The organism is Pseudorhodoferax aquiterrae, assembly GCF_014652235.1.
Classification (GTDB): Bacteria; Pseudomonadota; Gammaproteobacteria; order Burkholderiales; family Burkholderiaceae_C; genus Pseudorhodoferax; species Pseudorhodoferax aquiterrae.
Genome location: NZ_BMYK01000019.1, coordinates 1 through 55,436, shown reverse-complemented (window position 1 = coordinate 55,436; position 55,436 = coordinate 1). Strand labels below are relative to the sequence as shown.

At 69.7% G+C, this 55,436-nt stretch carries 52 protein-coding genes, 2 tRNA genes and 1 riboswitch (1 of these 55 running past the window's edge); of the genes, 33 read left to right on the top strand and 21 right to left on the bottom strand.

Translation table 11 applies throughout. The features are described 5' to 3' along the window. The 9 genes from IE209_RS23315 to hemP all read left to right on the top strand — a co-directional run. Nucleotides 1-1,216: the 3' portion of an efflux RND transporter periplasmic adaptor subunit gene (locus tag IE209_RS23315; RefSeq protein WP_189689303.1), read on the top strand. Its footprint begins 272 nt before the window's first position; the window shows 1,216 of its 1,488 coding nt (coding positions 273-1,488); its start codon lies off the left edge, out of view; it ends in the stop codon at nt 1,214-1,216. Continuing rightward, a complete protein-coding gene (locus IE209_RS23310; protein ID WP_189689302.1) occupies nt 1,216-3,198 on the top strand; it encodes a MacB family efflux pump subunit in 1,983 nt (660 codons plus the stop codon). Before IE209_RS23315 ends, IE209_RS23310 begins: the two co-directional genes overlap by 1 nt. A gap of 11 nt (nt 3,199-3,209) precedes the next feature. After that, complete coding sequence (locus IE209_RS23305; protein WP_189689301.1) at nt 3,210-4,604, top strand: efflux transporter outer membrane subunit; 1,395 nt, start codon at nt 3,210-3,212, stop codon at nt 4,602-4,604. A gap of 100 nt (nt 4,605-4,704) precedes the next feature. Further along, nucleotides 4,705-5,841, top strand: coding sequence for an alpha-hydroxy acid oxidase (locus IE209_RS23300; RefSeq protein WP_189689300.1), 1,137 nt, complete (start codon nt 4,705-4,707; stop codon nt 5,839-5,841). Nucleotides 5,842-5,957: 116 nt separating this feature from the next. Next, on the top strand, nt 5,958-6,248 hold the full coding sequence (locus IE209_RS23295) for a (2Fe-2S)-binding protein (protein ID WP_114466948.1): 291 nt from the start codon (nt 5,958-5,960) through the stop codon (nt 6,246-6,248). A 123-nt stretch (nt 6,249-6,371) separates the two neighbouring features. Next, entirely contained in the window at nt 6,372-7,073 is a 702-nt protein-coding gene (locus IE209_RS23290) for an energy transducer TonB (RefSeq protein WP_189689299.1), read from the top strand. Nucleotides 7,074-7,099: 26 nt separating this feature from the next. Then, a complete protein-coding gene (locus tag IE209_RS23285; protein ID WP_145551475.1) occupies nt 7,100-7,816 on the top strand; it encodes a MotA/TolQ/ExbB proton channel family protein in 717 nt (238 codons plus the stop codon). 1 nt (nt 7,817) lies between these two features. Further along, nucleotides 7,818-8,228: an ExbD/TolR family protein gene (locus IE209_RS23280; RefSeq protein WP_189689298.1), complete on the top strand. Its 411-nt coding sequence runs from the start codon at nt 7,818-7,820 to the stop codon at nt 8,226-8,228. Nucleotides 8,229-8,340: 112 nt separating this feature from the next. After that, nucleotides 8,341-8,553: a hemin uptake protein HemP gene (hemP, locus tag IE209_RS23275; RefSeq protein ID WP_189689297.1), complete on the top strand. Its 213-nt coding sequence runs from the start codon at nt 8,341-8,343 to the stop codon at nt 8,551-8,553. A 155-nt stretch (nt 8,554-8,708) separates the two neighbouring features. Here hemP and IE209_RS23270 read toward each other — a convergent pair whose 3' ends face one another. Beyond that, nucleotides 8,709-9,116, bottom strand: a complete 408-nt coding sequence (locus IE209_RS23270; RefSeq protein ID WP_189689296.1) for a GlcG/HbpS family heme-binding protein — start codon at nt 9,114-9,116, stop codon at nt 8,709-8,711. A gap of 180 nt (nt 9,117-9,296) precedes the next feature. Here IE209_RS23270 and IE209_RS23265 point away from each other — a divergent pair, with 180 nt between their 5' ends. Both IE209_RS23265 and IE209_RS23260 read left to right on the top strand, forming a co-directional pair. Further along, nucleotides 9,297-9,995, top strand: coding sequence for a Bax inhibitor-1/YccA family protein (locus IE209_RS23265; protein WP_189689295.1), 699 nt, complete (start codon nt 9,297-9,299; stop codon nt 9,993-9,995). 117 nt (nt 9,996-10,112) lie between these two features. Then, the gene (locus IE209_RS23260; protein WP_229883011.1) at nt 10,113-10,466 is read left to right on the top strand and encodes a hypothetical protein; all 354 of its coding nucleotides are present in this window, start codon (nt 10,113-10,115) and stop codon (nt 10,464-10,466) included. A 10-nt stretch (nt 10,467-10,476) separates the two neighbouring features. Here IE209_RS23260 and rlmD read toward each other — a convergent pair whose 3' ends face one another. Genes rlmD through surE form a run of 5 tightly spaced genes read right to left on the bottom strand, consistent with a single transcriptional unit; the run spans nt 10,477 to nt 15,402 of the window. Continuing rightward, nucleotides 10,477-11,910 (bottom strand): 23S rRNA (uracil(1939)-C(5))-methyltransferase RlmD, encoded by a 1,434-nt coding sequence (rlmD, locus tag IE209_RS23255; protein ID WP_189689294.1) that lies wholly within the window; start codon nt 11,908-11,910, stop codon nt 10,477-10,479. Between the two features lie 41 nt (nt 11,911-11,951). Then, nucleotides 11,952-12,929: an RNA polymerase sigma factor RpoS gene (rpoS, locus tag IE209_RS23250; protein WP_189689293.1), complete on the bottom strand. Its 978-nt coding sequence runs from the start codon at nt 12,927-12,929 to the stop codon at nt 11,952-11,954. 1 nt (nt 12,930) lies between these two features. Further along, nucleotides 12,931-13,848, bottom strand: coding sequence for a peptidoglycan DD-metalloendopeptidase family protein (locus IE209_RS23245; RefSeq protein WP_373305411.1), 918 nt, complete (start codon nt 13,846-13,848; stop codon nt 12,931-12,933). 13 nt (nt 13,849-13,861) lie between these two features. After that, nucleotides 13,862-14,626, bottom strand: coding sequence for a protein-L-isoaspartate(D-aspartate) O-methyltransferase (locus tag IE209_RS23240; RefSeq protein WP_189689292.1), 765 nt, complete (start codon nt 14,624-14,626; stop codon nt 13,862-13,864). Then, nucleotides 14,626-15,402, bottom strand: a complete 777-nt coding sequence (surE, locus tag IE209_RS23235) for a 5'/3'-nucleotidase SurE (RefSeq protein WP_189689291.1) — start codon at nt 15,400-15,402, stop codon at nt 14,626-14,628. Before surE ends, IE209_RS23240 begins: the two co-directional genes overlap by 1 nt. Before the next feature lie 145 nt (nt 15,403-15,547). On the opposite strand from surE, the gene IE209_RS23230 reads away from it, so the two are divergent. Next, on the top strand, nt 15,548-16,543 hold the full coding sequence (locus IE209_RS23230; protein ID WP_189689290.1) for an NADPH:quinone oxidoreductase family protein: 996 nt from the start codon (nt 15,548-15,550) through the stop codon (nt 16,541-16,543). A 7-nt stretch (nt 16,544-16,550) separates the two neighbouring features. Here the strand turns inward: IE209_RS23230 and IE209_RS23225 are convergent, their stop codons facing one another. The 13 genes from IE209_RS23225 to IE209_RS23165 form a co-directional block, all read right to left on the bottom strand. Then, nucleotides 16,551-19,082 (bottom strand): bifunctional diguanylate cyclase/phosphodiesterase, encoded by a 2,532-nt coding sequence (locus IE209_RS23225; protein WP_189689289.1) that lies wholly within the window; start codon nt 19,080-19,082, stop codon nt 16,551-16,553. 230 nt (nt 19,083-19,312) lie between these two features. Further along, a tRNA-His gene (locus IE209_RS23220) sits at nt 19,313-19,388 on the bottom strand. 35 nt (nt 19,389-19,423) lie between these two features. After that, the gene (locus tag IE209_RS23215) at nt 19,424-21,340 is read right to left on the bottom strand and encodes a SurA N-terminal domain-containing protein (protein ID WP_189689288.1); all 1,917 of its coding nucleotides are present in this window, start codon (nt 21,338-21,340) and stop codon (nt 19,424-19,426) included. Between the two features lie 59 nt (nt 21,341-21,399). After that, a tRNA-Val gene (locus IE209_RS23210) sits at nt 21,400-21,475 on the bottom strand. Nucleotides 21,476-21,488: 13 nt separating this feature from the next. Continuing rightward, on the bottom strand, nt 21,489-21,761 hold the full coding sequence (locus tag IE209_RS23205) for an HU family DNA-binding protein (protein WP_056672701.1): 273 nt from the start codon (nt 21,759-21,761) through the stop codon (nt 21,489-21,491). A gap of 248 nt (nt 21,762-22,009) precedes the next feature. Continuing rightward, nucleotides 22,010-23,095: a tartrate dehydrogenase gene (locus IE209_RS23200; RefSeq protein WP_189689287.1), complete on the bottom strand. Its 1,086-nt coding sequence runs from the start codon at nt 23,093-23,095 to the stop codon at nt 22,010-22,012. Further along, nucleotides 23,092-23,991 carry a DMT family transporter gene (locus tag IE209_RS23195; protein WP_189689286.1) on the bottom strand — a complete coding sequence of 300 codons (900 nt, stop codon included), beginning with the start codon at nt 23,989-23,991 and terminating at the stop codon, nt 23,092-23,094. The genes IE209_RS23200 and IE209_RS23195 overlap by 4 nt, the downstream gene beginning before the upstream one ends. Next, entirely contained in the window at nt 23,988-24,554 is a 567-nt protein-coding gene (gene pgsA, locus IE209_RS23190; protein ID WP_189689285.1) for a CDP-diacylglycerol--glycerol-3-phosphate 3-phosphatidyltransferase, read from the bottom strand. Before pgsA ends, IE209_RS23195 begins: the two co-directional genes overlap by 4 nt. Nucleotides 24,555-24,606: 52 nt before the next feature. Next, nucleotides 24,607-26,589, bottom strand: a complete 1,983-nt coding sequence (uvrC, locus tag IE209_RS23185; protein ID WP_189689284.1) for an excinuclease ABC subunit UvrC — start codon at nt 26,587-26,589, stop codon at nt 24,607-24,609. A gap of 44 nt (nt 26,590-26,633) precedes the next feature. Then, complete coding sequence (locus IE209_RS23180) at nt 26,634-27,602, bottom strand: Bug family tripartite tricarboxylate transporter substrate binding protein (protein WP_189689283.1); 969 nt, start codon at nt 27,600-27,602, stop codon at nt 26,634-26,636. 27 nt (nt 27,603-27,629) lie between these two features. After that, nucleotides 27,630-28,604, bottom strand: a complete 975-nt coding sequence (locus IE209_RS23175; RefSeq protein WP_189689282.1) for a Bug family tripartite tricarboxylate transporter substrate binding protein — start codon at nt 28,602-28,604, stop codon at nt 27,630-27,632. 29 nt (nt 28,605-28,633) lie between these two features. After that, nucleotides 28,634-29,611 carry a hydroxymethylglutaryl-CoA lyase gene (locus IE209_RS23170; RefSeq protein ID WP_189689281.1) on the bottom strand — a complete coding sequence of 326 codons (978 nt, stop codon included), beginning with the start codon at nt 29,609-29,611 and terminating at the stop codon, nt 28,634-28,636. Continuing rightward, a complete protein-coding gene (locus tag IE209_RS23165) occupies nt 29,608-30,810 on the bottom strand; it encodes a CaiB/BaiF CoA transferase family protein (protein WP_189689280.1) in 1,203 nt (400 codons plus the stop codon). The genes IE209_RS23170 and IE209_RS23165 overlap by 4 nt, the downstream gene beginning before the upstream one ends. Before the next feature lie 117 nt (nt 30,811-30,927). Between IE209_RS23165 and IE209_RS23160 the strand changes: the two genes are divergently transcribed. The 3 genes from IE209_RS23160 (at nt 30,928) to efp (ending at nt 33,528) form a co-directional block, all read left to right on the top strand. Next, nucleotides 30,928-31,827, top strand: a complete 900-nt coding sequence (locus tag IE209_RS23160; protein WP_189689279.1) for a LysR family transcriptional regulator — start codon at nt 30,928-30,930, stop codon at nt 31,825-31,827. Then, nucleotides 31,824-32,855: an elongation factor P maturation arginine rhamnosyltransferase EarP gene (gene earP / locus IE209_RS23155; protein ID WP_189689278.1), complete on the top strand. Its 1,032-nt coding sequence runs from the start codon at nt 31,824-31,826 to the stop codon at nt 32,853-32,855. Before IE209_RS23160 ends, earP begins: the two co-directional genes overlap by 4 nt. 118 nt (nt 32,856-32,973) lie before the next feature. Beyond that, on the top strand, nt 32,974-33,528 hold the full coding sequence (gene efp, locus IE209_RS23150; RefSeq protein WP_145551431.1) for an elongation factor P: 555 nt from the start codon (nt 32,974-32,976) through the stop codon (nt 33,526-33,528). A gap of 82 nt (nt 33,529-33,610) precedes the next feature. Here efp and IE209_RS23145 read toward each other — a convergent pair whose 3' ends face one another. Together IE209_RS23145 and IE209_RS23140 are read right to left on the bottom strand one after the other, a co-directional pair. Continuing rightward, nucleotides 33,611-36,292, bottom strand: coding sequence for a DUF349 domain-containing protein (locus IE209_RS23145; RefSeq protein ID WP_189689277.1), 2,682 nt, complete (start codon nt 36,290-36,292; stop codon nt 33,611-33,613). 73 nt (nt 36,293-36,365) lie between these two features. Beyond that, complete coding sequence (locus IE209_RS23140) at nt 36,366-39,938, bottom strand: DUF748 domain-containing protein (RefSeq protein ID WP_189689276.1); 3,573 nt, start codon at nt 39,936-39,938, stop codon at nt 36,366-36,368. Nucleotides 39,939-40,518: 580 nt separating this feature from the next. Here IE209_RS23140 and IE209_RS23135 point away from each other — a divergent pair. The 18 genes from IE209_RS23135 (at nt 40,519) to tolA (ending at nt 55,337) form a co-directional block, all read left to right on the top strand. Next, nucleotides 40,519-41,364 (top strand): lytic transglycosylase domain-containing protein, encoded by an 846-nt coding sequence (locus tag IE209_RS23135; RefSeq protein WP_189689275.1) that lies wholly within the window; start codon nt 40,519-40,521, stop codon nt 41,362-41,364. Nucleotides 41,365-41,398: 34 nt separating this feature from the next. After that, a riboswitch (ZMP/ZTP riboswitch) is annotated at nt 41,399-41,554 on the top strand. Between the two features lie 34 nt (nt 41,555-41,588). Next, nucleotides 41,589-42,833 (top strand): serine hydroxymethyltransferase, encoded by a 1,245-nt coding sequence (gene glyA / locus IE209_RS23130; RefSeq protein ID WP_189689274.1) that lies wholly within the window; start codon nt 41,589-41,591, stop codon nt 42,831-42,833. Between the two features lie 25 nt (nt 42,834-42,858). Continuing rightward, a complete protein-coding gene (nrdR, locus tag IE209_RS23125; RefSeq protein ID WP_056902900.1) occupies nt 42,859-43,308 on the top strand; it encodes a transcriptional regulator NrdR in 450 nt (149 codons plus the stop codon). 108 nt (nt 43,309-43,416) lie between these two features. Continuing rightward, on the top strand, nt 43,417-43,938 hold the full coding sequence (locus tag IE209_RS23120) for a GspH/FimT family pseudopilin (protein WP_189689273.1): 522 nt from the start codon (nt 43,417-43,419) through the stop codon (nt 43,936-43,938). Further along, entirely contained in the window at nt 43,932-44,426 is a 495-nt protein-coding gene (gene pilV, locus IE209_RS23115; protein WP_189689272.1) for a type IV pilus modification protein PilV, read from the top strand. Before IE209_RS23120 ends, pilV begins: the two co-directional genes overlap by 7 nt. A gap of 16 nt (nt 44,427-44,442) precedes the next feature. Then, nucleotides 44,443-45,171 carry a PilW family protein gene (locus IE209_RS23110; protein WP_189689271.1) on the top strand — a complete coding sequence of 243 codons (729 nt, stop codon included), beginning with the start codon at nt 44,443-44,445 and terminating at the stop codon, nt 45,169-45,171. 7 nt (nt 45,172-45,178) lie between these two features. Further along, nucleotides 45,179-45,868 carry a pilus assembly protein gene (locus IE209_RS23105; RefSeq protein ID WP_189689270.1) on the top strand — a complete coding sequence of 230 codons (690 nt, stop codon included), beginning with the start codon at nt 45,179-45,181 and terminating at the stop codon, nt 45,866-45,868. Further along, a complete protein-coding gene (locus IE209_RS23100) occupies nt 45,865-47,610 on the top strand; it encodes a pilus assembly protein (RefSeq protein ID WP_189689269.1) in 1,746 nt (581 codons plus the stop codon). Before IE209_RS23105 ends, IE209_RS23100 begins: the two co-directional genes overlap by 4 nt. A gap of 37 nt (nt 47,611-47,647) precedes the next feature. Next, nucleotides 47,648-48,745: a bifunctional diaminohydroxyphosphoribosylaminopyrimidine deaminase/5-amino-6-(5-phosphoribosylamino)uracil reductase RibD gene (ribD, locus tag IE209_RS23095; RefSeq protein WP_189689360.1), complete on the top strand. Its 1,098-nt coding sequence runs from the start codon at nt 47,648-47,650 to the stop codon at nt 48,743-48,745. Nucleotides 48,746-48,791: 46 nt separating this feature from the next. Beyond that, nucleotides 48,792-49,424: a riboflavin synthase gene (locus IE209_RS23090; protein WP_189689268.1), complete on the top strand. Its 633-nt coding sequence runs from the start codon at nt 48,792-48,794 to the stop codon at nt 49,422-49,424. Then, nucleotides 49,421-50,557 carry a bifunctional 3,4-dihydroxy-2-butanone-4-phosphate synthase/GTP cyclohydrolase II gene (gene ribBA, locus IE209_RS23085; protein ID WP_189689267.1) on the top strand — a complete coding sequence of 379 codons (1,137 nt, stop codon included), beginning with the start codon at nt 49,421-49,423 and terminating at the stop codon, nt 50,555-50,557. The genes IE209_RS23090 and ribBA overlap by 4 nt, the downstream gene beginning before the upstream one ends. Then, complete coding sequence (gene ribH / locus IE209_RS23080) at nt 50,554-51,033, top strand: 6,7-dimethyl-8-ribityllumazine synthase (RefSeq protein WP_189689266.1); 480 nt, start codon at nt 50,554-50,556, stop codon at nt 51,031-51,033. Before ribBA ends, ribH begins: the two co-directional genes overlap by 4 nt. Continuing rightward, nucleotides 51,030-51,572: a transcription antitermination factor NusB gene (gene nusB / locus IE209_RS23075; RefSeq protein ID WP_189689265.1), complete on the top strand. Its 543-nt coding sequence runs from the start codon at nt 51,030-51,032 to the stop codon at nt 51,570-51,572. The genes ribH and nusB overlap by 4 nt, the downstream gene beginning before the upstream one ends. Next, on the top strand, nt 51,569-52,753 hold the full coding sequence (locus tag IE209_RS23070; RefSeq protein ID WP_189689264.1) for a pyridoxal phosphate-dependent aminotransferase: 1,185 nt from the start codon (nt 51,569-51,571) through the stop codon (nt 52,751-52,753). Before nusB ends, IE209_RS23070 begins: the two co-directional genes overlap by 4 nt. Beyond that, complete coding sequence (gene ybgC / locus IE209_RS23065; RefSeq protein WP_189689263.1) at nt 52,750-53,169, top strand: tol-pal system-associated acyl-CoA thioesterase; 420 nt, start codon at nt 52,750-52,752, stop codon at nt 53,167-53,169. Before IE209_RS23070 ends, ybgC begins: the two co-directional genes overlap by 4 nt. Nucleotides 53,170-53,203: 34 nt before the next feature. Beyond that, nucleotides 53,204-53,896 carry a protein TolQ gene (gene tolQ / locus IE209_RS23060; protein ID WP_189689262.1) on the top strand — a complete coding sequence of 231 codons (693 nt, stop codon included), beginning with the start codon at nt 53,204-53,206 and terminating at the stop codon, nt 53,894-53,896. Nucleotides 53,897-53,905: 9 nt separating this feature from the next. Next, nucleotides 53,906-54,328, top strand: coding sequence for an ExbD/TolR family protein (locus IE209_RS23055; RefSeq protein WP_189689261.1), 423 nt, complete (start codon nt 53,906-53,908; stop codon nt 54,326-54,328). 10 nt (nt 54,329-54,338) lie between these two features. Next, nucleotides 54,339-55,337, top strand: coding sequence for a cell envelope integrity protein TolA (gene tolA, locus IE209_RS23050; protein WP_229883009.1), 999 nt, complete (start codon nt 54,339-54,341; stop codon nt 55,335-55,337). The last annotated feature ends 99 nt before the right edge of the window (nt 55,338-55,436 follow it).

The following is a 55,436-nucleotide window of genomic DNA, read 5'->3' as shown; positions in this document are numbered from 1 at the left end:
GCAGGGCGACCTGCTGGCAGAAATCGATCCCACGGTGCTACTGGCCAACGTGGACGCCAGCCGTGCCGGGCTGCGCAATTTGCAGGCCAATCTGCTCGTGCGCGAGGCAGCCCTGGTGCTGGCGCGTGACCAGCACCAGCGGCAGAAGAACCTCATGGCGGCCGACGCGACCACGGTGGAGGCGCTGCGCACGGCCGAGAACAATCTGCGCTCGGCCGAGGCCCAGCTGGCCGCGCAAAAGGCCTCGATCGAGCAGACCCAGTCCACGCTGCGCGCCAACGAGGCCAACCTCAATTACGCGCGCATCTACGCCCCGATCGCGGGCGTAGTGGTCTCGGTCACCGCGCGCCAGGGCCAGACGCTCAACGCCAACCAGTCCGCGCCCATTCTCCTGCGCGTGGCCGACCTGTCGACCATGACGGTGCAGACCCAGGTGTCCGAAGCCGACGTGGGCCGGCTGCGCGTGACCATGCCGGTGTACTTCACGACGCTCGGAAGCCAGGGCCAGCGCTGGTACGGCCAGCTGCGCAAGGTCGAGCCCACGCCCACGGTGACCAACAACGTGGTGCTCTACAACGCGCTGTTCGACGTGCCCAACGCCGACCAGCGCCTCATGACCTCGATGACGGCCCAGGTGTTCTTCATCGCCGCCCAGGCGCAGGGCACGCTGCTGGTGCCCGCCGGCGCCGTACAAAGCCAGCCGCGCGGGCCGCGCCGCCAGGGCGGGCCGGCCAGCGCCGCATCGGCGCCCGTGCCCGCCGGTTCGGCAGCGAGCGCGCCGGCCCAGGGGGCACAGGCCGAGCGCGAACCTCGCCGCGCACGTGGTGCTGCCGAAGTCGGCCCGCACACGGCCCCGCCGGCCGACGCGCCGCCCGCCGACCGGGTGGCTGCCGTGCGCGCGCCGGACCAGGCCGCCCAAGCCGTCCACCGCGGCCTGTTCACAGGCCCAACCGGCATGCCCCAGCGCGGGCCGCGCCAGGCCACCGTGCGCGTGATCGACGCCGAAGGCCGCATTGAGGAGCGCCGCGTGGAGATCGGGATCGCCAACCGCGTGCAGGTGCAGATCCTGTCCGGTCTGGCCGAGGGCGAGGAGGTCATTGCCGGCCTGCGCCTGCCGGCCGGCGCCGCCTCTGGCGCACGCGGCAGCCAGGGCCCGCAGCGCTCGGGCCTGCAGGGTGGCGGCATGCCGCTGTTGCCGCCCGGGGGCCCGCGCTGATGAAGCCGGCGGAAGACCCCGGGCTGGCCCGCGCGGCCGTTCCGCCGGGCGCGCCGCTGATCGAGCTGCGCGGCGTCACCAAGACCTATGCCAACGGCGATCTCGCGGTGCAGGTGCTGCATGGCATCGACCTCGTCATCCACGAGGGCGAGTTCGTCGCCATCGTAGGCGCCTCGGGCTCGGGCAAATCCACGCTCATGAACATCCTGGGCTGCCTGGACCGCCCCACCACGGGCAGCTACCACTTCCTGGGAGGCGACGTCTCACAGCTCTCGCGCGACGCGCTTGCGCTGCTGCGCCGCGACGACTTCGGCTTCGTGTTCCAGAGCTACCACCTGATCGCCACCGCCAGCGCGGCCGAGAACGTGGAGGTGCCGGCCATGTACTCCGGCATGCCGGCGGCCGAACGCCATGCCCGTGCGCTCGCGCTGCTGGACGGGCTGGGCCTGGGCACGCGCCACCACCACCGGCCCAACCAGCTCTCGGGCGGACAGCAGCAGCGCGTGTCGATCGCGCGGGCACTCATGAACGGTGGCCGCATCATCCTGGCCGACGAGCCCACGGGCGCGCTGGACAGCAAGAGCGGTGCCGACGTGATGGCCTTGCTGGCCCAGCTGTCGGCCCAGGGCCACACGGTGATCCTGATCACCCACGCGCGCGAGGTGGCCGAGCATGCGCACCGCCTCATCGAGATCAAGGACGGCCGCATCCTGTCGGACAGCGGCACGGCCGACCGGCCGCCCGAGAACACGGCCTTCACGCCGCAACCGCACCGTGGCGGTGGCTCCTTCCTGGGCGACGTGGTGGAGGCCGCCAAGATGGCGCTGCGCTCGCTGCGTGCCAATGTGTTCCGCTCGGTGCTGACGCTGCTGGGCATCGTGATCGGTGTGGGCTCGGTGATCGCCATGCTGGCCATCGGCGACGGTGCCCAACAAGCCGTGGTCGAGCGCATCAGCGCCATGGGTTCGAACCTGCTGCTGGTGCGGCCCGGTGCGCCCAACCAGCGCGGCTTCAACAACACGGCCACGCTGGTGCTGTCCGACGTGTACGCCATCGACACCCTGCCCAACGTGCTGGCCGCCGTGCCGGAGCAGACCAGCACGGCCACGCTGCGGCGCTCGGGCGCGGACCACAGCACGACCGTCACCGGCACCTCGGCCAAGTTCCCGCTCGCGCGGCAATGGCCGGTGGCGCAGGGCACCTTCTTCAGCGAGGAGGACGATCGGACCTACGCCAAGGTGGCGGTCCTGGGGCAGACCGTTGCCAATGCCCTGTTTCCCGACGGCACCGAGCCGGTCGGCCAGTACGTTCTGATCAACAACCTGATCCTGCAGGTGGTGGGCGTGATGGCCGAGCGCGGCGCCTCGCCCACTGGGAGCGACCAGGACGACGTGGTCTTCCTGCCCTATGCCACGAGCAGCCTGCGGCTGTCGGGCCAGCGCTTCCTGCGCAACGTGACGGTGGCGGTGGACGACGTGGCGCGCATCGACGCGACCCAGGCCGAGGTGGAACAGCTGCTGCTCGAGCGCCATGGCGTGGTGGACTACCAGATCCGCAACATGGCCTCGATCCTTGCGGCCAGCATGGAGACCCAGAACACCATGACCATGCTGCTGGGCTCGATCGCGGCGATCTCGCTGCTGGTCGGCGGCATCGGCGTGATGAACATCATGCTGGTCTCGGTGACCGAGCGCACCCGCGAGATCGGCATCCGCATGGCCACGGGCGCGCGCGAGCGCAACATCCTGCAGCAGTTCCTGATCGAAGCCGTGGTGGTTTCGGCGCTGGGCGGGGCCATCGGCGTGGGCGGCGGGCTCGTCGCCGCGGCCGTCATCGCAGCCTTCGAGACGCCGATCCGGTATTCGCTCTCGCCCGTGCTGCTGGCCTTCGGCTGCGCGTTCGCTACCGGACTGGTGTTCGGCTGGCTGCCGGCACGCAAGGCTGCGCGGCTAGACCCGGTCGTGGCCCTGTCTTCCGAATGAAGGTCCTGTCCATGCCCCTCCCGCCATGTCGACGCGCGGCCGGCGCCGTCCTGCTCGCGCTTGTCGCCGCCGGCTGCGCCGCGCCGCCGGTCGAAGCGCCGTGGGCCGAGCCCGCCATGCCGCCCCGGTTCGCCGAAGCGCCGGCCGGCCTGGATGCACTGCAGCCCGACTGGTGGAACAGCTTCGCTGCGCCCGAACTTGCGGCGCTGGTCGAGCAGGCCCTGGCCGGCAGCAGCGACCTCGCGATCGCGGCCGAGCGCGTGCGCCAGGCCGAACTGGCCGTGCGCATCGCTGGCACTTCGCTGTTCCCCTCGCTGTCCGGCGGGGCCAGCACGGCCGAGCGCTACATCGATCCGTCCGGCACCGGCGGCGCCAGCGCGCGCTCGTCGGGCGTGTCGCTGTCGGCCAGCTACGAGGTCGACCTGTGGGGCCGGCTGGCCGCCACCGTGGACAGCGCACAGGCCAGCCTCGCCGGCAGCCGTTACGACCTGCAGACGGTGCGCCTGTCCGTCAGCAGCGCAGTCGCCAATGCCTACTTCCAGGTGCTGGCGCTGCGCGTGCGGCGCGCGATTGCGCAGGAGAACCTGGCCATCGCCGAACGCGTGTTCCGCATCGTGCAAGCGCGCTACGACAACGGCGCGGCCTCGGCGCTGGACCTGTCGCGCCAGCGCACCACGGTGCTGAGCCAGCGCGCCACCATCGAGCCGCTGCAGGTGCAGGAACGCCAGACCCTGGCGGCGCTGGCGCTGCTGCTCGGTCGCGCGCCGCAGGGCTTCTCGGTGGCGGGCATGGCGCTGGACGCACTGGCCGTGCCGGCCGTGGCGCCGGGCCTGCCCTCCGACCTGTTGCTGCGCCGCCCGGACCTCGCCAGCGCCGAAGCCGCGCTGCAGCAGGCCGACGCCAACGTGGCCGTGGCCCGCGCCGCCTTGCTGCCCAGCATCCAGCTGTCGGGCTCGACCGGGCTGGCCAGCAGCGCGCTGCTGTCGCTCGCGAACCCGAGCTTCAGCGTGGGGCTCACGGCCTCGGTGGCGCAGACGCTCTTCGACAGTGGCCGGCTGCGCAACCAGGTGCTGCAGAGCGAATCCCAGCGCCGCGTGCTGGTGGAAAGCTACCGCGCGTCCATCCACCGCGCGCTCAAGGAGGTGGAGGACAGCCTCTCGAACATCGCACGCAACCGCAGCCAGGAGCAATCGCAACGGGCGATCCGCGACGAGGCCCAGCGCGCGCTGGCCCTGGCCGAACTGCGCTACCGCGAAGGCGTGGAAGACCTGCTCAGCACGCTGGACGCGCAGCGCACGCTGTTCTTGGCGCAGGACAGCCTGGCCCAGCAGCGGTTGGCGCGGCTGACCGCGGCGGTGGATCTGTACAAGGCGCTCGGGGGAGGCTGGGTCCGACCCGCGTCGTGAAGCCGGCCGGTCCCGCCGCGCCACTGGATGTTTCACCAAGGCGCGTGCGCATCCGACGCGCCCGGCGGGCGCAGACCTGCGGCATTGCGATACTGGCGGGATGCCAGCTGCCCCGCCGCCCGTGCCTAGCGTCGCCGCCCTCCCCGCCGGGCTGGCCACGCTGGCCGACCATGAAGCCCACGCCCGCACCCGGCTGGATGACAACGCCTGGGCCTATTTCAGCGGCGGCGCGGGCGACGAGATCACGCTGCGCGCCAACCGCGCGGCCTGGGATGCGCTGCAGCTGCACCCCCGCGTGCTGCGGCCGCTGCAAGGCGGCAACACGCGTGTGCAACTGCTGGGCCGCGAACTGGCCCACCCCATCCTGGTGGCACCCGTCGCGTTCCAGCGCATGGCGCATGCGGATGGCGAACTGGCCACGGCCCACGCGGCCTGCGCGCTCGGCGCGGGGCTCGTGCTGAGCACCCAGGCCAGCACGCCGCTGGAGACCATTGCCACCGCCATCGCGCACGAGCCCGCGCGCGGCCCGCTGTGGTTCCAGCTCTACCTGCAACACGACCGCGGCTTCACGCGCGAACTGGTTCGCCGCGCCGAGCAGGCCGGCTACGAGGCCTTGGTGCTGACCGTGGACGCCCCCACCAGCGGGGCACGGGACCGCGAGCGCCGCGCCGGCTTCCAGGTGCCACCCCATGCCGCCGCCGTGCACCTGGCGGCATTGCCGCCGGCGCCGCCCGTTGCGCTGGCGCCGGGCCAGAGCGCCCTGTTCGACGCGCTGCTGCGCCACGCCCCGACCTGGGACGACGTGCAGTGGCTGCAGTCCATCAGCCGCCTGCCTGTGCTGCTCAAGGGCATCGCGCATGCCGAGGACGCGCGCCAGGCTGCGGCCTTGCAGGTGGCCGGGCTCATCGTTTCCAACCATGGTGGCCGGACCCTGGACACCATGCCCCCCACCGCGGCCTTGTTGCCGCCCATCGTCGACGCCGTCGGCACCGCCCTGCCCGTGCTCGTGGACGGCGGCATCCGCCGCGGCACCGATGTGCTCAAGGCCATGGCGTTGGGCGCGCGTGCCGTCCTGGTCGGACGACCAGTGGTCTGGGGCCTGGCCAACGCGGGTGCGGTCGGCGTGGCCCATGTGCTGCGCCTGTTGCGCGACGAACTGGAGATCGCGATGGCCTTGTGCGGCTGCGCCCGCCTGGCCGACTGCAGCCCGCGCATGCTCTGGCCCAGCAGCCCCTGAGACGCGCAAATCCCCACGCTGCAACCGTCTTCATGCCAACAAGTTGCACAAATGCGATGAATTCGTATTTATAATCGTGCTGACATTCACCAGCCAGCCAACCCGCCTTCATCGCCATGATCGTCTGTGTGTGCAACCGGATCTCCGACCGCGAAATCGTCCGCCACGTGCGGGCCGGTCTGAGCTTCGACGACATCCAGCTCGAACTGGGCGTGGCCACGCAATGTGGCCGCTGTGAAGGGTGCGCCCGTGAGGTCGTCGACCAGTGCAGCCGCATGCACCCGGTCGCGGCCTTGCACAGCGCCGTCGGGCCCGATGACCGCGGTCTCGACGCCCCGGTTCCCAAGCTCGCCAGCAGTATCACGGAAGGCGTTGCATGGAACTGTTCTCTCTCGGCGGCAGCCTGATCCTGGTGGTCGGTTCGGCCTGGTGGATCTTCCGCAGATAGGCCCGGGCCGCCACACTGCGCTCTGTGCGTTCTTAGGGTGGGCACCGTGTCGGCGCCCGCTTCGGCATTTGTCCTTTTCACTATGGCTTCCAGCACTTACCCCGAACGCAGTGGCCTGAGCCGCAACACGGTCATCGTCGGCAGCGTGATCGCCTTCCACGCCGCGGCCCTGTGGGCGCTGCAGAGCGGGCTGCTGGTCCGCGCCGTCGAGGTGATCGTGCCGGTCGAGATCATGTCGCAGTTCATCGAGCCACCCAAGCCGACGCCGCCTCCCCCACCGCCGCCGGCCCCACCGACGCCGCCCAAGGTGCAAAAGCCCGTGGTCAAGCCCAAGGCGCCGACACTGCCGCCACCGCCGCAGCCCCAGGCGATCCAGGATCCCACACCGGCGCCGGCCGCCCCGACCGGCGTGGTCGCCCCGCCGGCGCCGCTGCCGCCGATCGAGCAGCCCGTCGCGCCGGCGCCCGAACCGCCGCCGCCCGCACCGCCGGCACCGCCCAAGATCCAGCTGCCGTCCAGCGACGCCAGCTACCTGCAGAACCCCAGCCCCGTCTACCCGGCCATCAGCCGGCGCCTGGGCGAACAGGGCAAGGTGCTGGTGCGCGTGCTGATCGGCATCAATGGCCAGCCCGAGCGCGCCGAGATCAAGCGCTCCAGCGGCTTCGAGCGGCTGGACCGCTCGGCCATGGAGTACGTCATGAAATGCCGCTACGTGCCGGGCAAGGTCAACGGCGTGGTCCAGGCCATGTGGTACGAAGCGCCGGTCAACTACGTCCTCGAATAATCTCTTTCTTCTTTCTGGAGTAACGCATGGAATCCCATTTCGGCCTCGCCAACGTCTGGCAACAAGGCGACCTCGTGACCAAGGGCGTGGCCATCATGCTGCTCGCGATGTCGCTGGCCTCCTGGATCGTGATCCTCATCAAGACGCTGGACATCATCCGCTACAAGAAGATGGCCAACGCGTCCGACGGCTTCTGGCACAGCGAGGACTTCGCCACCGGCATGGCCAAGTTGGGCAAGGACCCCAGCAACCCCTTCCTGCGCCTGGCCGAAGAAGGCCGTGAAGCCACCGCCCACCACCGCAACACCAAGGCCCATCTGCACGACACGCTGGATGTGAGCGACTGGGTCACGCGCACGCTGCGCAACAGCATCGACGCCACCACGGCCCGCATGCAGTCGGGCCTGGCGGTTCTGGCTTCGGTCGGCTCCACCGCGCCGTTCGTGGGCCTGTTCGGCACGGTCTGGGGCATCTACCATGCGCTGCTGGCCATCGGCCTGTCGGGCCAGTCCACGATCGACAAGGTGGCCGGCCCCATCGGCGAAGCGCTGATCATGACGGCACTGGGCCTGGCCGTCGCCATTCCGGCCGTGCTGGGCTACAACGCGCTGGTGCGCGGCAACAAGTCGGTGCTGAACAAGCTCAACAGCTTTGCGCACGACCTGCACGCCTACTTCGTGACCGGTGCGCGCGTGGCCACGGGCGGTTCCGCCAACGTCGTGGCCATGAAGAAGGGAGCATGAGATGGCCTTCGGCACCCAGGACGACGCCGACGAGGTGATGAACGAGATCAACATGACGCCGCTGGTCGACGTCATGCTGGTGCTGCTCATCATCTTCATCATCACCATCCCGGTGATGAAGCACGCGGTGAACATCGACCTGCCCCGCGCCAGCAGCGAGCAGGAGGATGCCAAGCCGGAGACCATCCGCCTGTCCGTGGCCGCCGATGGCGGCTACTACTGGAACGAGACGCGCATCACCGACGAGGAACTGCTGCCGCGCCTGCAAGCCGAAGGCGCCAAGGAGCCGCAGCCCGAACTGCACATCCGCGGCGACCGCGAGGTGCGCTACGAGCGCGTGGCCCAGGCCATGTCGTTCGCGCGCCAGGCCAATGTGCGCAAGATCGGTTTCATCACCGAGCCCAAGCCCTGAGGACACCACCCTGCGGGGGCGAGGGGCGAAAAAAACTTCGCCCCTTTTCTTGACTCTCAACTGCGAATCGTTATCATTAACTCCATCGCAAGTTGACGAAGGGACCGACACCATGCACGCAGCCACCCATCCTCTGATGTCCGGCAACGCCGCCTCGCTCCAACGCTTCGCCGCTGCCGGCATGGCGCAGCTCAGCGCAGCAGACGCGCTCGCGGTCGACAGCCACGAGTTGCTGCGCGGTCACAAGGCCGTGGAGATCAAGCACAACGGCGCGATCTACCGCCTGCAGACCACCAAACTCGGCAAGCTGATCCTGACCAAATGAGTTTCATCGTGGGGCGACTCCCGGACTGATCCTCAGTCTCCAAGGGTCGTTTTTGCCAGCCAGCGGGCGTTGCCCCGCCAGCCACGCATTTTTTCCGCGCCCAGAACGACAAAGCCGGCCCGATGGGCCGGCTTTTGTTTCAGGGGACGACGCGATTACAGGCCAATGGCAGCGATGCCGGCGCGGGCGATCTGCGCATCTTCGGTCGACTTCACACCGCTCACGCCCACGGCGCCGATGCAGTTGCCGTCCTTCATGATCGGCACGCCACCTTCCAGCAGGCCCTTGAGGTCGGGTGCACTCAGGAAGGCCGTGCGGCCGCCGTTGACGATGTCTTCGTAGACCTTGCTCTCACGGCGGCCCAGCGCGGCCGTGTTGGCCTTCGCGGGGGCGATGTGGGCCGACACGGCGGGCGCGCCGTCCAGGCGCTGCAGCCACAGCAGGTGGCCGCCGTCGTCGACGATGGCGATGGTCACGGCCCAGTTGTTCTTGAGCGCCTCGGCTTCGGCGGCGGCGGCGATCGCCTTCAGGTCGGACAGTTCGAGAAAGGACTTGGTCTTCATGGTGCTCTTTGCAAAGGAAAGACGGTGAGCATAAACAAAACCGACCTCCTGCCGGCCCGGAGCCGCCGGACAATTCCCTGCGGCGCAATAAGGGCGGACCCTTTAGTGGTATTGCAGGGCCCCTCTTGAATCCTCCTAGAATTTCCGCAACTGCCGATCCAGGCAATGAGGAGTCCACCAATGACCAACCAAGTCCGCACCTACGACGCCGGTTACGGCGGTTTTGAAATTTCCCAGGAGCAGCGCAACAAGGTGCTGCGCAACACCTACTGGCTGCTGGCGCTGAGCCTGCTGCCCACGGTGCTGGGCGCCTGGGTGGGCGTGTCCACCGGCATCACGGCCGCGCTGACCGGCGGGCTGGGCCTGATCGTGTTCCTGGGCGGTGCCTTCGGCTTCATGTTCGCGATCGAGAAGACCAAGAACTCGGCCGCCGGCGTGCCCGTGCTGCTGGGCTTCACCTTCTTCATGGGCCTGATGCTTTCGCGCCTGATCGCCGCGGTGCTGGGCTTCTCCAACGGCGCGGAGCTGGTCATGACGGCCTTCGGCGGCACGGCTGGCGTGTTCCTGGCCATGGCCAGCCTGGCCACGGTCATCAAGCGCGACCTGTCGTCCATGGGCAAGTGGCTGTTCGTCGGTGCGATCGTGCTGCTGGTGGGCGGCATCGTGAACGTGTTCGTGGGTTCCACGGCCGGCATGATGGCCCTGTCGGTCGCCGCCATCGGCATCTTCAGCGCGTTCATGCTGTACGACCTGAAGCGCATCATGGACGGCGGCGAGACCAACTACATCAGCGCCACGCTGGCCCTGTACCTGGACCTGTTCAACGTGTTCCAGAGCTTGCTGGCCCTGCTGGGCATCATGGGCGGCGAGCGCGACTGACCCGCTCCTGCACTGGAACAAAGGCCCTTCGGGGCCTTTTCCATTTGTGCGAAATGAGTACTCAACGTCTCGCGCATCCGTGCCGATAATGAACGCATCCCCTGCACGAGGCCGCCCATGTCTGCACGTCTTCTCGCCATCCTGAGCGTCGCCTCGCTGCTGGCGGGCTGTGAAATCCCGGGCATCTACCCCGACCCCAAGGTGCTCGCACGCGAAGCCGACGCCAAGGCCACGGGCGGCGGTTGCCGCCATGCCCTGCGCGCCCTGGAAGACTGCTATGCGCTCAATCCCAAGGCACCGCGTGCGGCCATCTTCGCCGGCTGGCGTGAAATGGACCAATACATGCGCGAGAACAAGATCGAGGGCGTGCAAGCCGTGATCCCCTCGCCCAAGGCTGAAACCACCGAGGAATCGGTGGCCAGCAGCCCACCCGAGGGCAAGACCGAACGCCGCGGCGCGCGCGGCTCCTGACCCGCGCCGCTCAGCGCGGCACCAGCTCGAACTGCGCGATGCTTTCCACGTGCGCGGTGTGCGGGAACATGTTCACCGCGCCGGCCGCCACGCAGCGGTAGCCCGCCTCGTGGACCAGGATGCCCGCGTCACGCGCCAAGGTGGCGGGGTTGCAGCTCACATAGACGATGCGCCGGGGCGGCTGCCAGTCGGCGCGCTCTGGCCCCTGGCGCAGCTGGGCCAGCGCCTGGACCAGCGCATGCGCGCCTTCGCGCGGCGGATCCACGAGCCACTTGTGCGCCGTGCCGTCGGCCACCAGTTGCTCGGGCGTCATCTCGAACAGGTTGCGCGCGGCAAAGCGCGTCGGCGCCAGCGCGCCGTGGCTGCCGCGCGTTGCCGCGTTGCGCTGGTAGTTGTCGCGGGAACGGGCCACCAGGGCCTCGCTGCCCTCGATGCCGAGCACCTCGCGCGCCTGCGTCGCCAGCGGCAGGCTGAAGTTGCCCAGGCCGCAGAACCAGTCGATCACGCGCTCGTCGCGCTGCACATCCAGCAGGCCCAGCGCGCGGTGCACGAGCACGCGGTTGATGTGGGCATTGACCTGCGTGAAGTCGGTCGGCCGGTAGGGCATCTCGATGCCGTACTCGGGCAGGCGGTAGCTCAGCTGCGGCCCGCCTTCGTCCAGCAAGTGCACGGTGTCCGGCCCCTTGGGCTGCAGCCACCACTGCACGCCGTGGGTGATGGCAAAAGCACGCAACTGCGCGATGTCGCCCGCGCTGAGCGGCTCCATGTGGCGCAGCACCAGCGCCGTCACGTCAGCGCCCACGGCGAGCTCGATCTGCGGCAGCGTCTCGCGCGCGTCCATGGCGCCGATCAAGGCGCGCAAGGGCAGCAGCAGCGCGCTGACATGGGGCGGCAGCACGCGGCACTCGCGCATGTCGGCCACATAGCGGCTCTTGCGTTCGTGGAAGCCGACCAGCACCTCGCCCTTCTTGCGCACGTAGCGCACCGACAAGCGGCCGCGGTCACGGTAGCCCCATGCCGGACCTTCGATGGGGCGCAGCACGCGCTCGGGCCGCAGCCGCCCCAGGTGCCAGAGGTTGTCTTCCAGCACGCGCTGCTTGACGGCCACCTGGGCGGCCACGTGCAGGTGCTGCATCTTGCAGCCGCCGCAGGCGCCCGCGTGCAGGCCGAAATGCGGGCAGGCCGGCTGCACGCGCTGCGCGGATTCGCGCAGCACCGCCGTCAGGCTCGCATGCTCGAAATGGCTCTTCTTGCGGTGCACGTTGGCCAGCACGCGCTCGGTCGGCAAGGCCCCTTCGATGAACACGACCTTGCCGTCCGGGCGCCGCGCCACGCCCTGCGCTTCGAGGTCGACCGCATGCACCTCCAGCCAGGGGGGCGGTGGGCTGGCATCGTGCGCGGTGTCGTGGGGGGCAGCCAAATCTTGGGGGGAAACGTCGGACATGGCCCGATTGTCTCAGGCCACCCCATGCGGCCCGGGCGCAGCTACAGCAGCGCGTCGCGGTCGACGCCGTTGCGCCCCAGGTGCTGCTTCAGCTTGCGCAGCGCCTCGTTCTGGATCTGCCGCACGCGCTCGCGCGTGAGGCTCAGTCGCTCGCTCAGCGTGTCCAGGGTTTCCGGCTCGCGGTCGTGCAGGCCGAAGCGGCCATCCAGCACCTCGCGCTCGCGCGCGGACAGCGCACCGATCCAGGTCTCCAGCAGTTCCTCGACCTCGCGCGAGTGCGTGATGCTGGACGGGTCGGGCGCCTGGTCGTCGGTCAGGGTGTCGGCCAGGGTGCCGCTGTCGTCGGAGCGGTCCAGCGAAGCGTCGAGCGAGCGCGGCGTCTCGGCCAGCGCCAGCAGGTCGGCGACCTCCTGCACGTCGCGGCCCAGCAGCGAGGCCACGTCGTCCACGCGCACACCGTCGGGGCGCAGCGCCTGGAAGGCCGAATCGTTCTCCAGCGTGCGCCGGGCCCGCAGCACCTGTTGCAGTTCGCGCACCACGTGCACGGGCAGGCGGATCACACGGCCCTGGTTCATCACGGCGCGCTCGACCGATTGGCGGATCCACCAGGTCGCATAGGTCGAGAAGCGAAAGCCGCGCTCGGGCTCGAACTTGTCGATGGCGTGCATGAGGCCGAGGTTGCCCTCCTCGATCAAGTCGCTCATGGGCACGCCACGGCCCAGGTAGTTCTTGGCGATGCTGACGACGAGCCGCAGGTTGTGCTCGATCATGGCCTGGCGGGCTTCGAAGTCACCGGCCCGCGCGCGCGTGGCCGTGTCGAACTCCTGCTGCGGCGTGAACAAGGCAGTGCGCCGCACGTCGCGCAGGTACATGGTCAGGATGTCGCTGGACTCACCGTCGAGCGGCACATCGTCCAGCAGGGCCGCCCGTTCGCCGGACGGCGGCGCCTCTGCAGCGGAAGAAGGCGCCTGCAACGCATCTGGCTCGGGGGCTGGGCTGGATGCGTTGTGCTTCTTCATGTCACGGCGCCGGGCGCGGCGGCAGGTACTTGAGCGGATCGACCGGCCGCCCCTGGCGCCGGATCTCGAAGTGCAGCTTGACGCGGTCGGCGTCGCTGTTGCCCATCTCGGCCACCTTCTGGCCCTTGCGCACGGTCTGGTCTTCCTTGACCAGCAGCGACTGGTTGTGGGCGTAGGCCGTGAGGTAGGTGTTGTTGTGCTTGAGGATGATCAGGTTGCCGTAGCCGCGCAGGCCGGCACCGGCATAGACCACCTTGCCGTCGGCCGCGGCCAGCACGGCATCGCCGGCCTTGCCGGCCAGGTCCACGCCCTTGTTCTTGGCCTCGTCGAAGCTGCCGATCAGGCTGCCCGATGCCGGCCAGATGAAGGCCATGTCTTCGCTGCCGCCCGCGGCCGCCACGGCCGGCGGTGCGGCTGGCGCAGGCGCAGGAGCAGGCTCGGCGACCGGTGCCGCAGCCGCGCTCGCGGCAGGCCGCGGGGCGCTGGCCGAAGCGGCCGGCCCCAGCGGCGTCGCCTGGGCGCTGCTGGTCGGTGCCACGGGCCGCGTGACCACGCCACTCTCCGCCACATGGGCGCCCGGCGGCACCACGCGAAAGACCTGTCCGACCTCGATCAGGTTGGGGTTCTCGATGTTGTTCCAGCGCACGATGTCGCGCCAGTTCTGCCCCGTGTCCAGGCCGATGCGGATCAGCGTGTCACCGGGTTTGACCGTGTAGTAACCCGGCTTGCCCGCGTTCGGGTCCACCGGTTTGGCCGGCGTCTCTGCCGGCGCCGTAGCGATCTGTTCGCCTGCGCTGGTGCCACGGTTTTCCACCGGTGCACCGCGCACAGGCACATTGCGGCTCGCGCACGCACCCAGGGCCAACGCCACCATCAGCGCCACCACCCCGTGCCATCGCCGCCCTACGCCCAACACCATGTACGCACTCCGTTTAAGCAACGCCGGATTTTAAAGGCACGAAATGCACGGCTTCGAGCAGCTGCTGGCGCAGTCCCTGGGCCGTGCGGTCGATCACCACCAAGGCCTGCTGCCCGCCCTGCCCGGCCACCGGCGCCACCAGGCGGCCGCCGACGGCCAGCTGGTCCAGCCAGGCCTGCGGCACGGCCTCGCCACCGGCCGCGGCGATGATGGCCGCATAAGGCGCGCCCTTGGCGTAGCCGGCCATGCCGTCGCCGAACAGCAGGTGCACGTTCGGCAGCCGGAACGGGCGCAGGTTCTCGCGCGCCTTCTCGTGCAGGCCGCGCAGGCGCTCGATGCTGTAGACCTCGCGGGCCAGCAAGGACAGCACGGCCGCCTGGTAACCACAGCCCGTGCCGATCTCGAGCACGCGCGCGGGCTTGCCCTCGCGTGCAAGCTCGGCGCCCAGCAACAGCTCGCACATGCGGGCCACCACGTTGGGCTTGGAGATGGTCTGGTTCAGGCCGATCGGCAGACTGGTGTCTTCGTAGGCCTGGGCCACGAGCGCACTGTCGATGAAGCGGTCCCGCTCGACCGTGCCCATGGCGGCCAGGACGGCGGCGGACTGCACGCCGCCCGCTGCCAGGCGGCGCACCATGCGCTGGCGCATGGCGCTGAAGTCGGCCCGGGCCGACACGGGCGCCGCCACGGGCGGCAGCGCGGCACGCGGCCGCGCGGGCGCCGCCACGGGTGCCGGGCCGTTGTTCAAACGTGCGGGAAAGCTTGGACGCGTGCCCATCACGCCGCGGTACGCGACCCGCCCGATACACCCGCGAGCAGGTCTGTCCAATGGGCCAGCCGCGGATGGTCGGTGAGGTCCACCTGCAAGGGCGTGATCGACACATGGCCCTGGGCGGTGGCGTGGAAATCCGTGCCGTCGGCGCCGTCCTTGGCCGCGCCGGCGCCGCCGATCCAGTACATGGTTTCGCCGCGCGGGCTGTCCATGGTGATCACGCGCTCGGCCGCATGGCGCCGGCCGAGGCGGCAGACCTTGGCCGGCTTGAGCTGATCCAGCGGCCGGTTCGGAATGTTCACGTTGAGCAGCCAGGGCGCGTCGCCCACGGCGTGCTGCTGCATCAGCTGCAGCACCAGCGCGCGCGCCGTGGCGCCGGCGGCGTCCAGGTGCTGCCAGCCCTTCTCGGTCTGCGAGAAGGCCACGGCGGGGATGCCGAACAGGTAGGCTTCCATGGCCGCGCCCACGGTGCCCGAATAAATGGTGTCGTCGCCCATGTTGGCGCCGTTGTTGATGCCCGAGACCACCAGGTCGGGCCGGTAGCCGAGCAGCCCGGTCAGCGCGATGTGCATGCAGTCGGCCGGTGTGCCGTTGACGTAGCGGAATCCGTTGGCGCCCTGGTGCACATAGAGCGGCGCGTTCAGCGTCAAGGCGTTGGACTTGGCGCTGTTGTTCTGTTCGGGGGCGATGACCTCGACCTCGGCAACGTCCTTGAGCGCCTCGTACAGCGCGGCGACGCCGGGTGCCTGGTAACCATCGTCGTTGCAGATCAGGATCTTCATGGGCATGGCTCGAAGTGCCGGCATTGTAGGGGCGCCCTACGCAGTGCCATGGGCGTCGCGGGCGGGACAAAGCGCCGCCCGGCGCGGCCGGGGCGCCGCCTATCATGCGCCCCATCCCTCAAGGCTGAACCCAAGGAGACACGAGATGCAGGCATGGTTGTGCGAGAACCCGGTGGGCGTGGACGCATTGGTCTGGAAGGAACTGCCGACGCCGCAGCCCGGCCCCGGCCAGGTGCTGGTGCGCATCCACGCCGCCAGCCTCAATTTCCCCGATCTGCTGATCGTGCAGAACAAATACCAGATGAAGCCCGAGCTGCCCTTCGTACCGGGTTCGGAATTCGCGGGCGTGGTCGAGGCCGTGGGCGAAGGCGTGCGCAACCTCGCGGTGGGCCAGAACGTGGCCTGCCTGGCAGGCACCGGCGGCTTCGGCACCCATGCGCTGGCCCAGGCAGCCACCTGCATGCCGCTGCCGGCCGGCTTCCCGCACGTGGATGCGGCGGCCTTCATCATGATCTACGCCACCTCGCACCATGCGCTGGTCGACCGCGCGCAGCTCAAGGCTGGCGAGACCGTGCTGGTGCTGGGCGCGGCCGGCGGCGTGGGCACTTCGGCGATCCAGATCGCCAAGGCCATGGGCGCGCGCGTGATCGCCGCCGCATCGAGCGAGGAGAAGTGCGCGCTGTGCCGCTCCCTGGGTGCGGATGCGACCATCAACTACAGCGAGCACACCGCCTCGGGCAGCCTGCGCGACGAAATCAAGAAGCTCACCGACGGCAAGGGCCCCGACGTGGTCTACGACCCCGTGGGCGGCGAATTCGCCGAACCGGTCTTCCGTTCGATCGCCTGGCGCGGCCGCTACCTGGTGGTCGGCTTCGCCTCGGGTCCCATCCCCTCGCTGCCGCTGAACCTGGCGCTGCTCAAGGGCGCGTCCATCGTTGGCGTGTTCTGGGGCGGCTTCTCGCGCGCCGAGCCCAAGGCCAGCGCAGCGGCCCTGGCCGAACTGGCCCGGTGGTACGCCGAGGGCAAGATCAAGCCCGTCATCGACAGCACCATGCCCATGTCCGAGCTCAAGGCGGCCTACGCCCACATGGGCTCGCGCGGCGTCAAGGGCAAGCTGGTGCTCGTGAACCCCGGCGCCTGAGGCCGCTTCAGGGCGTGCCGAGCCGCGCGCCGAAGTCTTCCGGCCGCAGCGGCCGGTCGAACAGGTAGCCCTGCGCGAAGGTGCACTGCAGGTGCTTCAGGCGCTGCGCGATGGCGTCGGTCTCCACGCCCTCGGCCAGCACCGACAGCCCCAGGCTCTGCGCCAGTGAGATGATGCCGCGCACGATGGCGGCATTGTCCGGATCGTCGATCAGGTCGCAGACGAAGGAGCGGTCGATCTTGATCTTGTCGAACTTGAAGCGGCGCAGGTAGGCCAAACTGGAGTAGCCGGTGCCGAAATCGTCCATCGAAAGCTTGGTGCCAAGTGCCTTGAGCCGGCGCAGCGTGGCCATGACCGCGTCGCCATCGTGCAGCAGCACGGTCTCGGTCAGTTCCAGTTCGAGGCGGTCGGGCGCGATGCCGGAGGTGACGAGCGCGTCCTCCACCTGCTGCAGCACCACACCGCGCTGGAACTGCCGCGCCGACAGGTTCACGGCCATCATGAGCTCGGTGTGGCCAGCATCGTGCCATGCGCGCAGTTGCAGCGCCGCCGTCTTGAGCACCCAGCCGCCCAGCGCCTCGATCAAGCCGCAGTCCTCGGCGATGGGGATGAACAGGCCGGGTGGCACGGCGCCGCGCTCTGGATCGTCCCAGCGGCACAGCGCCTCGGCACCGACGATGCGCCCGCTGGCCAGGTGCACCAGCGGCTGGTACTCCAGGCGCAGCGCCTGCTGCTCGATCGCGCGGCGCAGCGAGGTCTCGATCTGCAGCCGGTCGATGGCCGCCTCGTTCATGAGCGCGCTGGCGAACTGGTAGGCCGCACGGCCCTTGCGCTTGGCAGCGAACATGGCCGCGTCGGCGCGGCCGAACAGCGTGTCGAAGTCGGTGCCGTCGCTCGGAAACATGGCGATGCCGGCCGAGACGGAGACGTTCACCGGCAGATCGCCCAGCACCACCGGCTGACCCAGCAGGTCCATCAGCGCGCGCACGGCATGGGCGGCCTCGGCCGTGCTGTGCACGCCGGAGAGCAGCACCATGAACTCGTCGCCGCTCAGGCGGCCGACCATGGTGCGCTCGCGGGCCTGGCCCAGCAGGCGCGCACCGATCTCACGCAGCAGCTGGTCGCCCACGCTGTGGCCCAGCGAATCGTTGAGGTTCTTGAAATTGTCGACGTCGATGACGATCAGGGCCACGCGGTCGTTACCGAGCTCGGCATGCTTGAGCGCGAGACTGGCCTGCAAGGTCGCCTGGGCGCGGTTGGGCAGCCCCGTGATCACATCCTTGCTCGCGAGGTAGGCGATCTTCTCCTCTGCTGCCTTGCGCGAGCTCAGGTCGGAGAAGGCCGCGACGTAGTGCGTGATCTCATCGGTGGCGCGTTGGCGCAGCGCCGACAGGCTCAGCCACTGCGGATACACCTCGCCGTTGCGGCGCCGGTTCCAGATCTCGCCGCTCCAACGGCCCTGCTCGGCCAGCACGGCCCACATCTGCGCATAGAAGGCCTTGTCGTGCTGGCCGGAGGCCAGGAACTTCGGGTCGCGTCCCAGCACCTCCTCGACCTGGTAGCCGGTGATTTCGGCGAAGGCCGCGTTGACCATGATGATGCGGTTGTCCGCGTCGGTGATGATGATGCCGTCGGTGCTCTGCTCCAGCACGCGGCCGGCCAGTTCCAGCTTGGTCGCCGCGACGCGCTGGTCGGTCACGTCGCGCCGCACCACCAGCAGATGCAGGCGCTGGCCGCGCCGGCCGAAGGTTGGCACGCGGATCACGTCGTAGTAGCGCAGGTTGCCGTGGCCATCGTCGTTGGCCTCCTGCACGTGCGAGAGCCGGCCGGACTGCCAGGTCGCCTCTTCGGTCAGCGCGCTGTGGTCCAGGTCGATGGCGGCGGGGCGACTGGGCTCCACCACCTCCAGGCTGCTCGCGCTGCGGCCCTCCTGCTCGGCCAGGCCCAGCACGGCGCGCGCGGTCGGGTTGGCCAGCAACCAGCGGCCTTCGCCATCCTTGAGGTAGACCATGTCCGGCAGATGGCGGAACACCGAGGTCAGCAGCTTGTCGCGGTCGCGCAGCAGCCGATGCGACTCCGAATGGGCCGTGATGTCCAGGCCCAGGCACCAGCGCTGCCCGCCTTGCATCGCCAAACCCTCGACCGAGGACCAGGCGATGCGCCGCTTGCCGTTGTCCTTGCTGGTCAGCGTCCACTCGAGCCCGCGAAAATGCGGGCCCTGGGCCAGGATGTCGGCCGTCTTGCGCGCCAGGTACAGGGGCTCGGGATAGAGCAACTGCAAGGCGCCGGGGTTGCCCACGATCTCGGCAGCGCTGTAGCCCGAGCAGCGCTCGCACTCGCGGTTCCAGTACAGCACTGGCACCTCCGCGCCGAAGTCCATGCAGCAGACCATGACGGGCAGGTTGTCGAACACCGCCACGAGTTCGGCCGGCATGCCTTGCAGGCCCGGCGCCTCGGCGCCCTCGTCGAGGTAAAAGTGGTCCGCCTCCGACCCGCCTTCGACGGCATATTGGTCCGATGGATGCCCACTGCTGCTCAAGCTCGTTCTCCCATGTGGCACGCCCGCGGCCAGTGGACCGCAGGACCTTGACGCAACGACGCACACTAGCACATCTGCGCGGCACACCTGCCAAGTCTCGCGTCTACTGTTGCATCGAATGCGCAGCTGGGCGGCGCTGCGGTGCATGCGGCCAAAAAAAATGCCTGACCTTCGGAAGGTCAGGCATCTGGCCGCTGGGCCTGCCTCAAGCAAGCTTCACGGCAATTCGGTGGGGTGACTGATGGGGCTCGAACCCACGACAACCAGAATCACAATCTGGGACTCTACCAACTGAGCTACAGCCACCACGAAAGCTCAGTATTATAGCCCAGCTTTCAGCCTCACTGGGCTGGCGTGCCCGCAGGCGCCGAAACTTCCATGCGGACCTTGAAGCGCTCCTTGAGCAGGTTGTAGTAGGCCACGGTCTCGGCCGCGCCCCAGGCCTGGGCGTATTGCTGGCGCACCTGCTGCTCGGCCTCGGCCGGCAGCGCACGCGAGGGCGCGATCTTGTCGACGCGGACCACCGCATAGCCTTGCTCGCCCAGGTCGACACCGAGCAGCGTCGGCAAGGCGGCCGGATCGGCGCGCAGTGCGGCATCGATGAGCTTGGCCGGGAACTGGTGCGTGTCGTCACGCGCGATGGTCACGGCCGCCGGCAGCTTGGCCTTGTCGCCCTGTGTCTTCCACTCGGCCAGTTGCGCCTCGCCCTTCTGCTTGGCGAGCTCGGCCGCGCGCTGGGCGATCCAGCGCGCACGGACCTGGTCCTTCACCTCGGCCAGCGCCTGCGTGCGGGCCGGGCTGTGCTCGACCACGCGCGCGGAAACCAACTGGTTGGTGCCGATCTCGATGGCCTCGGTATTGCGCTTTTGCTGCGTGGCGTCGGTCGAGAACACGGCCTCGAGCAGACGGGCGTTGGCCAGCGCGCCGGTGGCGCCGGCGGCCGGCATGGGCGTGACGGTGGCGGTCTGGATCTGCAGCTTGAGCTTGTCGGCCACGGGCTTCAGGCTGTCGGACTGTTCGTAGACCGTGTTCGTGAAGGTCTCTGCCGTCTCGGCGAACTGGCGCTGCGCCTGCTGGGTGCGCAACTCGCCCTCCAGCTGGGTGCGCATCTCGGCGAAGCTCGGCACCTTGGGGGCGCGGATGTCGGTCAGCTGGATCACGTGGTAGCCGAAGTCCGACTCCACCACATCGCTGATGTCGCCCTTCTTGGCCAGGCCGAAGATGGCGTCCGCGATGGGCTTGTCGATCGCACTGCGGACCAGGTAGTCCAGATCGCCGCCGCTGGCCGCGGAGCCCTTGTCGTCGGAGCTCTTGCGGGCCACGTCGGCGAAGCTGCCAGGGTTCTTGCGCACTTCGGCCAACAGCTCCTCGGCCCGGGCCTTGGCCTTGGCGCGCTCATCCGCCGAAGCGCTCTTGGGCGCGTTGACCAGGATGTGGCTGGCGCGGCGTTCTTCCTTGCCGGCCAGCTGGGCGTTGTTCTGGGAGTAGAAGCTCTTGAGGTCGTCCTCGTTCACCGCGATGTTCTTCTTCACGGCATCCAGGTCGAGCACCACGTACTCGATCTTGGCCTGCTCCGGTGCGCGGAACTGTTCCACATGCCCCTTGTACCAGGCCTCCAGTTCGGCCTCGGTCGGTTGCAGCCCGGCGCTGAAGTCGCCGGCCGGGAACTGCGCGACCTGCACCTCACGCCGCTGCAGGAAGGCACCGAAAGTGGCATCGGCCGCAGCAGCCACGCCGAAGCCCGACTCGCCCACGCCGGCCATGACCTGGCGCGTGGAGATCTGGCGACGCGCATTGGCCTCGAACATCTCGGGCGTCATGCCCTGCGCGCCCACGAGCAGGCGGTAGCGTTCCACGTCCAGGCTGCCGTCGGGCTTGCGCAGGCTGGCGATGGCCGGGTCTTCCTGCAAGGCGCGTGCAAGGCGGGCGTCGGTGGTCACGAGGTGGGCTTCGTCGGCCGCGACGGCCAGCACGCGGTCGCGCACCAGGCGCTCCAGCGTGGCGTACTTGGCTTCGGGCGAATCCAGCAGGCTCGGGTCCAGGCTGGGCGTCTGTGCCAGCATGCGCTGCACCTCGTTGCGGTGCGCGAAGTCCCACTCGGCCTGCTTGATCTCCGAGCCGGCCACGCGCGCCACGACCTGGCCGCCTTCGTTCATCCGCGTATAGCCTTCCAGCCCGAAGAACACGAACGACGGGATGATCAGGAGGAACAGCAGCCCCATCATGATCTTGGTGTGCTGGCGGACGAAATCGAACATGAAAATGGTCTCGCAGAAATACGAAAGGCGAACGGATCGTTCGCCTTGGCCGGAGTGGGTGGTGGGTGCTGACGGTCTCGAACCGCCGACCTACGCCTTGTAAGGGCGCCGCTCTACCAACTGAGCTAAGCACCCCACTGCAATCGGATCAGTTCAAGGCGTCCTTCAACGCCTTGCCCGGACGGAACTTGGGCACCTTGGCAGCCTTGATTTTAATCGCCGCGCCGGTGCGGGGATTACGGCCCGTGCGGGCTGCGCGCTTGCCGACAGCGAAGGTACCGAAGCCCACCAGCGACACCGTGCCACCCTTTTTCAGGGTTTTCTTGACCGCCTCGATGGTCGACTCCAGGGCGCGCGTGGCGGCAGCCTTGGAGATGTCGGCGTTGTTGGCGATGTGTTCGATGAGTTCAGTCTTGTTCACGAAGTGCCCCTCACTTGGGTTGTGTGGTCGGATGCGACACGAAATGTTTCCACGGCCCGCACGAGAAGCGGCGCGCATCTGGCAAGGGGAGTGGACACGAATTGTTGCGGCGTCAAGGCCCGCCGCCACCGTCTCTCAACGGCATGCAGGGCATGGTCTCTCAGGCGGCGCGGACGCGGATTCTAGACGCATTTATGGGGCTGCCAAGGCGGCTTGCGCAGGGCGCATCCGCCGCTGCGCCGCCCGACTCAGAGCGCCTGCGCGATGGCCTTGCCCAAGTCCGAGGTCGAGGCCTTGCCGCCGATGTCCGGCGTGCGCGGCGCGCCGCTGCCGGGCTCCAGCGCGGTCTCGATGGCCTGGAGCACGGCGTCGTGCGCATCCTTGTGGCCGAGGAATTCCAACATCATCGCGCCGCACCAGATCTGGCCGATCGGGTTGGCGATGGCCTTGCCCGCGATGTCGGGCGCCGAACCGTGCACCGGCTCGAACAGCGAGGGCGTCGTGCGGTCCGGATTGAGGTTGGCACTGGGCGCGATGCCGATGGTGCCGGTGCAGGCCGGGCCCAGGTCGGACAGGATGTCGCCGAAGAGATTGGAGGCCACCACCACGTCGAAGAAGTCGGGCCGCTGCACGAAGTGCGCGGTCAGGATGTCGATGTGGAACTTGTCGAGCTTGACCTCGGGATAGGCCTTGGCCATGGCCGCCACGCGCTCGTCCCAGTACGGCATGGTGATGGCGATGCCATTGGACTTGGTGGCGCTGGTCAGGTGCTTCTTGGGCCGCGACTGCGCGAGCTCGAACGCGAACTTCAGCACGCGGTCCACGCCGTGGCGCGACATCACGGTCTCCTGCATCACGATCTCGCGCGGCGTGCCCTCGTACATGCGACCGCCGATCGAGGAGTACTCGCCCTCGGTGTTCTCGCGCACGATGTACATGTCGATCTCGCCGGGTGCGCGGGCGCTGCCGTCGCGCCGCACCACGGGCGCCACGATGCCGGGCATCAGACGCGCGGGCCGCAGGTTGATGTACTGGTCGAACTCGCGCCGGAACAGCAGCAGCGAGCCCCACAGCGATACATGGTCGGCGATCTTCTCGGGCCAGCCGACCGCGCCGAAGTAGATCGCGTCGTGGCCGCCGATCTGCTCCTTCCAATCGTCGGGCAGCATCTTGCCGTGCTTCTCGCAGTAGTCCCAGCTCGAAAAATCGAAGTGGTCGAAGTGCAGGTCGATGTTGAAGCGGCTGGCGGCCGCCTCCATCACGCGCAGGCCCTCGGGCATGACTTCCTTGCCGATGCCGTCGCCGGCGATCACGGCGATGCGTTTCTTGCTCATGGTGTGCTCCTCTTGGTGGTGGCCGGCGGGCGCACGACCAGCGCCACGCCGAAGGCCGTCAACGCGGTGCCGGCCAGGGTGAAAACGGTGATGGGTTCGGCGAACAGCCCCCACGCCATCAGCGCGGTGGTCGGCGGCACCAGGTACAGCAGGCTGGTCACGGCGGTGGCTGCACCGCGCTGGATCATGAGGTACAGCAGCGAGCTGCCGCCCAGCGTGAGCACGAGCACCGACCAGGCCATCGCGCCGACGAAGTCGGCGTTCCAGCGCACCGCCTCGCTCTCCAACGCCAGCGCCAGCGCCAGCGGCAGCGTGGCCAGCAGCGCCGCGAGGTTCTGCACGCAGTTGGCCGTGGGCACGGCGCAGGGCTCGAGGTAGCGCTTCTGGTAGAGCGTGCCGACCGTGATGCTGGCCAGCGCGAACAGGGCCAGCGCCAGGTTGTGGCTGCCGACCTCGCCATGGCCGAGCTTTTGCCAGACCACCAGCGCCAGGCCGCCAAAGCCCAGCGCCAGCCCGGCCCATTGGCGCGGTGCCACCTGGCCACCGCGCGAGGCGACCCAGACGGCCGTCAGCACGGGCTGCAGGCCGACGAGCAAGGCCACCAGCCCGGCGCCCATGCCCAGCTTCACGGCGGCCCAGACGCCGCCCAGGTAGCCCGCGTGCATGAGCACGCCGGTCACCGCGAGGTGCGCCCACTGGGCACGCCCGACCGGCCAGGCGGCCCGCGCCAGCCGCGCCCAGACGCCGAAGCACAGCACGGCCAGCCCGAAGCGGATGGCCAGGAACTTGAACGGCGGCGCCTGGGGCATGCCGTAGCGCGCGACGATGAAGCCGGTGCTCCAGATCAGCACGAAGACCACCGGCATGGAGCGCAGCCAACCGGCAGGAAGGCTCATCGTGCGCGTGCCCGGATCTCGGGGATGGCCTTTTGCAGGTAATAGACCATGGACCAGACCGTCAGCACGGCGGCGATCCAGATCAGCACGATGCCCCACAGCGCGGTGTCGATGAAGCCGAGCAAGCGGCCGTCGTAGAGCAGGAAGGGAATGGCCACCATCTGCACCGTGGTCTTGAGCTTGCCGATCATGTGCACGGCCACGCTGCGCGAGGCGCCGATCTGTGCCATCCATTCGCGCAGCGCCGAGATCGCGATCTCGCGGCCGATGATGATCAGCGCGACGAACACGTCGGCGCGGTTCAGGTGCACCAGCACCAGCAGGCTCGCGCAGACCAGGAACTTGTCGGCCACGGGATCGAGGAAGGCGCCGAAGGCCGAGGTCTGGTTGAGCTTGCGCGCGAGGTAGCCATCGAGCCAGTCGGTGGCTGCGAACAGCACGAACAGCACGGTGGCAACCAAGTTGCAGGTGGCCGCCGGCAGCGGCAGGTAGAACACCCCCACGATGAGCGGGATCGCGATGATGCGCGTCCACGTCATGATGGTGGGAATCGTCCAGAACATGGCGGGCATTGTGGCATGCGACCGTGCGCCCTCCGGGCGCCGGTCGGCGTTCTCAGTGCAAGGCTTTGTAGATGCGTTCGGCGAGTTCGCGCGAGACGCCTTCGACGGTGGCGATGTCGTCCACGCTGGCCGCCGCCACGCCGCGCACGCCGCCGAAGCGTTGCAGCAGACGGGCCCGGCGCTTGGGTCCGATGCCGGGGATCTCCTCGATGCGGCTGCCGCCCGTGCGCACCTTGGCGCGCGCCGCGCGCATGCCGGTGATCGCGAAGCGGTGGGCCTCGTCGCGGATCTGGGCCACCAGCATCAGCGCGGCCGAGTCGCGCGCCAGCTGGGCCTTGGGCCGGCCATCGGCGAACACGAGTTCCTCCAGCCCGACCTTGCGGCCCTCGCCCTTCTCCACGCCGACGATGAGGCCGATGGGAAGGCCCAGCGCCTGGAACACCTCGCGTGCCATGGACACCTGGCCACGGCCGCCGTCGACCAGCACGAGGTCGGGCATGCGGACCGTGGACGGCGCGGCGGCGGGCGCGGCGCCCTCGGCCTGCGGCTCGGCGGCCGCCGCTTCGGCCAGCGCCTGCGGCGAGAACTTGGCGTAGCGCCGCGTGAGCACCTGGCGCATGGCGGCATAGTCGTCGCCGCCCGTGATGCCCTCGATCTTGAAGCGCCGGTACTCCGAGCTCTGCATCTTGTGGTTCTGGAACACCACGCAGGAGGCCTGCGTGGCCTCGCCCGCGGTGTGCGAGATGTCGAAGCACTCGATGCGGAACTGCTCGAGCGCATCCGGCGCCAGGTCCAGCGCCTCGACCAGCGCACGCGTGCGCGCCTGCTGCGAGCCTTCCTCGGCCAGCAGGCGGGCCAGTTGCAGGGCGGCATTCTTCTCGGCCATCTCCAGCCACTGGCGGCGCTGCTCGCGCGGCTGGTGCTGGGCGGTCACGCGCTGGCCGCTGTCGGCCGAGAGCGCGGCGATCAGGTCCTTGGACACGGCCTCGCTCGTGATCAGCAGCGGCGGTACGGCCACGCCGGTGTAGTGCTGGGCGATGAAGGCCTCGAGCACCTGGACCTCGACCGGCGCAGCGGCCTCGGCGTCGCTCTCGGCCTCGGCCGCCTGCAGCGCCACGGCATCGTCCACATGGCTCGGGAAATAGGGCCGGTCGCCCAGGTGGCGGCCGCCGCGCACCATGGCCAGGTTCACGCAGGCACGCCCGCCCTGCACCTTGACGGCCAGGATGTCGGCGTCCTTGTCCGAGCCGGTGTCCACCGACTGCTGGTGCAGCACGCGCGACAGCGCGCCCATCTGGTTGCGCAGCTCGGCCGCCTTCTCGAACTCCAGCTTCTCGGCGTGGGCCATCATGCGCTGCTCCAGGCCTTGCAGCACCTGCTGGGTTTCGCCATCGAGGAAGCGCTCGGCGTTGCGCACGTCCTCGGCGTAGTCGCCCGGCGCGATCAAGTGCACGCAAGGGCCCGAGCAGCGCTTGATCTGGTAGAGCAGGCAGGGCCGCGTGCGGTTCATGAAGACCGTGTCCTCGCAGGTGCGCAGGCGAAACACCTTTTGCAGCAGCAGGATGGACTCCTTGACCGCCCACGCGTTCGGGAAGGGGCCGAAGTAGCGGTGCTTCTTGTCCACCGCGCCGCGGTAGTAGGCCACGCGCGGGAAGTCCGAAGGTGCGGTCTGGCGCGAGGTCGATAGCTCGGTCGGCCCGGCCGCCGTGATCTTGAGGTAGGGGTAGCTCTTGTCGTCCCGGAACAGGATGTTGTACTTGGGCGAGAGCGCCTTGATCAGGTTGTTCTCGAGCAGCAGCGCCTCGGCCTCGGAGCGCACCACCGTGGTCTCCATGCGCGCGATGCTGGCCACCATGTGGCCGATGCGCGTGCCGCCGTGGGTCTTCTGGAAGTAGCTGGAGACGCGCTTCTTGAGGTCGCGCGCCTTGCCGACGTAGAGCAGCTGGTCGGCAGCGTCGAAATAGCGGTACACGCCCGGCAGCGCGGGCAGCGCGGCGACCTGGGCGAGCAGTTCATCGGAATGCATCGAGGGCATGGCCGTATTGTGGCCGTGCCCTCGCCGCCGCTCGGCCCGTGGTGCTACTCGGCCTCGATGCGCGCGCTCTTGACCACCTCGGCCCAGCCGGCCAGGTCGGCCTTGACCTTGGCGCCCAGCTGCGCGGGGTCCTGGAAGTCGGCGGTGGCGCCCTGCTCTTCGGCCTTCTTGCGGAACTCGGCGCTCTGCACCACGGTGCGCGCATCGGCCACGAGCTTGTCGACCACGGCCTTGGGCGTGGCGGCCGGCGCGAACAGCGCGAACCAGGAGGTGGCGTCGACCTTGGGCAGGCCGGCCTCGGCCGTGGTCGGCACGTCGGGCAGGCTGGCCAGGCGCTGCTTGCCCGTGACCGCCAGCACGCGCAGCTTGCCGGCCTGGATGTGCGGCATGAAGGGCGGCGCGGTGCCGAAGGTCAGGTCGACCTGGCCACCCAGCAGGTCCTGCAGCGCCGGGCCCGTGCCCTTGTAGGGCACGTGGACCATCTTGATGCCGCCCTGCTGCTCGAGCATGGCGCCTGTCACGTGCTGCAGCGAACCGTTGCCCGACGAGGCGTAGTTGAGCTTGCCCGGGTTGGCCTTGGCGTAGGCGATGAGTTCGGCCAGCGTCTTCACGGGCAGGCCCTCGCGCACCACGATGATCTGCGGCGCCGAGATCACGTTGGCCACGGGCTGGAAATCCGCCTGCTCCCACTGGTGCACCTTGGTGAGATGCGGCGAGATCACGTGGTAGCCCGAGTACTGCATGAGCAGCGTGTAGCCGTCGGCCGGCGCCCGCTTGACGATGGCGGCCGCGATGGCGCCGTTGCCGCCGCCCTTGTTGTCCACGACCACGGACTGGCCCAGCACGGGCGTCAGGGCCTGGGCCAGCATGCGCGCCGACAGGTCGGTCGTGCCGCCCGTGGCCGTGGGCACGACCATGGTGATGGGCTTGGCCGGGTAGCCCTGGGCCAGGGCCGCGCCCGCCAGGGCGCTCAGCGCTGCCAGCGCCAGAAGGGATCGTCGAATGCGTTGCATGGGTTCATGTCTCCTGGTTTCCAAAAATCAATCCACCTGGGCGCCGGTCTCTTTGACCACGCGCGCCCACTTGGGCAGGTCGGACTGCACGAGCGCAGCGAGCTGCTGCGCCGAGCCCTTGAACGGCTCGCAGCCCACGCCGGCCAGCTTCTCGACCGTCTCCTTCTGTTCCAGCGCGTGGGCCACGGCCGCCTGCAGCCGCGCGACGATGGGTGCCGGTGTGCCGGCTGGCGCGAACATCGCGTACCAGGGTGCCTGGCCGAAGCCCTTGAGCGTCTCGCCGATGGTCGGCACGTCGGGCAGCGCGGCCACCCGCTTCTCGTTCACCACGCCCAGCACCTTGAGCTTGCCGCTCTTCACGAGTCCGATGACCGAGGGCAGGCTCTGCACCGACAGCGGCACCTGGCCGCCGGCCACGTCGGCGGCCGCCGCGGCCGAGCCCTTGTAGGGCACGTGCTGCAACTGGATGCCGGCGGCCTTTTGCAGCATCTCGCCGATCAGGTGGTTCAGCGTGCCGTTGCCGGCCGAGGCATAGCTGTACTTGCCGGGCGCGGCCTTGGCCAGCGCGATGAGCTCGGCCACGTTGTTGGCCGGAAAGGACGGGTTGGCCACCAACACATAGCCGGCCGTGGCGATGGGCGCCACGGGCGTGAAGTCCTTGACCGGATCGAAACCCGGGCTCTTGTAGAGCGCCGGGCCGATCACGTGCGCGCTGTCGGCCGTCACCAGCAGGGTGTAGCCGTCGGGCTTGGCGCGCGCGGTGTTGGCCGTGGCCAGCGTGCCGCCGGCACCGGGCTTGTTGTCCACCACCACGCTCTGGCCCAGCTGCTCGGACAGGCGCTGCGCCAGCACGCGCGCGATGGCGTCGTTGGCGCCGCCGGCCGCCTGGGGCACGATCAACGTGATGGGCTTGCTGGGATAGGGGTCCTGCGCGTGCGCGCCCAGGGCGCACAGCGCCAGTCCCGTCAGCAGCAGCCGGCGGCTCAGAAATGGAATGGGCATGTCTCGTCTCCTTCGTTGTCGAAAAACCATCAGGCGCGCGCCAGTGCGCGGGCGCGCGTCGCTTCGAAGTCCGCCGGCACCGGGTGCAGGTCCAGCCGGCGGCCGGCCTTGACGATCTGGCCCGGCAGCTCGTGGCCGATCAGCGCGGGCAGGCGGCGGGCCGCGGACATCAGCTGCGCCAGGTCCACGCCCGTGTCGTACCCCATGAGTTGCAGCGCGTGCACGATCTCCTCGCTGCAGACGTTGCCCGACGCGCCTGGCGCATAGGGGCAGCCGCCCAGGCCGCCCAGCGAGGTGTCGTAGCAATCCACGCCGGCCGCGATGCCGGCCAGCACATTGGCCAGACCCATGCCGCGCGTGTTGTGGAAGTGGAGCGTGAACAGCACCGCGGGCCAGCGCGCCCGTGCCGCCGCGGCGAGCGGCTGCACCTGCGAGGGGTAGGCCATGCCCGTGGTGTCGCACAGCGTGATGCCGGCCACGCCCAGGTCGACGAAGCGCTGCACCCAGCCGAACACGGCCTCGGGCGCCACATCGCCTTCCATCGGGCAGCCGAACACGCAGGACAGGGAGACGTTGACCGGCACGCCCGCCGCCTGCGCCGTGGCGACGACCTGGGCCAGCGCCGCGAAGGACTGCTCCTGCGTCATGCGCAGGTTGGCCAGGTTGTGCGTGGCGCTCGCGGACATCACCAGGTTGAGCTCGTCGGTGCGGGCCTCGATGGCGCGCTCGGCCCCACGCACATTAGGCACCAGCGCGGTGTAGACCACGCCGGGCACGCGCGTGATCTCGCGCATTACGATCTCCGCGTCGCGCAACGCAGGGATGGCGCTGGGCGAAACGAAGGAGGTGACCTCGATCTTGGCGAGTCCAGCCGCCGACAGCGCGTTGGCCAGCGCGATCTTCTCGTCGGTCGGCACGAAGGCCTGCTCCATCTGCAGGCCGTCGCGCATGCCGACCTCCTGGATGTGGATGCGCCGGCCGGCGCCCTGCCAGATGTCCTGGGTCATGCGATCACTCCTTTGGCGCGCAGCAGCGCGATCTGTTCGCCCGTCAGCCCGGCCTCGGCTAGCACCGCGTCGGTGTCGTCGCCCAGGCGCGGTGCGCTGGTGCGAATGCGCCCCGGCGTGGCCGAGAGCTTGGGCACGATGCCCGGCACGGTCAGCGTGTCGCCGTCGCGCGTGGTCTGCTCCAGCAGCATGTCGCGTGCGCGGTAGTGGGGGTCTTCGGCGATGTCGCGCGCGGTGTAGACCTTGCCGGCCGGCACACGTGCCGCGCCCAGCGCATCCAGCACCTGCTGCACGGTGCGCGCCGCGGTCCAGGCGCCGATGGCCGCATCGATCTCGGCCACGCGCGCCACGCGGCCCGCGTTGTCGGCCAGGTCGGGCGCCGTGGCCAGGTCGTCGCGGCCGATGGCGGCCATCAGGCGCTTGAAGATGCTGTCGCCATTGCCGGCCACCAGCACCCAGCCGTCGGTGCAGGGGTAGGCGTTGCTGGGTGCGATGCCGGGCAAGGCGCTGCCCGCCGCCTCGCGCACGGCGCCGAAGGCGCTGTACTCGGGGATCAGGCTCTCCATGCAATTGAACACCGCCTCGTGCAGCGCCACGTCGATGACCTGGCCCTGCCCGCCGTGGACCTTGCGGTGGTAGAGCGCCGTCAGCACGCCGATGGCGCCGTGCAGCGCGGCCAGCGTGTCGCCGATCGAGATGCCGCAGCGCACCGGCACGCGGCCGGGCTCGCCGGTCAGGTGGCGCAGCCCGCCCATGGCCTCGCCGACCACGCCGAAGCCGGGCATGTCGCGGTAGGGCCCGGTCTGGCCGTAGCCCGAAATGCGCAGCATGACCAGGCCCGGGTTCAGGCGATGCAGTTCCTCGGGCGACATGCCCCAGCCCTCCAGCGTGCCGGGGCGGAAGTTCTCGATCAGCACGTCGGCCTCGGCGATGAGCTTGCGTGCGATGGCCTGGCCCTCGGCCTGGCGCAGGTCCAGCGCGAGCGAACGCTTGTTGCGCGACTGCACCTGCCACCAGACCGAGGTGCCGCTCTTGAGCATGCGCCAGTTGCGCAGCGGGTCGCCGCCGCCGGGGGCCTCGATCTTGACCACGTCGGCGCCGAACTCTGCGAGCGTCTTGCCGCAGAACGGGCCGGCGATCAGCTGACCCATCTCGACCACCCGCACACCGGCCAGCGCCAGCGGCTTGTCGCTTTCCATCGTCTCGTCTCCTGCGTTGCGAACGGCGCGCATCATGCGCCAGGCCGGCGCCGGCGCAAAACCCCGATGCGCGAAGCCGCCATCGCGATCCGGCATGGCCGGCTACGATCGCGGACCATGAAGCTGGACCCGGTCTCCCTGCGCCTGTTCGTCGCCGCGATGGAAGAAGGCGCCATTGCGCGTGCGGCCGCGCGCGAGCACATCGCGCCCTCGGCCGCGAGCCGGCGCCTGGCCGAGCTCGAGCAGCAGCTGCGCGTGGAGCTGTTCGCGCGCAGCAACCGCGGCATGCAGCCCACCGACGCGGCCTGGGCGCTGCTGAACCTCGCGCGCGGCGTGCTGCACGACCTGGACGGCATCGCGCTGCAGATGCGCGAGTACGGCAGCGGCCTGCGCGGCCAGGTGCGTCTGGTGGCCAACATCTCGGCCATCACCCAGTTCCTGCCGGGCGAGTTGCAGGGCTTCATGGCCAGGCACCCGGGCGTACAGGTGCAGCTGCAGGAGCAGATCAGCAGCGCGATCGCGCGCAGCGTGGCCGAGAACGCGGCCGACCTGGGCATCCTCAACGACGGCGCCTATGGCACGCAGCTGCGCCTTCTGCCCTACCGCACCGACGAGCTGGTGCTGGCGGTGCCGGCCGGCCACGCGCTGGCCCGGCGCAGACAGGTGTCCATGGCCGAGGTGCTGACCCACGAACTGGTTGCCACGCACCCGGGCAGCGCGATCCACCACCAGCTGCAGCGCGCCGCCGCCGAGGCGGAAATGCCGTTGCGCCTGCGCATGCAGGTCTCGGGTTACGACGCGCTGTGCCTGATGGTGGCCGCCGGCATGGGCCTGGGCGTATTGCCGCGCGGCAGCGCGCAGATCTACCGGGACGCGCTGTCGATCCGGCTCGTCGCGCTCGATGCGCCCTGGGCGCGGCGCCGGCTCATGCTGTGCCTGCGCGCGGACGAGGTGCCCAGTGGCGCGGCACGGCTGCTGGTCGAGCATCTGCAGGCCGGCGCGGAGGACAGGGCATGACCTGGGACATCCTGTGCCGCGTGGTCGACAACCACGGCGACCTGGGCGTGTGCTGGCGCCTGGCGGCAGACCTGGCGCGGCGCGGCGAACGGGTCCGGCTGTGGTGCGACGATGCCAGCGCGCTGGCCTGGATGGCGCCGCAGGGCCAGGCCGGCGTGCAGGTCCATCCCTGGCCCGAGGCCGCACCGGCCGGCGGCCTTGGCGAGGTCGTGGTCGAGGCCTTCGGCTGCGAGCCACCCTTGGCCTGGCTCCAAGCCTTCGGCCAGGCCGCCCGGCCGCCGGTCTGGATCAACCTCGAATACCTTTCGGCCGAAGCCTACGTGGCGCGCTGCCACGCCCTGCCCTCGCCGCTCATGGCCGGGCCGGCCGCGGGCCGCACGCGCTGGTTCTACTACCCGGGGTTCACGCCCGACACGGGCGGGCTGCTGCGCGAGACCGATCTGCTGCAGCGCCAGTCCGCCTTCGACGCCCGGGCCTGGCGCCACGACCACGGCCTGGCGGACGGCGCGCTGGCCGTCTCGCTGTTCTGCTACGAGCCGCCCGCGCTGGCCTCCCTGCTCGCCCGGGTGGCGCAGGCGGGTGCGCAGCTGCTGGTCACGCCCGGACGGGCAAGCGCCGCCGTGCGCGCCCTGCCCCCGCCCGCCGGCCTGGCCCCACGGTGGCTGACCGCGCGGCCCCAACCGGCCTTCGACGAACTCCTGTGGGCCTGCGACCTGAACTGCGTGCGCGGCGAGGACTCGCTGGTGCGGGCGCTGTGGGCCGGCCGGCCCTTCGTCTGGCAGATCTACCCGCAGGACGACGGCGCGCACCATGAGAAGCTGCAGGCCTTCCTGGACTGGCTGCAGGCCCCGCCTTCGCTGCGCGCCTTCCACGCCGCCTGGAACGGCCTGGCCGCGCCCGAACTGCCGCCGCTGGGCCCCGCCCTGCTGGCCGAATGGCGCGCCTGCGTGCAATCGGCCCGCCAGAGCCTGCTCGCGCAACCCGACCTCGTGAGCCAGTTGCACGCCTTCGCCACTGAAAAGCGATAAAATCGCGGGCTTTGCGAAATTTCGCAATCTTGACGCAGCCCACAGAGTACAGGGTTGCGCCCCGGCGGCCCCGCAACCATGGGCGTCCCGGGCCACCCAACCTCTCCGCAGAACGCTTATGAAGATCGCTCAAGAAATCCGCGCCGGCAACGTGATCATGCACGGCAAGGACCCGATGGTCGTGCTCAAGACCGAATACAGCCGCGGCGGCCGCAACTCGGCCACCGTGCGCATGAAGCTCAAGAGCCTGATCGCCAACTTCGGTACCGAAGTGGTGTTCAAGGCCGACGACAAGATGGACCAGATCGTGCTGGACAAGAAGGAGTGCACCTACTCCTACTTTGCCGACCCGATGTACGTCTGCATGGACAGCGAGTACAACCAGTACGAAGTCGAAGCCGAGAACATGGGCGACGCACTGAACTACCTGGAAGACGGCATGCCGCTGGAAGTGGTGTTCTACGACGGCAAGGCCATCTCGGTGGAACTGCCGACCAGCATTGAGCGCGAGATCACCTGGACCGAGCCGGCCGTCAAGGGCGACACTTCGGGCAAGGTGCTCAAGCCCGCCAAGATCTCCACCGGCTTCGAAGTGCCGGTGCCGCTGTTCGTCTCCCAGGGCGACCGCATCGAAATCGACACCCGCACGGGCGAGTACCGCAAGCGCGTCTGAGCGAGCGGTCCCTCCCATGAAAAAAGCGCCCTCGGGCGCTTTTTTGTTGCCTGCGCCCGAAAGCGCAGGTCAGGGCGGCGGATCAGCGCTTGAGCAGCACCTTCAGCACGTTCTGCATGCGGCGCGCCGTGCCGGCCTCGTAGGGGCTGGCCAACACCTTGGCCGCGTCCTGGGCCCAGGTTTCCGCAGGCGACGGATCGTTGCGACGCGTCAGCAACTGCAGTTGCAGCATGCGGCGGGCCGCGACCTGGTCGGCCGGGGTCGGCGCGTCGGCCGCGATCTCCATGCGCAGCAGGGCCTCGCGGGCCGCATCGGCATTGCCGGCCGGGGCCGCGATGCTCTGCACCCACTGGCCGCGCACGGCCGGTGTCACACCATGGCCAAGCGCCTGTGCCGTCGGGACCTGGTCGGCGGCGCGTTGTTCCCACGCACCCAGCAGGCCGGTGAGCACCTCGCCATGGGCCTGGGCGGCCAGCTTGCGCAGCGCGGCCTGGGCGTGCTCCAGCGCCTCGCGCTGGGCGCGGAAGGCGGTGTCGCCCAGGCGCGGGCCGCGCTCGGGACGCGGGCCACGGTCGTCGCGGCGCGGGTCGAAGCGCTGCTCGCCAGGGCGGCCACGGCCACCGTCGCGGTCGCCGAAGCGGCCACGGCCGGCGGGTGCGGGCTGCGCACGCTGCATGCCCGGTCGGTCGTCGCCGCGCATGGCCACGACGGGCTTGCGCGGTGCGGGGGCCGGCGCTGGCGCAGCGGCCGCAGCCTCTGCCGGGGCCTGGGCATCGGCAGCCGGGGTGTCCGCGGCAGCAGCCGGCGCCGGCGCTGCCTCGGCAGGTGCCGCGGCAGCGGCCTGCGCCGCGGCCTGGCCCCGCGTGGCGGCTTCCAGGGCCGCGATCGCAGCGCGGATCTTCTGCGCATCGCCCGAGGCGTTGGCCGTCTCCAGTGCCCGCGAGGCCTCGAGCACGGCCCGGTCGACCTCGCTCATGGCGGCGGCCGACTTCTCGCGCTCCTGCGTCTTGCGCTGGAAGGCTTCGTCCAGCGGCTTGCGGAAGGCATCCCAGAGCTTCTGCTCGAACTTGCGCTCCAGCGGCACGCTTTGCGCCTCCGACTGCCAGCGCTGCTGCAGCGCCTTGACGGCGTCGATGCGCAGCTGCGGCGCGGCACCGATCTGCTTGGCTTCCTCGATCAGGGCCTGGCGGCGCTCCACGCTGGCCTTTTGCGCCTGCTCCAGCGGTGCGCCGGCTTCGCGCAGCGCCTGCTTCCACTGGTTCTGCAGCTCGGCGAAGGCCTTTTCGCCCAGGTGGCCGGCATCGCGCCAGCGGTTCTCGAACTGGTGCAGACCGCGCGAGAGCTCCTTGAGGTCGGTGCTGCCGGCATGCGCGGCGCCCCAGGCCTTGAGCTCCTCCAGCAGCGCCAGGCGCTGCGCCTTGTGTTCGGCGGCTTCGGTCTTGCGCTTGTCCAGCCATTCTTCGACGACCTTGTGGGCCGCGTTGCAGGCTTCGTCGAAGCGCTTCCACAGCGCATGGTTGGCCGCACCGCCTTGGTCGGTCTGCTTCCACTGCTCGCGCATCTGGCGCAGCGTTTCCTGCATCTTGCGGCCGCCCAGTGCGTGGCCCTCGGGCCGCTTGAGCAGGCCTTCGGCCTTGATCACGAGCTCTTCGCGCAACTGGTCGGCACGCCAGCGCTGCCAGCCTTCGAGTTCACCGGCCGAGACCAGCGCAGTGTGGACTTCGGCTTCGAGCTTGTCGCTGACGTAACGGCCATGGTCCTTGAGCACGGCACGCAGCGCGGCCGCGGCGGCGCTGCTGGCCTTGCCGTGGCCTTCGGCCACTTCCTGCTGCAGCTTGGCCAGCGCTTCGCTGACCCGGGCCTCGGCCTGCTCGCGTTGCGCCGGGTCGACGGCGGGACGGGCCGGCTTGGGGGCCGCGGCCGGCGCGGCGGCGGGCTCGAGCACCTCGCCACGCGCCAGGCGCAGCGCATCGGCCCAGACGCGCACGGGTGGCAGCGGCGCCTCGGCGTTCTCCGAGGCCACACGGGCCTGCTCCAGCGCGGCCTGGAAGGCGTCCCAGACCACCAGCAGCTGCGCCTTGGAGGCGTCCAGCAGCGGCGGGAACTTGCCGTCCACGCTGGCCCAGTTGGCGTCCTGCGCCAGCGTGTCGGCCTGCTCCTGCCAGGCGGCCACGTCGGTGCGCAGGGCGGGCAGCGCAGCCAGTGCATCCTGCCAGGGCTTGGTCGACAGCACCTCGATGCGCTGGGCCAGCAGCACGGCGGCCTCGCGCTGCACCTGCACGCGGTGCTGCAGATCTTCGATACCGCGCACGCGCTCGGACAGCTGGGTCTTGAGGACCGACAAGGGTTCCTTGGACAGCGGCGCGCCGGCCTTGGCCGCGTCACGCTGCCAGGCCATGGCGTCGGCGATGTTCAGGCGCGGCAGATCCAGCAAGGCCTGGGCCTTGGCGGCCCATTCGGCGGCGATGGCCTCCTGGCCGCGCGCGCGCTTGATCTCATCGAGCTTTTCGCGCAGCGGCTTGGCAGCGCCGCGGTCGCGCACGCTGAGTTCCTGGAACACCTGCTGGATCAGCTCGGCGTCGGGATTGCCCGCCAGCCACTCGCGGATGCGCGCCGCGCGCTCACCCGAGGTCGGCGCGGTGAAAGCGCCGCCGGTCAGGGCGTCCAGTGCCTGGGGGTCATGGGGTTTGGAAGGAGTCGTTGTCACCACGGGTGTTCTGCGAAAAGAAGCGGCCGCCCAGGCAGGGGCGGCCGCAGGATCCATGAGGGGCGCACCGGCCGGCGCGCCAAGCCCGCCATTTTCGCTGCTTTTGCGCCCGGTGCCGCCGCGCGGGGTTTCAGGGCGTGGCCAGCTCCAGCTCCGCGCGCGGCGTCCATCCGGTTTCGGACGCCACGGAACGCGGCGCGCCGAGGAACAGGCGATCCAGCGGAATCTGCTGCGCGGCCAGGTAGTCGCGCACGGCGACGCTGCGTTGCACGGCCAGGTTGCGCACGGAGTCGTCGGAGATTTGCATGTCGGCCAGCAGCAGCGCCTCCATCTGGGGCACCGGCAGTTCCCTGGCCACGCCCAGCGCGTTGCGCGGCTTGTCGGTCAGTTCGGAGCGGGCGTACAGCGACTTCAGCAGCGCCGGATACTCCTCCGCGCCGACCACGGTGGCCGGCGCACCGGCGCCCTGGGCCGGCAGCGGCTGGCCCGCGGCCACGACCTCGCGGCGCTTTTCGGCCTGCACCATGCGCTGGAGCCGGGCACGCTTCAAGGCTTCGCGCTCGGCCTCGGGGCTGGCCGTGCCGATCACCGTGAGCTTGAGGCCCGGCCGATCACCCAGCGCCCGGGCGACCTTGTCGAGCTGCTGTTCGGCCTCCTTGTCGAGCGTGGCGACGCCGGGTGCGAAGGACACCTTGCCGAGCTCCTCGCCACCACCGCCGAAGGCGCTGGCCAGCAGGCTGAACGGCGCCGTGACGGCCTTGAGGATCAGGTTGCCGATGGCCTTCAGGATGACAGGGCCGAGGCTGAACTGCGGGTCGTTCAGCGAGCCCTGGATCGGCAGGTTCAGGTCGATCACGCCATGGCGGTCGGCCAGCAGGGCCGTGGCCAGGCGCACCGGCAGGCTGGCCGGCGCGCCCGGCACCGGATCGCCGAAGGTCAGCTGGTTGAGAACCAGGCTGTTGCTGGCCGTGAGCTGGCCGTTGGGCAGCACCTCGTAATGCAGGTCCACGCTGAGCTTGCCGCGTTGGATGCCGTGGCCGGCGTACTTGACGGAGTAAGGCGAGAGCGGCGGCAGCTCCAGGTCACGCACCTTGGCCCGGATGTCCAGCGCCAGCGGCTTGGCCAGCGGGTTGAGCTTGCCGTCGATCTCCAGCGAAGCCGTGCCCTCGGCCCGGCCGCGCAGGGTGAGATCGGCCATGGCCGGCTGGCCACCGGCCGCGCCGGCCGAATCGAAGGCGCTGAGCCGGCCCTGCAGCTCGGTCAGGTTGGCGGTGTAGTTGGGCTTGACGAAGCGGTCGGAGAACAGCACGCGGCCGCCTTGCACCTGGATCGGCCCGAAACGGATGTTGGGCGCCGGGGCCGCTGGCGCGGCGGTGGCCGCGGCGTCCGCGGGCGCGGTCTTGACCAGATCCTGCAGGTTGATGCGGCCGGTCTCGTCGACGATCACGCGCGCATAGAAGTCGCTGAGCGCCGTCTCGTTCACCGTCAGCGCGAGCGCCGCGCCGGGCGCCATCTCGAGCGCCAGGCCGCGCAGGCGCAGTGTGTTCCAGCTCAGCAGGTCGCGCGCGGCGCCGTCCTGCGCGGTGTCGCCGGCGCCTTGTCGCGCGCGCAGGTCGTCGATGCCCAGGTCCCCCGCGACGCGCAGCGCCGGGCCGCCGCCTTGCGCCGCGTAGCGCAGGCTGCCCTTGAAGCTGGTGTCGGCGCGTTGCAACCGCACATTGAGCGCCTCGCCGAAGTAGGGCTCGAGCGCATGCAGCGGCAGCTGCTGCAGATCGAGGTCGGCTTGCAGCGTCAGCGGTTCCAGCGCGAGCTGCCCGCGCAGCGACAGCTTGCCCGGCGTGGTCTTGCCGGCAGCGACGGCGCCCGCGAGCTCCACGGGCACCGCGCGCCCACGCTGGTCGAGCTGCAACGGGCCGGCGCGCAACCTGAGCGCCGAGACGGACAGCGCGACGGGCCTGGCCGCGGACTGGTCGGCATAGCCCAGGGCGCCCTCGTCGACCTCGACGGAACGCAGGCCGACACGCCAGGGGGCAGCGGCTTGGGCCGGCGCCGGCTCGGCGCGGGCAGGCACCAGCCAGTCCTCGAACATCCAGCGCCCCTTGGCGTCGCGCGCCAGCGCCACGCGCGGCCGCTCCAGCTGCACACGGCCCACGTCCACCGACCGGTTGGACAGATCGACGCGGACGTCGCGCAGGTCCAGTTTGCGGATGTCGGTGGGCTCGGCCGTGGCCAGTGCGATTTGCGCAACGCTGAGCTGCTCGGCGTTGAGCACTAGGCTACCCTCGGCCTTCCAGGCAAGCCCCAGGCGCGCCGACAACTCCCCCTTGAGGCGCGGCTTGAGCACGGCCGCCAGGTAGGACGCGCCCAGTTCCAGCGGGGCCTTGTCCAGCGTGGCCTTCAGCTCCGCAGCCTGGTCCGTCGCACTCCCATCGAAGGCCAGTGCGGCTGCGCCGCCGATGCGGGCCGAGCCCTGCAGGCGCATGGGCTGGGCGAAGGGATAGGCCAGTTCCTGCAGCGCCAGCGTCAGCTGGTCCACCGAAAGCTCGGCGGGCGGCCCGCCAGGCGATGCCAGCTGGTCGCGCCAGGCGATGCGGCCACCCTGCAGTGCGGCCTTGTCCACCACCACCGACCAGGCCGGCGCTGGGGTCGCCGGTTCGGCGGCTGGCGCCGGTTCGGCGGATGCCGGCGCAGCCGGCAACAGGTTCAGCCGGCCAGCGCCATCGCGCTCGACCCGCAGCTGCGGCGCGTCGATCTCCACGGAGGCCAGCCGGAGCACCCGCTGCAACGGGCGCAACTCGGCCACGTCCAGCGCCATGCGCTCGACTTGCAGCAACTCGCCGCCGCTCGCGTCCTGCAGCTGCAGGCCATGCAGGCCCAGCTGGCCCTTGACGACCACGGAGGCAGCAGGTGTCTGCTCGAACTCCAGCGCGAGGTCCGCTTCGAGCACGCCGGCCTGGAGCTTGACCGGCAGACCCTGCGGCCAGTACGGCAGGTAGGGCTGCACGTCCAAGCCACGGATGGCGAAGTGCGCCGCCGTCTTGCGCGAGTCCAGGAAGGGCGTGCTCTGCGCCGAGGAGTCGAAGGCGCTGCCGTTGAGCGTGAACGCGAGCCGCGGCTGGGTCAGGATCTCGCGGTCGGCCGGCAGGTTGCTCAGGAAGGGCAGGCCCAGCTGCAGCCCGCGCAGGCTGTGCTGGCGGCCCACCACCTCGTCCTGGAACTCGACCGCACCGTCCGTCAGCGCCAGGTTGTAGAGCGCGAACTTCGGCGGCTCGCCCGGTGGTTTGTCCGACGGTGCTGAAAGGCGCGCCATGATGTCGTCGATGTCGTAGTGCCCCGGCGACTGCTGACGCAGCTGCAGCCGCGGCTGGCTTACCTCGAGCGCATCGAGCACGGGTGCCAGACGCCAGAGCGAGGCCAGCGCGGCGTTGACATAGATCTGCGCGACGTGCAACTGGTCGCCGGTGCCGTCCTGGGTCCGCACCGCGAGGTCCTGCAGCGTGAGCTCCAGACTCCATGGACGGAACTCGACCTCTCCGATGCGGGCGCTGCGGCCCAGCGCCTCGCCGATGGCGCGCTCGGCCTGGGGCTTGAGCAGCCAGGGCACCCACAGCATGCCGGCGCTCCAAATAAAAGCCAGGGCGAGGAGCACCAGGGCCAGGCGCTGCAGCCTGAGGGGAAGACGGGAGCGGAGCGCTGCGAACATGCCGGCATCCTACTGCGCCGGCACCGACAAGAAAGCCCGGCGCCAGGAAGATCCTGGGCGCCGGGCCGGGCAGCGGACTCATCGTCTTTCGCCGCCGTTTTCGCAGGCTGGAGGTCGATGTCCTGCCGTGCGATGGAGGCAAGGTATTGCCTCCGAGAGGTACCGGGGCTGCAACCCTTGGCACGAATGCCGCGGAACTGCTCCTACCGGAGGAATGCTCGCTGTCAGGCAAGCGCCTTCACTCTAGTCGCCACCACCGCCCCTGGCAAAGCGCGCGTTTCAATGACAAAAGTGTTCGCCATTGATGCGTTTGTGTTGACACAAACCGCCCGTCCGCTCCACTTTTGTAATCCCAAAAAATAATAAAGATTAGAGTTTATATTCTTGACTTGTTATTAAAGCCACTTCTAGAATCCGCCAGCCCCTACAGGGGCCCCTGGGGTTTTCCCGTAGTGCCGCTAGGCCATGAGTCGCATCCTTCCGCAGGACACCGCGATTCCGGACATGGACCCCATCCGATCGACAAGCCTTCCGCCACAGCTGTGCGCCGTGGCGGCGGGCTTCTGAGAGAAGGAAGGCTATGGAGCTTTTACAGAACATCGGGCAAGGGCTGAGGACGTTCGCGTCCGACGTCGCCCAAGGGTTCTTCGAGATCACCCACAACGGTTTCGCCCTGCTGGGCCTGGTCGTGGTGGTGTGCGCCGGCACGGCACTCGCACGTCCTGACCTGCGCCAGTCGGCGGAAGTGGAATTGATGGGCTGGCTGCAGGAGCGCCACATCGCCACGACCGAAGCCGCCTGGCAACCGTCCGAGCCCGGCGCGATCGAGCGCGCCACCGCCACCAACCCGGCCGAGCTGCCCAAGCAGCAGGCTGCCGTGGCGTTCTGGCTCAGCAAGAAGTACCGCGTCGCGCCCGAGCCGCTCGGCGCGCTGGTGGCGGAAGCCTATGAGGTGGGTCGCCAGACCAAGCTCGACCCGACGCTGATCCTGGCGATCATGGCGGTCGAGTCCGGCTTCAACCCGTTTGCACAAAGCACGGTGGGCGCCCAGGGCCTGATGCAGGTCATGACGCGCGTGCACACCGCCAAGTACGACCGCTTCGGCGGCACGCTGGCGGCTTTCGATCCGGTCACCAACCTCAAGGTCGGGGTCAAGGTGTTGCAGGAGTGCATCGCGCGCGCCGGCTCCATCGAAGGTGGCCTGCGGCACTACGTCGGCGACGGCCTGGGCGAGCAGGGCCAGAACTACGCGCTCAAGGTGTTGGCCGAACATGCCCGGCTGTTCCAGGTGGCGACCGGCCGCACGCTGCCGCCGCCCGAGCCGCGCGTGATCCCCGCGGCTGCGCCGGCCACCGAGCCGCAGGTCGATCCGGTACAGACCAAGGCCGACGACACGCTGCTGTCGCTGTCTCAAAGCGCTTCCTGATGCGGGCAGCCGGGCCCATGGCTCGGCTACACTAGCGCCCGTACGCAACTGGCGATAGGCAACGGTCAAGCGCAGACCGCATGCTGACGTGGAACCGCCGGACTTTCACAAGCTCCTCGACAACCACTGGGAAGCGTACCGCAGGATCCTCGTGATCCCCCGCGTTCAGCCGTTCGCCTGGGCAGCCCTTGTACTGATACAAGGCCATACCTCTGAGGACTGCCATGTACGACCGCAACATCCTGATCGAACAAACCGACCCCGAGCTGTACGCCGCCATCCTGGCCGAGAACCGCCGCCAGGAAGACCACATCGAGCTGATCGCCAGCGAGAACTATGCCTCGCCCGCCGTCATGGCTGCGCAGGGCTCGCAGCTGACCAACAAGTACGCCGAGGGTTACCCCGGCCGCCGCTACTACGGCGGCTGCGAGTTCGTGGACGTGGCCGAGCAACTGGCCATCGACCGCGTGAAGCAGCTGTTCGGCGCGGACGCTGCCAACGTGCAACCGCACTGCGGAGCCTCGGCCAACCAGGCCGTGTTCCTGGCCTTCCTCAAGCCCGGCGACACCATCATGGGCATGAGTCTGGCCGAAGGTGGCCACCTGACCCACGGCATGGCGCTGAACATGAGCGGCAAGTGGTTCAACGTGGTGAGCTACGGCCTCAACGCCAAGGAAGAGATCGACTACGACGCGATGGAGCGCCGTGCGCACGAAACCAAGCCGAAGCTCATCATCGCCGGCGCCTCGGCCTACAGCCTGCACATCGACTTCGCACGCTTCGCCAAGGTGGCACGCGACGTGGGCGCGATCTTCATGGTCGACATGGCGCACTACGCCGGCCTGGTCGCCGCGGGCGTCTACCCGAATCCTGTGCCGCATGCCGACGTCGTGACCTCCACCACGCACAAGAGCCTGCGCGGCCCGCGCGGCGGCATCATCCTCATGAAGGCCGAGCACGAGAAGGCCATCAACAGCGCCGTGTTCCCCGGCCTGCAGGGCGGCCCGCTCATGCACGTGATCGCGGCCAAGGCCGTGGCCTTCAAGGAAGCGCTGACGCCCGAGTTCAAGGCCTACCAGCAGCGCGTGCTCGACAACGCCCGCGTGGTGGCCGAGACGCTGACGTCGCGCGGCCTGCGCATCGTCAGCGGCGGCACGCAAAGCCACGTGATGCTGGTCGACCTGCGCGCCAAGGGCATCACGGGCAAGGAAGCCGAGGCCGTGCTGGGCGCAGCCCACATGACTATCAACAAGAACGCCATCCCGAACGACCCGGAAAAGCCGATGGTCACGAGTGGTGTGCGTGTCGGCACTCCGGCCATGACCACGCGCGGCTTCGGCATGGACGAGGCCCATGCCACCGCCCACCTGATCGCCGACGTGCTGGACAAGCCGCGCGACGAAGCCAACCTGGCGCAGGTGCGTGCCAAGGTCGCGGCACTGACGCAGCGCTTCCCGGTCTACCGCTGAACCAGAGGCCAAGCGAAGGTCCGCCGTGCGGTGCCCCTTCTGCGGCCATGCCGAAACCCAGGTCGCAGAGACCCGGGTTTCGGAGGATGGCGACTTCATCCGCCGCCGCCGGCGCTGCGCCGGCTGCGACAAGCGCTTCACGACCTACGAGCGCGCCGAAGTCAGCTTTCCGGCAGTGGTCAAGAAGGATGGCCGGCGCACCGAATATTCGCCGGCCAAGCTGCGTTCGTCCTTCGCGCTGGCGCTGCGCAAGCGACCTGTCAGCACCGAGCAGATGGACGCAGCCATCGAGCGTGTCGAGGAAAAACTGCTGAACCTGGGCGTGCGCGAGATCCCGTCGCAGTCCATCGGCGAACTCGTCATGCGCGAGTTGAAGAAGCTCGACAAGGTGGCGTATGTGCGCTTCGCCAGCGTCTACCGCAGCTTTGCCGACATCGAAGAATTCAAGACCCTGGTCGACGAAGTCAAACGCTAGAGAAATTCACGGATCGTATGCAAAGTGCACGGTCGTGAATTTTGCTTCTTCTTTGTAAGCAATTGCATCCGTAGACTGCCTCCGTGCCGTTGGCGCTGAGAGGTGGTCATGAGGTTCTTCCGTTCGCGTTTTGGCGCACCCAGCGCTGTTGCCGGCCTCACCTTGGTCGAAACCATGGTGTGCCTGTTGATCGCCGGTGTTCTGGTTTCGCTGGCAGGGCCCGCGTGGCGTAACCAGATCCTGCGCCAGCGCGTCGCGACCGTGCGCACCGAACTGGCGGCCGCAATGCAATGGGCCCGCTGGGAAGCGGTGCGGCGCAACGCGCCCGTCGTGCTGCAACGGCGCACCGACTGCGGGGCACGCCTGGCCACCCTGCACGACTGGGATTGCGGATGGGATGTGCAGACGGCCGAAGCGCAGCCACTGCAGAGCTTCGTACTGCCGCCTGGCGTGCGATTGACGCACGCGGGCGGCGGGCCGGCGATGGCGTTCAGCCGCAGCGGCATGCCCGTGCTCGTCGCCCACAAGTTCATCATCGCTCCATCGGCGCAAGCCACACCCTCGACCACCGTCTTGTGCATCAACCGCACAGGACGCGTGCGCACCCTCACAGGGACGACCACATGCTGAGCCGTCCCACACGCCAGGCCGGCATCACCTTGCTGGAATCGCTGGTGGCCATGCTCGTGCTGTCGGCCGGCATCGGTGCGCTCGCGTGGACCCAGGCGCGTCACCTGGCCGATGGCCGCGACAGCGCCGCACGCAGCATGGCGGTTCTGCTGACCGAGGATCTCGCAGACCGGATGCTCTTCAACCGCAGCGCAACTGCGAGCGGCGACTACCAGCTGGCTTGGGGCGAGCGCCCGGCCTCGGCGGACTGCCGCAGCGGGCCGTGCCCGGGCAGCACACTGGCACGCGCCGACTTGTCCGCATGGCGCGACGCGTTGGCGCAGGCGCTCCCCGGCAGCGACGCCCACGTGTTTGCTGCGGCCGGAAGCGGTCGCCAGATGGGCATCGCGATCGCCTGGCGCTCAGGCAGCACGAGCGCCCTGCCGCCACCGACGGGCTTCGATTGCCCGGCCCAGCGCAACTGCCATGTCACCTACGTCCCATTCTGAGCGACAAAGCGGCCGCATGCTGCTCGAACTCGTCGTGGCGCTCGCGGTGGGCATGGGCGTCGTGCTGACGGCCATGGGAACGCTGGCATTCGTGCAGGCCAGCGCCACCATCCATGGCGATGCACTCCGGCTGCAGCAGCGGGCGGACACCGCGCTGCGCACCATTGGACTGCAACTGCGCCAGGCCGGCGCCGTCGAACTCGTGGAGAACACCGACGGCAGCGTGCGCTTCAGCCCCGCGTTCGACGGCTATGCGACGAGCGGCTATCCGGTGCAGGGCGAAAACGGCGGCCCAGGCAAGCCGGACACGTTGAGCGCCAGCTACCAGGACAACGGCGAGGCGCACGATTGCCTCGGCAACCGCCCGGACGCTGCAACGCAAGGCATCCGCATGGACAGCCGCTTTTCCGTGACCAACGGCAGCTTGCGCTGTCTGGGTGCGCAAGCCGCCAGCGGCAGCCAGGTCATCGTGGATGGCGTGGAGGACTTCCAGGTGGTCTACGGCATCCGCACGACCAGCTCGGGCGGCGACCAGTTCCAGTTCGTCGATGCCGATGGCGTGGCAGATCGGTGGGCCGACGTGGCTGCCGTCCAGGTCTGCCTGCAATTGCGCAGCGAAGGCCACCATCCACAGACCACCGGCGTGCGCAACTGCCAGGGCGTGGAGCAGGCTGCAGACGGTCGGCTGCGCCGCGTGGCTTACGCCACGTTCCACCTGCGCAACATCCAGTCCACCGGCCAGTGAGGTCCGCATGCAAGAACGTGGCATTGCCCTGCTGAGCGTGATGGTGGCGCTGGTGCTTGCTGGCCTGGCGGTGCTGGCCAGCGCACGCGCCGGGTTGCTGCACGAGATGGTCGCCGGGCACCAGTCCGACCGCCTGCGCGCACAGGCGCTGGCCGAGGCCTTGCTGCTGGACGCCGAGGCCGACATCCTCGGCCGCCGTGGCGATGCGCCCTGCCGCCCCAGCCTTGCGGAGCCGCAGCGCACGGCAAGCGGTTTCGTCGGCTGCCGGGAACGCGGCACGACATCGATCGCCACAGCCCCCTACTTCCCGCAGGACACCGAAGAGTTCGACGAGGTGCGCGCCCTGCTCCAGGTCGGCGCAGCCGTACCTTGCCGCGATGGCATCTGCGCGCCCAGCAGCTTGCAGGCCTTGGCCGACACCGGTGCGCTGCCGCCAGCGCTTGGTGCTCACCTGGGGCAGTTCACTGCGGGCAGCGATGGCGCAACGCCGCCATCCAGCGCGCGCGGCTGGTACTGGGTCGAGATCTTCCTGTTCCGCAGCGAAGCAAGCGTGCCCGCCAGCCTGCAGCATGCCGTGCCGGATCCGGCACGCCCCTTCGTCTACCGCATCACCGCATTGGCAGAAGGCCGCAAGCCCGGTACGCAGGTCGTGCTCAGGAGCCTGTTCGTGCCCTATCCAAGGAGCCAGCTGCAATGAAACCGCTGCCTTGGCGTGTTTGCGCCGCCTTGCTCGCCGCCTGCGCGGCCAACGCCATCGCCGAGCCGCAGCCCAGCACGGTCGTCACCGCCTCGGGCAGCCCGACGCAGAGCCAGCAACTCTTCGTCGGCTGGAACGACGGCGCCAGCGGCGACGTGCAAGCCTTCGACAGCCCTGCGGCCAGCCATCCGCGCTGGAGCGCTGCCAACCAGCTGCAAGCCCTCAGTGCCGCATCGCGCGTTCTGGCCAGCGCGGGCGTTGAGCGCCGCAGCGTCGCCTGGACCGCACTGGCCGCGCAGTATGGCAATGTGCCCCTGGGGGCGGTACGCAACGCCAACCTGTGGTTCGTCGCGGGGCGTGGCGGCGCGCAGGCACGCCCTGCCATGGTCTACGCTGGCGCCACCGACGGCATGCTGCACGGGTTTGCTGCCGACGATGGCAGCGAGCTGCTGGCCTACGTGCCGCGCGGGCTACAGCGCCGGGCGGGCACGGCGGCTGTCGACGGCCCGCTGTTCGGTGGCGAAGTTCCTCTGGGCGCGCAGGCCGCACCGCGCAGCCTGCTCGTCGCCGGTCTCGGCACGGGTGGGCGGGGTTACCTGGTGCTCGACGTGGGCGCGCCCGACCGCTTCGCCTCGGCCGGCGAGGCCGATCTCGTCGTCGCCGACACCACCGGTGGCACCGATGCCGACATCGGTCAGCTGCACGCACCACCGGTGCTCGACGACGCGAACGCCAACCGCGCGCGCCACATTGTGCAGATGGCCAACGGCCGCTGGGCACTCGTGATCGGCAACGGCTACTTCAGCGGCGCGGGCCGGCCGGCCCTGCTCGTGCAATACCTCGACCAGGCCCGCGAGCTGCTGCGCCTGTCGCCCTGCATGGCGGATGCACCATGCGCCTACGCGGGCGCCAACGGCCTGGCCATGCCCAGACTGCTCGACACCGACGGCGATGGCCGCGTGGACCTGGCCTATGCCGGCGATCTGCAAGGGCAGCTGTGGCGCTTCGACCTCGGCGGTGCCGAAAGCAGCTGGCGCGCCAACCGCGTCTTCACCGCCTGCGATGCGCAGGGCCGCCGCCAGCCCATCACCACGGCGCCCTATGCACAGCCGCATCCCCAGGGCGGATGGATGCTGGCATTCGGCACCGGCCGCCACCTGCTGGACCAGGACAGCGCCAGCACCGACACGCAATCGCTGTACGGCCTGCACGACCTCGGCCCGTCCGATCCGCTGCAGCCCGACGAAGTTGCCTGCCGGCGTCCCGATACGCTGAGCGCATTGGCCTACGGCGAAGCCGGCGCCGCGCAAGGTACGGCGTACCACCGCGTCCAGCGCCTCACCCAGCCCGAGGGCGCCCCACGGTCGCGCGGATGGTGGATCGATCTGCCGCATCCCGGCCAGCGCGTGCTGCACAACCCGCAGCTCTTCGAGGGTTACAAGCTGCTGGTGCGCAGTGTGGCGCCAGCCGGCGGCGCAGGGCCGCGCAACGCGGGGCGCAGCTGGGTGTCGGTGCTGAACCTGTTGACCGGCATGCCGCCGGCCCAGCCGCCCTTCGTGCAGGACGACACCGCTCTGCAGGTGCAGCCGCTGGCCATGGCCAGCGCGCCGGCCGGGCCAGCTTGGCTGTCGCGCCGCGCCGGCCACCGCGACGCCCTGTTGCGCTCCGCCTCCGGCCAACAACTGGTGCTGCGCACCGGCACGACCTCGGGCGCGCGGGCCGGCTGGCGCGAACAGCCCTGAGCAATCTCCGACAATCCGGGGCGTGACCCCCGATTTCATGCCCGAGGCACTGGCGCTGGCCGAACAGGCGCTGACCCTGTCCAATCCCAATCCGCGCGTGGGCTGCGTGCTCAGCGACGCCCAGGGCCGCGTGCTGGGCCGCGGCTTCACGCAGCAGGCGGGCGGACCCCATGCCGAAGTCATGGCCCTGCGCGATGCACAGGCGCAGGGCCACTCGGTGGTCGGCGCCACCGCCTGGGTCACGCTGGAACCCTGCGCCCACCAGGGCCGCACCGGGCCCTGCTGCGATGCGCTGATCGCCGCAGGTGTCGCGCGCGTCGTCGCCGCCTGCGAGGATCCCAATCCCAAGGTGGCAGGCCAAGGCCTGGCACGGCTGGCCGCCGCCGGCGTCGCGGTCGAATGCGGGCCGGGCGGTGCCGCCTCGCGCGCGCTCAACATCGGCTTCTTCAGCCGCATGCTGCGCGGCCAGCCCTGGGTGCGCATGAAGATCGCCGCCTCCCTGGACGGCCGCACGGCGCTGGACGATGGCCGCAGCCAATGGATCACCGACACGCCGGCCCGGACCGACGGCCATGCCTGGCGCGCGCGTGCCTGTGCCGTGCTGACCGGCATCGGCACGGTGCTGCAGGACGATCCCCAACTCGACGTGCGCCTGGTACCGACCACGCGCCAGCCCCACCTGGTGCTGGTCGACAGCCGGCTGCAGCTGCCATTGACGGCCAGGCTGTTCGGTCCCGAGCGCCAACTGCTCGTCTACACCGCCAGCGAGGACGCAGCCAAGGCCGACGCGCTGCGCGCGCGTGGCGCCACCGTCGTCCGGCTGCCTGGCTCCACTGCGCAGACCGCGGCCAAGGTCGACCTGGCTGCCCTGCTGCGCGACCTGGCGGCCCGCGAGGTCAACGAAGTGCACGTGGAGGCCGGCACCCAGCTCAACGGCTCGTTGCTGCGCGAGGGCCTGGTGGACGAGTTGCTGGTCTACCTCGCGCCCAAGCTGATCGGCCAGGGCATGGGCATGGCGCGCCTGGGACCGCTGGGCGACCTGGCCCAGGCCCAGGCGCTGGAATGGGGCGCCGTGGAGCGCATTGGCAAGGACCTGCGCATCCTCGCGCGCGTCCCTGGCCGCGACCGGTTCTGACCCCACGCGCCCGGCGCAGGCGCAAAGCCTGCGAAAATGCGCGGCTATGTTCACGGGAATCATCACCGGCGTGGGGCGCATCGCCGCCGTCCACGACCTCGGCAGCTCCTCCAGCTACGGCAAGCGGCTCGTCATCGAGACCCCGGCCGGCTACCTCGACGACGTGGGCCTGGGCGACAGCATCGCGCTCAATGGCGCGTGCATGACGGTCACGACGCTGGACGCCCCCGCACTGCGCTTCACGGTCGACATCTCCGCCGAATCGCTCGCCCGCACCGCGGGCCTGGCCGATGTCGGCCGCGTCAACCTCGAGAAAGCCCTGCGCGCGCACGACCGGCTCGGCGGCCACATCGTCTCGGGCCATGTCGACGGCCTGGGCCATGTGCAGCGCTTCGAGCAGGTTGGCGAGAGCTGGGCGCTGGACATCCTGGCACCGACCGAACTGGCCCGCTACATGGCCTACAAGGGATCGGTCACGGTGCAGGGCGTCAGCCTCACGGTCAACGCGGTCGAGGACGTGGCGGGCGGCTGCGTCATCCGCATCAACCTGATCCCGCACACCGTGGAGCACACCACCCTCGGCGACCTGCGCCCGGGTTCGCCCGTGAATCTCGAGATCGACACCATCGCCCGCTACGTGGAACGCATGCTGCGGCTGGGCAAGGACAACAACGCATGACATCCCTCTCCCCCGCCCCGATCTCTCCGGTCGAGGACATCGTGGCCGAGCTGCGCGCCGGCCGCATGGTCATCCTCGTGGACGAGGAAGACCGCGAGAACGAAGGCGACCTGGTGCTGGCCGCCGACCATGTGACGCCCGAGGCCATCAACTTCATGGCCCGCCATGCGCGCGGCCTGATCTGCCTCACGCTGTCGCGCGAACTGTGCGAGCGCCTGCGCCTGCCGCCCATGGTGGCGCGCAACGGCGCCAAGCATTCCACCGCGTTCACGGTGTCGATCGAAGCGGCCGAGGGCGTGACCACCGGCATCTCGGCCGCCGACCGCGCGCGCACCGTGCAGGCCGCGGTGGCGCCGAACGCGCGCGCCGAAGACCTGGTCCAGCCCGGCCACATCTTTCCGCTGCAAGCCGTGGACGGTGGCGTGCTCATGCGCGCCGGCCACACCGAAGCCGGTTGCGATCTCTCCGTGATGGCTGGCTGCAGCCCGGCCTCGGTGATCTGCGAGGTCATGAACGAGGACGGCACCATGGCCCGGCTGCCGGACCTGCAGCTGTTCGCCGCCCAGCACGGCCTCAAGATCGGCACCATCGCCGACCTGATCGAGTACCGCAGCCGCACCGAATCGCTGGTCGAGCGCGTGGGCAGCCGCGAGATCCAGACGGCTTACGGCCCGTTCACGGCCCACGCCTACCAAGACAAGCCCAGCGCCAGCGTGCACCTGGCCCTGGTCAAGGGCCGCTGGAGCCCGGACACCAGCGTCGCCGTGCGCGTGCACGAGCCGCTGTCCGCGCTCGACCTGCTCGAGGTCGACCGCTCCATGCACTCCTGGACGCTGCCGTCCAGCCTGGAGCACATCGCGCGCGAGGGCGCCGGCGTGGCCGTGCTGCTCAACTGCGGCGAGAGCGCGGCCGAGCTGCTGGCCCAGTTCGAAGGCACGGCGCGCGCCGCCCAGGCCCCCGAGCGCGGCCGCATGGACCTGCGCACCTACGGCGTGGGCGCGCAGATCCTGCGCGACTGCGGCGTGCAGCGCATGCGCCTCATGGGCAACCCGCGCCGCATGCCCAGCATGACGGGCTATGGCCTCGAAAACACGGGCTACCTGACGCCCGGCCAGGACAAGGAACACGCATGAAAGGCGCCAACCAGGGCGAGCTCGCCGGCAACGACCCGCGCATGGAGGGCCGTGGCCTGTCCATCGGCATCGTGCAGGCCCGCTTCAACGCCGACATCACCGACGCATTGGCCAACGCCTGCAAGCAGGAACTGGCCGCGCTGGGTGTTGCAGCCGAGCAAATCCGCCACGAGACCGTGCCCGGCGCGCTGGAAGTGCCGATCGCGCTGCAGGCCATGGCCGCCTCGCGCCGCTACGACGCGCTGGTCGCGCTGGGCTGCATCGTGCGCGGCGAGACCTACCACTTCGAACTCGTGGCGAACGAATCGGGCGCCAGCGTGAGCCGCATCGCGCTGGACCACCGCATCCCGATCGCCAACGCCATCCTGACCACCGAAAACATGGAGCAGGCCGTGGCCCGCCAGACCGACAAGGGCCGCGACGCGGCCCGCGTGGCGGTCGAGATGGCACGCCTGCTCGAACAACTGCGCCCATGACCGAACCCCAAGACGACAGCGTCCCCGAGACGCCGCAGGGCCACCAGACCCGCACCGGCCGCACGGCCACCGGCGCGCGCAAGGCTGCGGCCAAGAACCCGCGCAGCCGTGCGCGCGAGTTTGCGCTGCAGGCGCTGTACCAGCATGTGGTGGGCGGCAACGACGCCACGGCCATCGACGTCTTCACGCGCGACCTGTCGGGCTTCCACAAGGCCGACGCCGTGCACTACGACGCCCTGCTGCACGGCTGCATCGCCGAAGCCGGCCAGATGGACGCGCTGATAGAGCCCTTGCTGGACCGCACCATGGAGCGCATCTCGCCCATCGAGCATGTGATCCTGTGGATCGGCATCTACGAGATGCGCCACTGCCCGGACGTGCCCTGGCGCGTAGTGCTCAACGAGTGCATCGAGTTGGCCAAGGAATTCGGCGGCACCGATGGCCACAAGTACGTCAACGGCATCCTGAACGGCCTGTCGCCGCAGTTGCGTGCCACTGAGGTCGAGGCCGACCGCGCCAAGAAGAAGCCGACCGCATGAGGATCTCGCGCCGGGCCCAGGCCATCGAGCCCTTCTACGTGATGGAGGTGGCCAAGGAGGCCGCTGCGCTCGCGCGCGAAGTGGCCGGCGGTTCGCACCCCATGGTGTTCCTGAACATCGGCGAGCCCGACTTCACGGCCCCGCCGCTGGTCCAGGAGGCCGCCGCCCGGGCCGTGCACGACGGCCGCACGCAGTACACCCAGGCCACCGGCCTGCCCGAGCTGCGCGAGCGCATCAGCGCCTGGTACGCCGAACGCCTGGGCGTGCAGGTGCCGGCGCGCCGCATCGTGGTCACGGCCGGTGCCTCCGCCGCGCTGCAGCTGGCCTGCCTGGCGCTGATCGAGGCCGGCGACGAAGTGCTGATGCCGGACCCGAGCTACCCCTGCAACCGCCATTTCGTGAGCGCCGCCGAAGGCCGCGCCGTGCTGCTGCCGACCACGGCGGCCGAGCGCTTCCAGCTCAGCGCCGACAAGGTCGCCGCGGCCTGGAACGCGCAGACGCGCGGCGTGCTGCTGGCCTCACCATCCAACCCCACGGGCACCTCGATCGCGCCGGATGAACTGGCCCGCATCCACGCCCAGGTCCAGGCGCGCGGCGGCATCACGCTCGTCGATGAGATCTACCTGGGCCTGTCCTACGACCCGACCTTCGGCCGCAGCGCGCTGGCGCTGGGCGAAGACGTGGTCAGCATCAACAGCTTCTCCAAGTACTTCAACATGACGGGCTGGCGGCTGGGCTGGCTGGTCGTGCCCGAGGCGCTGGTGCCCGTGGTCGAGCGCATGGCGCAGAACCTGTTCATCTGTGCCAGCACGGTGGCCCAGCATGCCGCGCTGGCCTGCTTCGAGGCCGAGAGCATTGCGCTGTACGAGCAGCGGCGTGCCGAGTTCCGCGCGCGGCGCGACTACTTCGTGCCTGCGCTCGACGCGCTGGGCCTGAAGGTCCCCGTCATGCCCGACGGCGCCTTCTACGCCTGGGCCGACTGCTCGCAAGCCTGCGAACGCCTCGGCGTGCAGGGCAGCTGGGACCTCACGTTCGCGCTGATGCGCCAGGCCCACCTGGCCGTGACGCCAGGCCGCGATTTCGGCCAGGCCGACACCGGCCGCTTCATCCGCTTTTCCACCGCCAGCTCCATGGCCCACCTGCAGGAAGCCGTGGCGCGCCTGCGCAGCCTGCTCGCATGACAGCGTCTGTCTTTCACTTCCCGGTGCGCGTGTACTGGGAAGACACCGATGCCGGCGGCATCGTGTTCTACGTCAACTACCTGAAGTTCTTCGAGCGGGCCCGCACCGAATGGTTGCGCGCGCGCGGCATCGGCCAGCGCCTTTTGAAGGAGGAGACTGGCGGCATGTTCGTCGTCAGCGACACGCAGGTGCGCTACCAACGCCCGGCGCGGCTGGACGACGAACTTCTGGTCACGGTGCGCGTGGAACGTTTTGGCGCCGCCTCGCTCTTACTGGCTCAGCAGGTGCTGGCAGGCCCGGCACCCGGCGGGCCCGTCCTGTGCGAGGGAAGCATCCGCATCGGCTGGGTCCAGGCCGACACGATGCGCCCTGCGAGAATCCCGCCCTCGGTTTTGAACGTGCTCGAACATCCATGACGCTGACCTTGCGCCCTTTCGTCCGGAGTCCCCGATGACCCAGGACATGTCCATCCTGCACCTGGTGCTCAACGCCAGCTTCGTCGTCCAGTTCGTGATGGCGCTGCTGGTCTGCGTGTCCGTCGCCAGCTGGGCCGCGATCTTTCGCAAGCTGTTCGCGCTCAAGAAGGTGCATGCGCTCAACGAGGAGTTCGAGCGCGACTTCTGGTCCGGCAGCAACCTCAACGAGCTCTACGCCGCCGCCACGCAGAACGCCAAGAGCGCGGGCCCCATGGAGCGCATCTTCGCCAGCGGCATGCGCGAATACCAGAAGCTGCGCGAGCGCCGCATCACCGACGCCGGCACGCTGATGGACGGCGCCCGCCGCGCCATGCGCGCGAGCTTCCAGCGCGAGATGGACGTGGTCGAGACCAACCTGTCGTTCATGGCATCCGTCGGCTCGGTCTCGCCCTATGTGGGCCTGTTCGGCACGGTCTGGGGCATCATGCACGCCTTCACCGGGCTGGCTAGCATGCAGCAGGTCACGCTGGCCACGGTGGCCCCAGGCATCGCCGAGGCCCTAGTGGCGACGGCCATCGGCCTGTTCGCCGCCATCCCGGCGGTGGTGGCCTACAACCGCTTCGCGCGCGACATCGACCGGACCGCGATCCGGCTGGAAACCTTCATCGAAGAGTTCTGCAACATCCTGCAGCGCAACGTGGCCACGCAATCCGCGTCGGGCCACTGAGGAGCGTCCATGCCCGCCACCGTCTCGCGCGGCCGTGGCCGCCGCACCATGAACGAGATCAACATGGTGCCCTTCATCGACGTGATGCTGGTGCTGTTGATCATCTTCATGGTCACGGCGCCCATGGTCACGCCCAGCCTGATCGATCTGCCCAGCGTGGGCAAGGCCGGTCGCCAGCCCGACAAGGTGATCCAGGTGGTGATCGCCAAGGACGAGCGGCTGGAGGTCAAGGGCGACGCGGTCACCCAGACGGTCTCGCAACGCGAGCTGGCCGCCGCCGTCAAGCAGGCCCAGGGCGGCGACGCCAATGCACCCGTGGTCATTAGCGCCGACCGCAACGTGAAGTACGAGACCGTGGTCAAGGCCATGGACGCCTTGCAGCGCGCCGGCATCGCGCGCGTGGGCCTGTCGGTCCAACTCGGCGGCCAGTGACGCACGCACCATGGCCACGCTGACCCACGCCGCGATGGACCCGTCCAGCCTCGCGCCGCCGGAACAGGGCGGCCTGCTGCGTTCCATCGGCCTGGCGCTGATCGCGCACGCCTTGTTGATCGCGGCGCTGACCTGGGGCGTGCACTGGAAGTCGCAGGACATGCCGGCCGTGGAAGCCGAGATCTGGTCGTCCGTGCGCCAGCAGGCCGCGCCGCGCGCCGTCGAGCCACCTGCCGTACAGCCCGAACCCGAGCCGCCCAAGCCCCAGCCCAAGGTCGAGCCGCCGCCCACGCCGCCTGCGCCGCCCAAGGTCGCACCGCCGCCGGACACCAGCGTGCGCGACGCGCAGATCGCGTTGGAGCGCGAGAAGCAGGAGCGCGAACGCAAGGAGCGCGAGCGCGAACTGGCCGAGCGGCGCGAGCAGCAGAAGAAGGCGGCGGCCGAGAAGCAGCGCCAGGAAGAACTGGCCGAGGCCAAGCGCGAAGCGCAGCAGAAGGCCGAGGCGCAAAAGAAGCTCGACGCCCAGAAGAAGGCCGAGGCGCAGAAGAAGGCCGAAGCCGAGGAACGCAAGGCCGCTGAAGCGCAGAAGAAGGCCGAGGCCCAGAAGCAGGCCGCCGCCAAGGCCGCCGAAGAAAAGGCCGCCGAGGCACGTCGCCAGGAGAACATCCGCCGCATGCAGGGCCTGGCTGGCGCCAGCGGCGGCCCCGGTGCCACGGGCAGCGCACTGCAGTCCTCGGGCCCGTCGGCCAGCTATGGCGGCCGCGTCGCGGCGCGCGTGCGGCCGAACATCGTGTTCCCCGACAGCGTGCCGGGCAATCCCGCGGCCGAGGTCGAGGTGCGCACCGCGCCGGACGGCACCATCGTGGGCCGCCGCCTCACCAAGTCCAGCGGCAACAAGGCCTGGGACGACGCAGTGCTGCGCGCGATCGACAAGACCGAGACGCTGCCGCGCGACACCGATGGCCGCGTGCCCTCCGTCTTGGCGATCAGCTTCCGTCCCAAGGACTGAGCGCGGCGCCAACGGCGCCCGTTTCCCAAAGAAAAAGCCCGCGCATGCGCAATGCCAGTCAGTTAAGCCCAGGCGAAGCTGATAGCGGCTACAAAGGGA

Coding starts and splice junctions, on each gene's coding strand:
- IE209_RS23265 (WP_189689295.1), top strand. CDS start 9,297: ATGACCAACCAAGTCCGCACCTACGACGCCGGTTACGGCGGTTTTGAA.
- glyA (WP_189689274.1), top strand. CDS start 41,589: ATGTACGACCGCAACATCCTGATCGAACAAACCGACCCCGAGCTGTAC.
- hemP (WP_189689297.1), top strand. CDS start 8,341: ATGCACGCAGCCACCCATCCTCTGATGTCCGGCAACGCCGCCTCGCTC.
- uvrC (WP_189689284.1), bottom strand. CDS start 26,589: ATGCCCTCGATGCATTCCGATGAACTGCTCGCCCAGGTCGCCGCGCTG.
- ribD (WP_189689360.1), top strand. CDS start 47,648: ATGCCCGAGGCACTGGCGCTGGCCGAACAGGCGCTGACCCTGTCCAAT.
- IE209_RS23230 (WP_189689290.1), top strand. CDS start 15,548: ATGCAGGCATGGTTGTGCGAGAACCCGGTGGGCGTGGACGCATTGGTC.
- IE209_RS23140 (WP_189689276.1), bottom strand. CDS start 39,938: ATGTTCGCAGCGCTCCGCTCCCGTCTTCCCCTCAGGCTGCAGCGCCTG.
- earP (WP_189689278.1), top strand. CDS start 31,824: ATGACCTGGGACATCCTGTGCCGCGTGGTCGACAACCACGGCGACCTG.
- tolQ (WP_189689262.1), top strand. CDS start 53,204: ATGACCCAGGACATGTCCATCCTGCACCTGGTGCTCAACGCCAGCTTC.
- ribH (WP_189689266.1), top strand. CDS start 50,554: ATGAAAGGCGCCAACCAGGGCGAGCTCGCCGGCAACGACCCGCGCATG.
- IE209_RS23305 (WP_189689301.1), top strand. CDS start 3,210: ATGCCCCTCCCGCCATGTCGACGCGCGGCCGGCGCCGTCCTGCTCGCG.
- pilV (WP_189689272.1), top strand. CDS start 43,932: ATGCTGAGCCGTCCCACACGCCAGGCCGGCATCACCTTGCTGGAATCG.
- IE209_RS23240 (WP_189689292.1), bottom strand. CDS start 14,626: ATGGGCACGCGTCCAAGCTTTCCCGCACGTTTGAACAACGGCCCGGCA.
- nusB (WP_189689265.1), top strand. CDS start 51,030: ATGACCGAACCCCAAGACGACAGCGTCCCCGAGACGCCGCAGGGCCAC.
- ybgC (WP_189689263.1), top strand. CDS start 52,750: ATGACAGCGTCTGTCTTTCACTTCCCGGTGCGCGTGTACTGGGAAGAC.
- IE209_RS23175 (WP_189689282.1), bottom strand. CDS start 28,604: ATGCCCATTCCATTTCTGAGCCGCCGGCTGCTGCTGACGGGACTGGCG.
- IE209_RS23110 (WP_189689271.1), top strand. CDS start 44,443: ATGCTGCTCGAACTCGTCGTGGCGCTCGCGGTGGGCATGGGCGTCGTG.
- surE (WP_189689291.1), bottom strand. CDS start 15,402: ATGAAGATCCTGATCTGCAACGACGATGGTTACCAGGCACCCGGCGTC.
- IE209_RS23145 (WP_189689277.1), bottom strand. CDS start 36,292: ATGGATCCTGCGGCCGCCCCTGCCTGGGCGGCCGCTTCTTTTCGCAGA.
- IE209_RS23120 (WP_189689273.1), top strand. CDS start 43,417: ATGAGGTTCTTCCGTTCGCGTTTTGGCGCACCCAGCGCTGTTGCCGGC.
- IE209_RS23105 (WP_189689270.1), top strand. CDS start 45,179: ATGCAAGAACGTGGCATTGCCCTGCTGAGCGTGATGGTGGCGCTGGTG.
- IE209_RS23215 (WP_189689288.1), bottom strand. CDS start 21,340: ATGTTCGATTTCGTCCGCCAGCACACCAAGATCATGATGGGGCTGCTG.
- IE209_RS23100 (WP_189689269.1), top strand. CDS start 45,865: ATGAAACCGCTGCCTTGGCGTGTTTGCGCCGCCTTGCTCGCCGCCTGC.
- IE209_RS23070 (WP_189689264.1), top strand. CDS start 51,569: ATGAGGATCTCGCGCCGGGCCCAGGCCATCGAGCCCTTCTACGTGATG.
- IE209_RS23285 (WP_145551475.1), top strand. CDS start 7,100: ATGGAATCCCATTTCGGCCTCGCCAACGTCTGGCAACAAGGCGACCTC.
- IE209_RS23135 (WP_189689275.1), top strand. CDS start 40,519: ATGGAGCTTTTACAGAACATCGGGCAAGGGCTGAGGACGTTCGCGTCC.
- rpoS (WP_189689293.1), bottom strand. CDS start 12,929: ATGAAGAAGCACAACGCATCCAGCCCAGCCCCCGAGCCAGATGCGTTG.
- IE209_RS23180 (WP_189689283.1), bottom strand. CDS start 27,602: ATGCAACGCATTCGACGATCCCTTCTGGCGCTGGCAGCGCTGAGCGCC.
- IE209_RS23260 (WP_229883011.1), top strand. CDS start 10,113: ATGTCTGCACGTCTTCTCGCCATCCTGAGCGTCGCCTCGCTGCTGGCG.
- rlmD (WP_189689294.1), bottom strand. CDS start 11,910: ATGTCCGACGTTTCCCCCCAAGATTTGGCTGCCCCCCACGACACCGCG.
- IE209_RS23295 (WP_114466948.1), top strand. CDS start 5,958: ATGATCGTCTGTGTGTGCAACCGGATCTCCGACCGCGAAATCGTCCGC.
- IE209_RS23245 (WP_373305411.1), bottom strand. CDS start 13,848: ATGGTGTTGGGCGTAGGGCGGCGATGGCACGGGGTGGTGGCGCTGATG.
- IE209_RS23300 (WP_189689300.1), top strand. CDS start 4,705: ATGCCAGCTGCCCCGCCGCCCGTGCCTAGCGTCGCCGCCCTCCCCGCC.
- pgsA (WP_189689285.1), bottom strand. CDS start 24,554: ATGTTCTGGACGATTCCCACCATCATGACGTGGACGCGCATCATCGCG.
- IE209_RS23090 (WP_189689268.1), top strand. CDS start 48,792: ATGTTCACGGGAATCATCACCGGCGTGGGGCGCATCGCCGCCGTCCAC.
- IE209_RS23280 (WP_189689298.1), top strand. CDS start 7,818: ATGGCCTTCGGCACCCAGGACGACGCCGACGAGGTGATGAACGAGATC.
- IE209_RS23270 (WP_189689296.1), bottom strand. CDS start 9,116: ATGAAGACCAAGTCCTTTCTCGAACTGTCCGACCTGAAGGCGATCGCC.
- IE209_RS23195 (WP_189689286.1), bottom strand. CDS start 23,991: ATGAGCCTTCCTGCCGGTTGGCTGCGCTCCATGCCGGTGGTCTTCGTG.
- IE209_RS23055 (WP_189689261.1), top strand. CDS start 53,906: ATGCCCGCCACCGTCTCGCGCGGCCGTGGCCGCCGCACCATGAACGAG.
- IE209_RS23310 (WP_189689302.1), top strand. CDS start 1,216: ATGAAGCCGGCGGAAGACCCCGGGCTGGCCCGCGCGGCCGTTCCGCCG.
- IE209_RS23200 (WP_189689287.1), bottom strand. CDS start 23,095: ATGAGCAAGAAACGCATCGCCGTGATCGCCGGCGACGGCATCGGCAAG.
- ribBA (WP_189689267.1), top strand. CDS start 49,421: ATGACATCCCTCTCCCCCGCCCCGATCTCTCCGGTCGAGGACATCGTG.
- IE209_RS23290 (WP_189689299.1), top strand. CDS start 6,372: ATGGCTTCCAGCACTTACCCCGAACGCAGTGGCCTGAGCCGCAACACG.
- efp (WP_145551431.1), top strand. CDS start 32,974: ATGAAGATCGCTCAAGAAATCCGCGCCGGCAACGTGATCATGCACGGC.
- IE209_RS23165 (WP_189689280.1), bottom strand. CDS start 30,810: ATGGAAAGCGACAAGCCGCTGGCGCTGGCCGGTGTGCGGGTGGTCGAG.
- tolA (WP_229883009.1), top strand. CDS start 54,339: ATGGCCACGCTGACCCACGCCGCGATGGACCCGTCCAGCCTCGCGCCG.
- IE209_RS23160 (WP_189689279.1), top strand. CDS start 30,928: ATGAAGCTGGACCCGGTCTCCCTGCGCCTGTTCGTCGCCGCGATGGAA.
- IE209_RS23170 (WP_189689281.1), bottom strand. CDS start 29,611: ATGACCCAGGACATCTGGCAGGGCGCCGGCCGGCGCATCCACATCCAG.